We start from the raw sequence: 52,121 nt of genomic DNA, 5'->3' as shown, positions 1-52,121 counted from the left end.
GATAAAGCTACTTAACATTCCCCCCAACTTTTGAGACTGATCCTTTATTTTTTCTGTGCTGCCAGCGCATACACAAGAGGTATTTTATTGCCGAACTGTGGAATTCTCCATTTCACTTTTTCAAATTCTTCTACGTGTCTGAAACAAGGATATGGTGACCAGTCAAACTCCCGGAAAGTGTTCAGTTGTAAATCTTTTTTAATCAAATTATCAAGGACTTCTGCCAAAGAATGATTCCACATAACATATTCCTGCACGATGGATGCGGACTGATCTGCATATGTTCCTTCATAAGTTTCTACAATCGGTTTTTCATTGAAATAGCTATAAGCTACTTTTGTAAAATCATCATCAAACATCCAGACGGCAGGGTGAAATTCTGCCATAATGAATTTTCCTCCCGGATTCAGAAAATGATTGATAACATCTGCCCATTTTTCAAGATCGGGAAGCCATCCTATTGTACCATAGCTTGTATAAACGATATCAAATTTCTGATCCAGAACATTTGGCAAATTATACACATCTGAACAGATAAATTCTGTATCGGTACCGCATTTTTCTGCAAGATCTCCGGCGGTATCAATAGCTTTATCGGAAAGATCAATTCCGGTCACTTTTGCTCCCATTCTTGACAGGGAAATAGAATCCTGCCCAAAATGGCACTGCAAATGCAGAATAGTTTTTCCTTTTATATCTCCAAGAAGATCTAATTCTATTGAGTTCAGGGAGGTTCTCCCTTTTAAAAATTCATCTACAAAATAGAAATCCGATTTCAGATGAGGTTCTACTTTAGCGTTCCATGATTTTTTATTAATTTCTAAGTAATTTTCCATGGTTTAAGTTAAAAAAGTGTGAGTTTTCCTATAAAATAATTTTTATTGTCCAGCATACATTGATCATAATTTATCTATCAATTTCTTCTTTTGCTCAAGAAATTCGTCTTCACTTAGAACTCCCGTTTCTTTTAATCTTCCCAATTGTTCCAACTGATCTAAAACACTAGGTTCAGATTTGCTCTGAAAATGTGTTTCCGGATGGGACATGAATTCTCTTACTTTTTCGCAGAACAGTTCAGCATGATACTTTCCTACTCCATCAATCTCTACCATATCATCTGTAACCTGAATATCTATGGAAGCCAGTAAAAATGCTGTTTCATATTGTATGGAGCTTATCTTACTGTAAGAAAAGTCTTCCACTTTCAATCCGTACATGAATTCCTTATCCACAAAAATCAGTCTTCTGTCAGTGGCTACTAAGATGATATGATGATTGTTCAGTTTATTTCTGCCTTCTACCAGATATACAATTCTTTCCTCCGGTGAAAGGATATCCGGTAATTCATGAATTTCTTTCCGGGCAAATATGGTAGGGCTGATATCCAGCTTTTTAAGTTCTTCTCTTATCTCGTCTAGTCTTGATTTTTTACTCATAGTATTAGTTTACAGGGCTAAATTAGTTTTTTTTGTAATAAAAAATTTAATTCAATAAAAAAATCAGCCTTCTGAAGGAATCACTACAGAAGTATGCAGGCAATACAGCTTCCAGCCCAAAGTCTCATACAATAGTTTTCCTTCTTCTGTAGCCACTAAAAGATTATTTGAAAAACCTTTATACAAAGCGATCTTCTCCAATTCTTTCAATAAAAAACGAGCGAGCCCTTTCCTTTGATGGTTTGTTTCGGTAATAATCCTGTCATACACTGCAACGTCATCAATAAGAGAAACACGGCCAATAGAAGCCTGTTCACCATTTTCCGCTACAATCCTGACAACAAAGGTTGTATTATACTCAGAAAATTCTAAATGATATCCTTCTGCAAGATTCATTTCCGCAAAATTCATAGGATGAAAACAGGTCATCATATATCCCTGTGGCTGCAGTTTCCACCTTTCGGGAATTCTATGTATAAATTCATCAGGAGAAGCAGATACTTTCAGATAAATCCACGGATCATCAATTGAATGGGCATGCTGGAAAAAATCATCATTAAGCTCAGGAAACACAAAACGTTCTTTTTGCTTTTCATCTCCTACATTTACATAAAACCCGGATTTATAGGGAAGGGGAAAAGATACTTCTCTTGACAGGCACCATCCTTTAAGCCAGCTCTCTACTATTTTTGAAGATACTTTATCCTTCATAATTCGGTTTACAAATTTTATTTTAATTGCTCCAGCAGTTTCTTTTTTTGCTCTGCAAATTCCGTATCGGTTAAAATTCCGTTCTCTCTCAATTTTCCTAATTTCTCAAGCTGATTTAGAATTTCTTCTGATGAAATTCCTTTGTTTACCACATTATCAATTTGTTTTGGAGATTGTTCTTTAGGATGATTATAAATACCTTTTATCTTGTCATAGAAATTTTCTGCATCATCTTTATCCATAAAGCATTCAAACGCTACCACTCTTTCGTCAAGATGTAATTTAATAATTGGTGATCTGGGATCTGTTACAAAACTTACAGCCTTAATGGTTTCGTTTGGATAATTATTGATTTTTGCATCGCCAAACATTGCTTTTGATAATGAAATCAGCCTCAACGGTGTTGCCACCAATATTCCTGCTGCCAAAGTATTCACAAACTGAGCATCTGTAATAGCGATGATCTGCTCATATTCTGAAATCAAATACGGAAGTTCTTTGATTTCTCCTTTGGTAAAGATGGACAGATTAGCATGAAGACTTTCCAGTTCCTTCGTTATTTTCTGGTGCCTTCGTTTATAAACCTCTTTTGGGATTTGATGAGAGTCATAATCTGCCATTGCAGGAAGGTTCTGGTCTGCAGTCATTACTGCCTGAACTTCTTCAGTTTTCTCTTTACTCAGCATTTTACTGATATCATGAATGCTGAATTTATTAAGGTTATAAAGCAACTCTTCATTGATATCAGTTACTTTATTTAAACATTTATTGCATAAAACATTACCATCTGAAAGCATATTTGCTCCCAAAAGCGTATCCATGGATGTTAATTCTGTAGTACACAATGCACAATTATTAGTCATTCCTTTTTTACTCAAAAGTATTTAAATCTTAGCATCCATCAAACAAATCAACCACAAAAGTAATTTTGTGGTTGATTTGTTTTTTTATGTATCTATCCTATTATTCTCCTAAAAACTCTTCTAAGGAAACCGTTTTCTGCTCTCCTGCTTCAAGATCTTTAAAAGTAACCGTATTATTTTTAATTTCTTCTTCACCCAGGAAAACAAGATTCTTTATGCCTTTCTTTTCAGCATAGGTAAACTGTTTGTTGATCTTTGCATTTTCAGGATATAACTCTGCTGAAATTCCTTTGGCTCTTAGCTGCATGATCAGCTTCAATGCATCTGTAATTCCTTCACCTCCAAAGTTAGCAAACAGATATTCTATTTTGGCTGATGCTTCTTCAGGGAATAGATTGAGTTCTTCCATCACAAGATAAATTCTGTCTAATCCGAATGAAATTCCTATTCCAGGAATATTTTTAACGCCAAACACTTCAGTAAGGTTATCATATCTACCGCCACCTCCGATGGATCCCATGGCAACTTCATCTGCTTTCACTTCAAAGATAGCTCCTGTATAATAATCCAGTCCTCTTGCCAAAGTAATATTGAAAACTAAGTTTTGAATATCCACACCCAGGTTCAGCGATTGTGTAAGAACAAATTCCAGTTCTTCCACTCCTTTCAGACCGATTTCATTTCCTGCAAATTTCTCTTTCAGCTGAAGAAGATTTTCCAGCGCATCATCCGACTGGCTGAACAAGAAATCCAGCTTATCAATAGATTCCTGAGAAATTTCTCTTTCCAGTAATTCTTTTACAACTCCGTCTTTACCTATTTTATCCAGCTTATCTAATGCTACAGTGAAATCTATCAACTTATCTGTGATTCCTGCATATTCTGCCAATCCGGATAGAATCTTTCTGTTGTTCATATGAATGGTTACAGGAACTTTCAGATCTGCAAAAGATTTCAGATACAACTGAACCAGCTCTACTTCCTGTAGTAAACTCTCGCTTCCTACAACATCGGCATCACACTGATAAAACTCTCTGAATCTTCCTTTCTGAGGCCTGTCTGCTCTCCACACCGGCTGGATCTGAGAACGTTTGAATGGAAACGTGAGTTTACCATGATTCATCGCTACAAATCTTGCAAAGGGTACGGTAAGGTCATAACGAAGAGCTTTATCAGTAAGGCTCTCTGCACTGAATGGCTTTTCCAATGCTTTTTGAAAGTCATGAAGCATCTGAGTTTTTTTCTCTTCTTTTGCTTCATTGATACTTGAATTTAAAATTTTAAAAATTAAGCGGTCACCTTCTTCTCCGTATTTTCCTGTTAACGTAGAAAGATTTTCAAAGCTTGGGGTTTCCAATGGTTGAAAACCGAATAATTCAAAATTATTCTGTAAAATATTGATGATATATTTTCTTCTGGAAACTTCCTGTGCCGTAAAATCTCTCGTCCCTTTTGCTAAACTTGGCTTCATTTGTTGTATGTCATTTTGATAAATGCAAAAGTACGGAATTGAAAGGAATTTTACATAGTATAAAAAGCTGAAGAAAGTCTTCCCTCAGCTTTTCTTGTGATGTTATCAATTATTCCAAAAAAGTCATAAGCTTTCAAGGATTTCAAGAATTTCTTCACCATAATTTTCAATCTTATGCTTCCCGAACCCTTTGATCTCCAGTAATTCCTCTTTCTTAGCAGGTTTATACTTGGCAACAGATATCAGTTCTTTGTTACTTGCGATGAAATAAGTAGGAAGATTATGTTCCCGTGCTTTTTCTGATCTCCAGAGCTTCAATGCGTCCAGGATCTTTTCTTCATCTGTATTCAAAAGATCATTTTCTGCAGAATATTTAGCTGCCTTTGGCTCTTTCACTGTATTTTTTGCTGGTTTTAAGTTTTCAAAATACAATATTACAGACCAATATTTTTCTTCACTTACAAAAGCGGTTTCTGCTTTTATAATCTCGTTACATTCCAGGAAATCATCCAGCATTTTCTGATCTTTGTAGAGAAATTCTTCAGGCAGCCTGATTTTAAAAATTTTCACTCTCATCATAGGTGTTTTTAAAGTTATTTTCCTCCTAACAGTAGGATTTCATCTACACGAATTTCCGTGATATACCGCTTTATCCCATCTTTATCATCATATGATCTGTAGGTAAGCTTTCCTTCAATGGCAATTTCTTTACCTTTAGGAACATACTTTTCAAAGATTTCTGCTGTTTTCCCAAATGCAATCAAATTGTGCCATTGCGTTTCTTCTACTTTTTCTCCTTTAGCATTGGTGTAATGATCACTGGTAGCTAAGGATACACTTGCTTTTACGTTTCCATTGTCGAAGTTTACCATTTCAACTTCTTTACCGGTGTAACCAATTAATGTTACTTTGTTTCTTAGTGACATAACTTTTATATTTTAAAGATTAATAATTCAGATAAGAGACGTTCACTGCTTTCTCAAATCTCTGTTGCAAAGATTGCGATGCTTCCCATTCTCAGTCGGTTATAAACTATTTAAATTCGTTTGTAACCGTTTGAAAACGGATAATAAAATAAAAAGAATCTTTCTTATACAGAATTTATCAGAATTAAAAAGGCATTAATACCTGCGATTAATTAAAAATTTAATAAAATGAAAACACTTCCTAAAATATTTTTCTTTTAAAAAAAACATGGAAAAACAGATCTATGACAAGGGATTTTTTCTCTTTAATTTGATTTTTTTTTTGCAAATTTGTAAAAACGTCTGATATGCAAAAAGAAAAACTACGTACAGTAAGAAAGATGAAAGGATTTACTCAGCAGCAAATGGCTGAAGTGATCCCCACTGACGTCTCCAATTATAGCAGAAAAGAAAGCGGTGGTGTATCTATAACACAGACTGAATGGCAAAAGCTGGCTAAGTTTTTAGACGTTCCGGTAGACGAAATTTATGAAGAAGAGGAAGCTACCATTATTATTGAAAATCCTGTTTTTAGTGATAATACTGGGGTCAATGTAGGTAATAATAATGCTACAGCAAATATTAGTAATGAATTAAGCATAGAAATCATAAAAACCATGCAGGAATATATTGCTCTGCTGAAAGAAGAGATTAACCGGCTGAAAAAATAGAAAACATTTTTTCACAAAAAAGCATACTAAAGTCAGGATAGAACATTTCTATTCTGACTTACTTTTTTATGAAGTAATATGACATTTAACGGTCCTTATATCATTCAAATCCTATCCATTTACAAACGGATAATTCCGTATCTTTGACACACGGCCTGTATTGTGAACAATTATGACAGGAATTTATATTCATTCCATATTTTACAGCCGTTCGCGGAAAATCTAATTTAAATTATAAAAGATAAAGAAGAGTAAATGAAGAAGACATTCAAAAGAACATTCAGGGTTTCAAAATATGTGATTTATAAAGAGACGCTTGTTGATTATAAGGAACATTTCTGGTCATTTCTGGGAGCATTTTTCGGGATTGGGATCATTGCGTTTATCCAGTCTCATTCACTCACAGAAACTGAAAATATATTCCTGATCGGTTCTTTTGGAGCATCAAGCGTTCTTATTTATGGTGCTATCCAGAGTCCTTTGGCCCAACCCCGAAACCTTATAGGCGGGCATGTACTTTCGGCATTGGTAGGCGTTACCGTCTATCAGCTTGTTCCGGATATCATCTGGCTTTCGGCACCTTTGGCAGTAGCATTTTCCATTGTATTGATGCAGTATACGAAAACATTACACCCACCTGGGGGAGCTACAGCGCTGATTGCAGTGAGTTCTACAGGAAAAATTCCGGAACTGGGCTATTGGTATGTGCTCTCCCCTGTTCTTTCCGGATGCATTATTCTTTTGATTGTAGCCTTATTTTTTAATAATATTACTCCCAACAGAAGCTATCCTACCCACAGCATGTTCAAAAGACTGTTAAAAAAAAGACACCAACATCACTTAAAATAAAAATCATGAATTGTCTGGAATGTGGCGAGAAGATCATTGGAAGATCAGATAAAAAATTCTGCAATGATGCCTGTCGGAACGCCTATAACAATAAGCAGAATAAGGATTCTAACAATCTGATGCGGAATGTAAACAATAAACTCCGTAAGAATTACCGTATTCTGATGGAAATCAATACCGATGGTAAAACAAAAGTTCCCAGGTCCAGACTGGATGGCTTGGGTTTTGATTTCGATTATTTTACCAACCTGAAAGTTTATAAAAACGGTTCTGAATACAAATTCATCTATGATTGCGGTTATAAACTTCTGGAAGATGATTTTGTACTGATTGTAAAAAATCAGGCATAACCCACCACAAATATAAAATTATGAAAGAAGTCGTTCTGATCACAGGTGCCGGCGGCATGATTGCCAAGGAACTGGCAAAAAAAATAGATAAGGAATACGAAATCAGGTTTCTGACCCGAAAAAAAGTTCATAATTATGAATATGAATGGGACATCAAAAAAGGAACTATTGATGAGACCGCCTTTGAGAATGTGTCCCACATCATTCATCTTGCAGGTGCCAATATTTCAGAAAAGCGCTGGACTCCGGAAAGAAAAAAAGAACTGATTTCCAGCCGTGTAGATTCTGCGGAATTGCTGAGAACAACTTTAAGAAAAAACAAGATCAGGCTAAAATCTTTTATTTCAGCTTCGGGAATTAATTTTTATGGTACGGAAACTTCAGAAAAAATTTATACAGAAACAGATCCGCCAGGCAACGATTTTCTAAGTGAGGTAGTTGTTTTATGGGAAAGGGCTGCTGACGATTTTAAGGAACAGGATCTGGCAGAAAGAGTTGTCAAGATACGTACCGCTGTTGTTCTTTCTGAAAAGGACGGAGCATTAAAGAAAATGATCCCTCCTATCCAATATTATATCGGTTCTCCTCTGGGAAGCGGCAAGCAATACATGCCCTGGGTTCATATTGAAGATATTTGTTCTATTTATGAATTTGCTTTAAAAAATCCTAATATGGATGGAGCTTATAATGCAGTCTCTCCACAGCATGCCACCAATAAAGAGCTGACAAAAAAGATTGCCCAGGTACTTAAGAAACCTTTATTTATGCCTAATGTTCCCGGGTTTGTTCTGAAACTATTATTTGGCGAACTCGCTGTTGCTATATTGGAAGGGTCACGGGCATCCTCAAAGAAACTTGAGGATGCAGGATTCCATTTCAAATTTCCGGATCTTGAGAAAGCTTTAAAAGATTTATTAAAGTAAGTAGTTATTATTAACAAAAACATCTCTGTATCAGTTTATTACTATTCATTTTTTAGAATTTTACGGTCTGAAATTTTTAAAGTATTAAATCGTTAGTGCAAAATTCATATAAAATTTACAAAAACCATTGAGAAAATCTATTTAATCCTTTATATTTTCAATTTAAAGCCTTAATTTTGCATAGAAATTCAGAAAATTCGGATTCTTTCAACAGGTTATGTACATGAAAAAAATGATGATCGGGCTTGCTTTGGCCTTATCCATTACTATTTGGGGGCAAAAAACTCCTGCAAAAGCAAACAATCTTACCCCTTACAGCTATCAGACTTTTAACTGTGACAACAAAGGGTATTTTGACCCGGCTAAATATAAGAAAGAAGAAATAGATGGGATCAACAAACTTTTGTATCAGTTCAATGGGGTTGTATTTGATACCCAGCCTGTTTTTAAAATTGCCCAGCTTGAAGAAATCCGTAAAAACAGAGAAACGTATTTACAGGAACTGGAAAAGCAGTATGACGAAAAGAAAAAAGAATTGTACAGCCTCAAAGTAATTGATCTTCCCAAATGGAAAAAATTAATGGAAGAAACTATCGATTCTTTTGAAAATGAATACCAGCTTAATAAAGAAGAAATCCTTGCCTATTCTGATCCTTCCACATTGAGAAACAGTAAATATTATGATACCTGCAAAGAGCAGATTGATGCCATATCCTCGCCCGACAGAGAAAAGATGTTTGCAGCATGGCGAACATACACTGAACTTAAAAGCAAAAATAATGCTGACCCCAAGGGTGTAATGGCAAGATTTGATGCCAAAATGAATGATCCTCAAAAAGAAGATTATGCATTAATCGATATGATTGGGCTGGGTTTTCACAACTGTGCCAACAGCAGTTTCAGACAAAAGCGTGATAATGAAGAGACCTCTTACAAGGATTTTGATAAGATTTTTACTAAGCTGAAAAGAACTTGTGATGAGCCGTAGGTTTATTAAAAGATTGAAGCATTTAAATATTTAAAAATATATTAGCAGTACTCAGATTGGGTACTGTTTTTATTTATTTTCAGATTGAATAATCATTACCATCAGATCTTAATGAGCTGTGAAAGTTGACCATACACACTATAGCAGCTCTTTATCATTATAATTTAATGCTTTAAAAACACTCAAATAAATTAATAATGAATAAGTTATGGTTTATCAGATTTAAATCCGTAATTTTGCACCCCGAAAATAAGGATTAGAGATATGAAAAAAATTGGTGAGCACAGAACGCTTCTTGGAGTAGATAAAAATGTTACTCTAAAAGAATTAAAGACCATTTACAGAAATGTGATGAAAGATACGCATCCTGATAAATTTATTAATGATGAAGCCGGAAAACTGGAAGCTGAAGAAAAGAGCAAATCTGTGATTGAAGCGTATCACTTTTTGGTAAGCATTAATTCTGAAACCCAGGAAAAGTACAAGGAAGAATATACTGAAACGATTACAAAATCTAATATTCAGGATTTTTATCTTGAAAAATCAATTTTAACGGTTCAGCATTTGAACGGAAATATGTATGAGTATATGGGGGTTCCAAAAAACACGTATATCAAAATGATTAATGCTGATTCACCAAGCCGTTTTGCAAGAAGACACATCTACGGAAACTTCGTGTACAGAAAGTCCGGAGAAGCGATGGCAGATTAATTTTTTACATTACAATATATAAGAGCTTTCAGTTTTACTGGGAGCTTTTTTGTTGCCCAAACCGGATGTTATGTTTTGGCTAAAGCAATATTGGCTGTTATAAATTTAAGCGGGCTAAAGCCCGCTCCTATTGAATATTTTCTTAATGCGCAATAATCATCATCAATAGAAATGGGCTTTAGCCCATTTACAATAATAAAAACCATCCAATGGCTTTAGCCAAAACCTATATAACTCAATTTTAAATCATCAAATGTCAACAAAAAAGCGCCTCAGATTTTCTGAGGCGCTTTTGGTTAATTAAAGGTTTAATTTATTTATCTAAATGCTTCGGAGTAAATCCGTCTTCATTCAGTTCTCTGTGTACGTAATCTGCTTTCATTTCAGCTTCGTAGTCTACTTTAGTATCTTTACCCATTCTTCTTAGAACAGAGTCAAATAGAGAGTATACTACCGGTACAATGATCAATGTAAGGAATAGTGATGATGTTAAACCACCAATTACTACCCATGCAAGACCTTTGTTCATCTCAGCTCCGGCACCTGTTGCCAATGCGATCGGTAACATACCGAAGATCATCGCAATGGTGGTCATCAGGATCGGACGAAGACGGGCGTGATTGGCTTGTACCAAAGCATCGTGGGTATTGGCACCTGCAGCCTTTCTTGCATTCGTAAAGTCAACAATAAGGATCGCATTCTTCGCTACCAGACCAATCAACATGATCATCCCCAGCATGGTGAAAATATTCAGTGAGTTGGCTGTTAAGGCAAGGATTACCATTACCCCGATCATTGCTAGCGGAATTGAGAACAATACCACGAAAGGATAGACGAAACTGTCATATAGTGAAACCATTACCAGGTACACCAATACGATAGCTGCCAATAATGCAATTCCTAACGTACCGAAACCTTCCTGCTGGTTTTCCATATCTCCACTCCAGATGTAATCTACACCCACAGGTTTTTTGGTGCTGTTCATGAACTGATTCGCCCACTCATTGGCTACGTCACCAACAGGTCTACCAACAGCTTTTGCTCTTACTTTTACGGAAGGAGATTTGTCTCTACGTTCCAGCAAACTTGGCCCTGAACCCATTTCCACATTAGCAAACTGGCTCAAACGAACCTGCTGTCCCTGAGGGTTTGTAAACATAAGGTTTTTCACATCATCAATAGATTGTCTGTTTACATCTCCGAAACGGATATTGATATCATATTCATATTCCCCGGCTCTGAATTTTCCGTCTGTATTTCCGTTGAATGCTGTCTGCATCGTCTGTCCTACGCTTGAAAGGTTTAAACCTAAAGCAGACATTTTATCTCTGTCGATACTTACCTGAACTTCAGGGCTACCTGTATCAGTTGACAATTCGGCATCTACTGCTCCCGGAACTTTTTTCAATAGTTCAAGGATTCTCGTTGCTTCTTTTACTGCTGTAGCGTTATCAGGACCTGTCACCACCATTTCAATAGGAGCATTTTCAGCACCCATGATACCGATTGGAGCCGTTTTAAACTCAACTCCTGTGAATTTCTCCTCTAACAGTCTTTTTATTTTTGCAGCTTTGATGTTGGTGCTTTCTGTACGCTCAGACTTATCTGTTAAGTTCACCTGAACCTCAGACTGGTAAGTGGTTGCCTGAGCACCCCCAAAACCTGTAGACTGCTGTCCGACTGTTGTAATAAGATCTACAACATCTTTATCGTTTCTTAAGAATTTTTCAACTTCTAATGTTAATTGGTTTGTCTTTTCAACGGTTGCATCTTTTGACAATTCCATTTGTACTAAGAACTGACCACGGTCAATTGGCGGGAAGAACTCTCCTCCAATAAATCCGAATACTACCAGCAAGAATGAACTGATTAAAACAATAAATGTGATCACTACTGTTGAGATTCTTCTTAATGTAGTTTTCAGACACCATTCAAGGATTCCTGTGATCCAGTGGGTAAATTTGTCAATTAATCCTTCAAACCAAAGAATGAATTTCTCAAACCAGTTTTTACCTGTTAAATGTTCCAGTTTACCGAATCTTGATGATAACCAAGGAATGATGGTAAATGAAGCCAATAAGGATAACAAGGTGGCAATAACTACCGTGACGCAGAACTGGGCAAGGATGTTGGCTACAAGACCTGAACTCATCGCGATCGGTAAGAATACCACCACAATTACCAGGGTAATCGCCGCAACGGTAAATCCGATCTCTGAAGCTCCGTCATATGCTGCTCTGATCTTACTTTTACCCATCTCCATGTGACGGTAAATGTTTTCCAGAACTACAATTGCGTCATCCACCAGAATACCTACCACAAGGGATAGTCCCAGTAAACTCATCAGGTTCAAAGTATATCCCATCAGGTTCATTCCGATGAAGGCTGCCACCAATGAAGCCGGGATAGAAACCATTACAATAAAGGCGTTTCTGATACTGTGAAGGAATAACAACATTACAATCGCCACGAGGATAATCGCTAAGAATAAGTCGAAAATAACGTGGTTTGCAGATTCAAGGGTAAATTCTGTGGTATCGTTTACGATTTTTACTTTTACTCCCTGAACTTTGTATGCATCTTCTACAGTTTTGATGGTTTTCTGAACACTTTCAGATACTGCTACCGCATTTGCATCAGATTGTTTTTTAACCTGCATTAAAATAGTCGGGAACTGGTTGAATCTCGCTACTTTTTCAACATCTTTCTGAGAGTCAAAAACTGTTGCGATATCTGATAAACGTACCTGTGCACCGTTTTTATTGGAAACAACGAGGTTATTCATTTCCTCCGTAGATTTATACTTTCCTGAAAGTCTGATCGTAGATTTTGTAGTTCTCGTTTTCAAACTTCCTGTAGGGAAATCAAGGTTTGATGAAAGAATGGCCTGTTGTACATCTCCAATTGAAAGCCCGTACCCCTGTAATTTTTTCTCATCAAGATTTACCTGAATTTCTCTCTCCTGTCCACCTACAAGGTCAACCTGAGCCACACCGTTTACACGGGAGAAAATAGGTTCAATCTTTTTATCCAATAAGTCGTACAGGTCTTTACTGTTCAGCTTATCAGATGAAATACTCATCGTGATAATAGGTAAGTCATCTAAAGAGAATTTGTTCAGAGACGGTGCTTTTACATCTTCCGGAAGGTCTGCCAGAATAGCATTCACCTTTCTCTGTGCATCATTTAAAGCGTAATCTACATCGGCTCCGTCGTTCAGCTGAACCATGATTACGGATAAACTTTCGTATGAAGAAGATTCTACTTTTTTAACGTTTTCCAAAGAACCTACGGCATCTTCAATCTTTCGGGTTACGGATGTTTCCACCTCTGCAGGTGAAGCTCCCGGATATACCGTAGAAATGGTTACCATGTTGGTTTCAAACTTCGGAATCAATTCGTATCCCATGAGCGTATAACTCAGGATACCTCCCAGCGTCAGAATTGTAAATAATACAATTACCAGCGAGGGTCTTTTAATGGATATTTCTGCTAACTTCATCGATCTGCTACTTTATAATGTTCACTTTAGATCCGTTGTCCAGATTGATCTGTCCGCTGGTAACTACCTGCTCACCTCCATTCAATCCGCTTAAAACCTGAACTTTATCTCCGTAAACTTTTCCAATGGTTACTTTGATCAATTTAGCAACTCCATTCTGAACAACGAATAATTGTCCTGAGCTTACTCCATTTACAAACGCTTCTGCAGGAACAGTCAGCATATTCTGAGTTTCTGCGCCGTTGTTTGTACTGAATTTAGCAGTTGCATACATACCAGCCTTAAGGTTTCCTCTGTTCTGTACTTCAATTTCAACAGGGAAATTCAGAGAAGCATCACTTTTAGGAGCAATGAAAGTAATTCTACCTACGAAAGAATCTTCAGGTAAAACATTTACTTTAATAGGAACTTCCTGACCTAGCTGGATTTTTCCAATCTGGCTTTCATCTACTAAAACAGAAAGTTTCAGACTGTTGATATTAACGATTTCAAACATTGACGTTCCAGGAGAAACGACTGTTCCAGGTTCAACCATTTTCTTATTGATTGTACCGCTGATTCCTGCACGGATGCTTGTATCATTTACTTTTACTCCCTGAGCTTTTACTGCAGCCTGAGCATTTTTAAGCTGTAATCTTGAGTTATCAAGCTGCTGTTTTGTAACACCTCCTGTCTTGTATGCGTTTTCATAGCGCTGGTTATCAATAATAGCATTCTGCAGATTGTTCTGAGCCTGGGTAACATCCACCTCGATAGCATCTTTTTTGATAGTTGCCAAAACCTGCCCTGCTCCTACCCTTGAACCTTCTTTTACCAAAACGCTTACGATACGTCCAGAGATTTCAGAAGACTGGTTCATTTCCTGCTTAGGAATAAAAGTACCGTTGGCTGAGTAGTCTGTATCAATATTTTCTCTTGTAACGGTTACAATATTAACATTGATTTTATCCACCTGCTTCGCAACTTCTTTTACTTCCTGCGTCTGTTTTTCTTTGTTACCAGCAATCTTGTAAGCGGCTAACCCTACCAGTACAGCTGCTACGATGATATATATTAAAGTTTTTTTCATTTTAGTTTATTATAAGTTTTGTAGTGTGTTTAGTTCACCCTTAGCTTTTATCAGCTTGATCTCTGCCTGCTTGTAATCTAACAATGCATTAGAATAGTTCTGTTTTGCTTGTGTCAAAGCATTTTCAGAATCCAGTACCTCTGTAAGGGTTGCCAGACCATACTGGTAGTTAGACTGAGTATTTTTCTGAACTCTTTCTGCCAATCCTACATTATCTTTCATGCTTTCGATATTAATTAATGCATTTTCCATATTGGTAACTGCATTTTTATAATCTAAACTTAAGCTCAACTGAGTGTTTTCAATATCAGCATCCAGATCCTTAATATCAATTTCTGCCTGGTTGATTTTCGCTTTTGTAGCTCCTCCCGTGAAAATGGGAATATGTACATTCAAACCAATTGCTGAGTAATCACTCCAAAGAACGCCTCTGCTAAGACCATTTGTTAAAGGAAATTTTGCTCCGTTTGCCCCCCATCCGTAGTTTGCTGTAAGATTTACTGAGGGATAAAGATAAGCTTCAGTCGCTTTTTTATTAAAAACCAAAAGTTCCCTGTTTTTATTTAAAACTTTAAGTTCTGTACGGTTATTAAGATCTACATTGCTCGCAATCAGCTCAGGCTTTGGTTCGATTTGTTTTTCTTCAAGCTCGATATCTGTAGAAATCGGGATTCCCATATAAAACTTAAGGGCATTTTTTGAAAGTTCAACAGAGTTGATTAAAGCCTGCTTATTGGAACCGATATTGGTAAGCTGAACATTTGTTCTGTCTAAATCGATTGATTTGGCCAAACCGTTATCAACCAGACTTTTAATAACATTTCTTACTTTTTCAGTATTGGCATAGCTGGCTGTTACCGTTTTAAGATTTTCCTCCTGTACAAACACCTGATAATAAGCTGTTGCCACATTTTCAATAATCTGTTCATTGGTTAACTGAGCATTCAGTACATAGAATTCTCTTGTTGATTTTGCCGCTTTAAGTCCAGTAAATACTCTTTGGTCAAAAATAGCCTGCTGAAGCTGTACAGAAGCTGTTGATCCCCAGGGCTGCCCAAACTGTGCTCTGATTTTCTCACCTCCAAATTCCAGCAAAGATTCCTGAATAATCGGATTATAGGTTAAACCTGCTGTTGCACTGACCTGTGGAAGTGCACCGGCTCTGGCTTCATCAATCTTGTATTCGGCTTTTTTGACCTGTAAAGCAGCTTTTTTAGCTTCTGCCTTATTTTGAAGTGCCTGTTTTATTGCTTCCTGCAGGGAAACCTGCTGCTGGGCAGACATCAGTGTAGAGCCGAAAATCATAAATGCTGAAGCTATCCCAATTTTTAGCTTTGTAGCAGTTATACGTTTTCTATTCATAATTTTATACTTCGTTTATTTTTTATTTAATTTTCATTCATTATTTATTTCTAAATGACGAATCATTTTCAGAAATACTTTAGTTTTTTAATTTTTAAACAACATATTGATAATGATCTCTCTTCTTTCAGAAATAATCTTATCATATTCTTCATCATTAATCAATAAATTTTCCATAAATAATGGTCTTACAGCACTTGGGAATACCAGCAGCGAAACCATATTCAGAATAAACTGAACGGGTGCCATTTTCTCAATATTTCCCAATTCCATTTCCTTTTCAATATCCTTGTACATATCATTCAGGATATCCTCTTCGATTTCTCTGTGATGGCAAGTTCCTTTATTGATCTGTGATACGATATATGTTTCCAGATAAGGATACTGAAGGCTTGTAGAAAGGCTGCTTTCTATGAACTTGCTGATCTTCTCTTTAAAAGGAAGAGCTGAATTCTGAATGATCTTCGATTTTTCCTGCTCTACTCTTTGCGCTTCATCAAAGATGATCTGGATAAGCTTATCCCTTGAACGGAAATAGTAATTAATAAGGGTTCTATTCACTCCTGCTTCATCTGCAATCTCCTGCGTAGTAGCATCAAATTTTCCTTTCACAAAGAATAAATTCTTCGCTGTCTCCTTGATCAATTCCTGTGTTTGGTCTTTTTTTGCTTGATTTGACATTTTTGTTAAACAAATTTGTGCAAATTTATAGTAAAAATTATTTTTGACAAAATTGTTAAACAAAAAAATTAAACAGAATTGTTATGATATCCATCAGGTTTAGGAATGAAAGTTTGCGATTACTTATTATTTAATAAGTGTGCTATTTTTATATCTTTGCCGCAAAAATTAATAACTGATGAAGAAAATTCTTTCGTTGTTCTCATTTTTGAGCACGATACTTCTATTTTCGCAGAAAAAAATTTCTGAAAACAAATCCTATTATTTTTATGAAAATAAAGGCCAGATTGCAGATCAGGACGGGAAGATAAATAAAGATGTACAATACCTTTTCCATTCCAACGGCCTTAATGTACAGCTTAGAACCGGAGGATTTTCTTATGATATTTACGAAGTAAAGAAAAGCCGCAATCCTGATTTTTCAAAAAAGGAAAAAAATGCGCTTCCAGTACCAAATCAGTATCATGCCGGTGAATATATTTATGAAAAACTGATTCACAGGGTAGATATTGATCTCGTTAATTCCAATACCCAGTCAACAATTATTGCAGAGGGTAAATCTCCGGATTATGACAACTATTATAACCTTCCTGATCATCCAAAAGGCATTAGTAATGTTCACCGATATCAAAAGATCCGCTATAAGAATATATATCCTCATATAGATTTGGTATTCTTTAAACCTAACGACACTCTAAAACCTATCGAATATAATTTCATCATTAGTCCTGGCGGAAAGATTTCAGACATAAAAATGAAATTTAATGGTGCTCCCACTTTAATAAAAGATGGAAAGCTAACCATGAATGTGCGTTTTGGGGAAATCCATGAAAATATCCCTAACAGCTGGATTGCGGGAAATACCAAAGAAAACATTGATATTTCTTTTAAGGATCTTGGTAACCAGACTTTTGGATTTGCCTCTCCCATAAACCATTCCGACAAGACCATGGTAATAGATCCCGTACCCACAAGAATATGGGGAAGCTACGCGGGAGGATACGGAGAAGATTATGGTAGAATAAAAACAGATCTTCAGAGTACGGGCTATGTTTTCGGAACGACTACCAGTACCACCAATTTTGCTACTTCCGGTACCTATCAGCAAAATGTCGCCGGCGCTTTTGATGCATTCCTGATGAAAGTGACCAAAACCGGGCAAAGGCTTTGGGGAACTTACTATGGTTTTGGAATGAATGATGGATTTGCAGATGTAGATTTTGATGAAAGTTTTAATATTTATGCAGGCGGAACCGTTCAAAGAGCACCATATAATGAAAATATCGTTTTGGTAAAGTTTAATAATAACGGGAGTTTTGTTTTTGAAAAAGAGTTTTCTTCAAGCAGACAGGATAAACTCTATACTGTTTCCTACAATCAAAATCATGTATACATTGGTGGTGATTCTTTCAGCACTGATTTTCCAACCGTTGGTGCCATGCAGCCTACAAAATCAACACCAATAGGGTATACTGACGGCATTCTGGCATCTCTGAATTCAACAACAGGCAGTGTAGATTGGGCTACTTACTTTGGAAGAAGTGATGGTTCTACTTCCATTTTTCAAATTCTCTCCTCAAGCGATAACCTTGAAATAATTGGAGCAACACAATCTTCTACAATTCCTATGATCAATGCTTTCCAACCATTAAAAGGTGGGGAATCAGACGGACTATACCTTAAAATTTCAAAATCAGGAACTGCTATTCTGAGATCAAGCTATTATGGAAACAGCGGTTCGGAACAAGTATGGAAAGCCAGAATTGTAAATAATACTCTCATTCTTCCGGGAAGATATTCTACTGCAGCTTTTCCAACGGGACAGCCTGGAATTTGGAGGGTAAATTTAACTACGAATGCTATTAACAAAAGCTATTTTAACTTTACAGGCTCTTTCCAGCTATTGGCATATCCTGATACTAACGGAAACGTTTTCTTTACAGGACTGCATTCCAGCGGACAGCCAGACATCTCTACTCCGGGAGCCTATATGGGAATGCCCGCAATGTATATTTCTACATTTTTAATTAAATACAATCAGAATGATGTAAAAGAATGGGGAACTTATTATACAGGGAATGGTGCAACGCAACAGGGTGAAGTAACAAAAGATGATGAAGGTGCCATTTATTTGACAGGCATGTCAAGTGGAAATTCAGCGGGTATTGCAACACCAGGAACCTTTCAGCAGTCGCCCGGTGGTGGAAATGATATTTTCATTGCTAAATTTCAGGATTGTACCTCTGCAGCGGTTGTTACTTCTAATTCTCCCGTATGCCCTAATGGTACAATCCAACTCAACGCTACCGGAGGAACTGTATATAACTGGACCGGGCCAAATGGCTTCACATCCAATGAGCAAAACCCTACTATTCCGAATGCGACAGCAACTCAGGCAGGATTATATATATGCCAGGTTTCAGGATCAGGTGCTTGTGACGGGACTTTTACAGTAAACGTGATTATAGACGACAATACTGCTCCGGTTCCTGACATTACTCTGCTGGCAGACATTACAGGAGACTGCCATACTACGGTTACTACTATTCCTACCGCTACTGATAACTGCGCCGGAACAATTACTGCAACAACAACAGACCCTTTATCTTATTCAATCCCTGGAAACTATATCATCCACTGGACTTATAACGACGGAAATGGTAATACAACGACTCAAAATCAAAATGTAATTGTATTATCTCCTTCTCTCCCTACAACTGCAAATCCTCAGCAAACCTTCTGCGCTACAAATAATCCTAAGATTTCAGACCTCCAGATCACAGGACAGAACATTAAATGGTACGATGCAGCGGGAAATGTTTTATCTGCTGCTGCAGCTCTTATCAATGGACAAACCTATTATGCATCTCAAACTATTAATGGTTGTGAAAGTAGTAAAACAGCGGTTCAGGTAACAGTAAATAATACACCTAAACCGACAGGAAATATAAATCAGGATTTCTGTGCTTCTGCAAATCCTACACTAGAAAAACTTGTGGTAACAGGAACTGCTCTTAAATTTTATAATGCAGCAGGAAATGTAATCCCAATATCAACTCCTCTGGTAAGCGGACAAATCTATTATGTAACGCAAATTTTAAATAACTGTGAATCTGAAAAACTGGCAATAACAGTAACTCTGTCTACTGATAATGTTCCTGCAAAAGACGTTACACAGGTACAATGTAATACGACTACTTCCAATTCTATGGTGGTTAATCTTCACTCTTATGAAGCAACTATTATTAATAATCCGGGGAATTATATTTTCACTTATACTGATACTGCAGGAAATCCTATTTCTAATCCTTCAGCTTATGTGTTAAATGTTGGAACAATACTTATTCACGTAAGAGTTGCGACGCCTGACGGATGTTTCAAAGTGGTGAGATTAAGTCTTACTCTAAATCCAAAACCTTTAGTTCAACTTCCTGATAAACTTGATTTTTGCGAAGGAAAGTCCGTTCTAATGGATGCAGGACCAGGATTTAAATCATATGAATGGAATACCGGGGCAACTACTCAAACCATTACCGTATCGGCTCCGGGAACATATACAGTGAAAGTAACCAACATTTTTGGATGTGAAAGTACAAGTTCTACCCAGGTGAGTTATTCTGTTTTAGCGCATATTGTTTCTGTGAATATTACAAACAATACTGCGACAGTGATCCTTTCTCAGAGTGGAAATTATGAGTTTTCTTTAGATAATTTTACATGGCAGGATTCCAATATTTTCACCAATTTAAATATGGGAGAATATACGGTATATGTGAGAACAAAATCGGGATGTATTATTGGACAGAAAAACTTCTCGATATTCAATATTCCGAACGCAATCAGCCCCAACGGCGATGGCATCAATGATACATGGAGAATCGCAGGATTGGAAAATTATCCGGGAACAGAGGTAAGTTTATATGACAGAAGAGGTGCTGTAATCTACAAAGAGACTATCAAAAAGAATCCTTTCCAGTGGGACGGAAAATATGAATCGAATCCTATTTCTACAGGAAATTACTGGTATACGATCAAAGTTTCTGACGGAAGAATCTACAACGGATGGCTTCTGATTAAGAACAGGTAGTAAAACAAAAAACGAGCAGAAATTTCTGCTCGTTTTTTAGTTTATAATAATTTGATTTTATCGTCTGAGATATCGATGATCTTATCTTTATAAAGTCCTCCGATTGCTTTCTTGAAGTTTTTCTTACTCATCTGAAGTTCATCTTTAATCTCTTCAGGTGAAGACTTATCTGAGACATAGAGAAGTCCATAATTTTCTTCCAGTTTGTTCAGAATCTTTTGTTTGAACTCATCAATATTTTCAAAACCTTCAGGCTGTAAAGAAATATCTATTTTTCCGTCTTCACGAATGGTTTTGATATATCCTGTTTCCTCTGATAGCGGATATAGCTTTTTGAAAACATCGGAAGCGTAGATCAAACCAATGTATTCTTTGTTGATGATCACATTCCAGCCCAGTTCACTTTCATTCATCATAATCAGGTCTACTTTGTCACCTTTTTTGAAAGGAAGGTCATCATACTGAGGATTTCTCTTAAACTTGGTAGTTCCGGTGATCAATTCCATATCTTCGTCCACATAGATATACACCAGATATCTTTTTCCTTCGATGATTTTTGTTTTCTGCTGTTTGTAAGGGATAAATAAATCTTTAATGATTCCCCAATCCATAAAAGCTCCGCTTGGAAGACTTTGTACACAGCTCATTACCGCAAATTCACCTACTTCAGCCAATGGAATTTCGGTAGTAGCTTTCAATTTATCATCATCCTGATATACAAAAACTTCAACCTCCTCACCGATTTCTTTTTCATCCTGAATAAAGATTTTTGGCAGAAAAGCCTTTTCACCGGATTCATCCACAAGGATCCATCCTGAATTAATTTTTTCTGAAATTGTTAAAGTCTGAGTTTTTCCGAGTTGCATGATGATAAAATTAGCTGACAAAGGTACGGAAATTTGAAGATGCTAACCTAGTCAATAATGTTATAATTCTTTTACGGTCTTCATAAAACCAGTGATACAATGAAAACATTTCGTTTTTAAAAAGATATGTTTTGGCTGAAGCCAATAGATTGGATGCTAAAAAATAAACGGGCTTTAGCCTATTTTTATTAAATATTATAATTTCGAAACATATTCCATCAGTTCACGCCTGCTGCTTTCAAAATCAAAGGCATCAGTTACCACAATATAATGCTCTCTGTCTACACAGTTACGGTAGATTGATTTAGCTAACGCGAGCTTCTTATCATCAAAGCGTATTGCTTTCACCAAATCTCTTATTTGTGCAGAAGTAAACATTGAAACACGCATCTGTTGATGAATCATCGTTAGTTTACCGTCATCAAACCTTTCATTTTGCATCATCGTATCAAAAAAGTGGCGGAAAGAATTGTCATCCATTGCATTTCCATTATAATACCCTCCTCCTGGCTGATTTCCGTAAGGATTGTTCCATACATCATTCCAGTCATTAAATCCATATTGATTTTGTACAGGGTAAGAATCCAGAAGATACAACCCTTCATTGGTGAAAAAATCCAGAACCATTCTGTTATTGTTTCGAACCATCAGTGTTGTTCTGTAGATCAGAAAACCATTATCATATATGGAGATAGGTATTCTCCCTGACGACAGATCAAAGAATCTGTATTTACCGGAACCATTTGCCATCATCTGATCGCCGACTTCAACGGTAAAAAAGCCCTGTTCAGGAATTCTCAGAAAAACTTCTGCATAACCGTAGTTTCTGTTCCATTGATAATTGGGATTTTTTATTCTATTTTCATTTCCACTTCTCTGAGGAATTGGAGTATTTCCAGATCTCGGCTGGTTAAAAGTTTTATTTCTTTCATCCGGACTTTTAGAGGTTCTCATTTCTGTGGCTGAAGCTTCATTTTTTAATAATTCTCCTGCTTTTCCCGCTTCCTGTGCCCATGAACTGATTCCCGCCAAAAGCATCCCACTGATAAAAATCTTTTTCATACATGAAATTTTCAAAAACCATCTCCATTTTCATGCCAAAAGCAGTACAAAAAAGGCTGCTTCCATAAGAAACAGCCTTTAATTTTTTAATATTTAAATGATTAAATCTTTTAATCAAATATTACATATGGATAGGTCTTTTTGCTGTAGCATCCAATGCAGCTTCTTTAATAGCTTCTGCATAGGTTGGATGAGCGTGAGAACTTCTTGCAATATCTTCAGCACTTGCACGGAATTCCATAGCAATTACTCCTTCAGCAATAAGGTCAGCAGCTCTTGCTCCTACGATGTGCATTCCTAAAACCTCATCTGTTTTTTCGTCTGCAATAATCTTAACAAGACCGTCAACATCACCACTTGCACGGCTTCTTCCTAATGCTCTCATTGGGAAAGATCCTACTTTGTACGCTACACCTTCTTCTTTCAGCTGCTCTTCAGTTTTACCCACTCCTGCAACTTCCGGCCATGTATAAACAACACCAGGAATCAGGTCATAATTGATGTGAGGTTTTTGTCCAGCTAAAGTTTCAGCAACGAAAACTCCTTCTTCTTCAGCTTTGTGAGCAAGCATTGCTCCTTTGATAACGTCACCAATTGCATAGATATTAGCAACATTAGTCTGTAAGTGGTCGTTTACTTTCACTCTTCCTCTTTCGTCAAGCTCTACACCTGCTTTTTCAAGACCAAGACCGTCTGTATAAGGCTTTCTACCTACAGAAACCAAACAGTAATCTCCTTCTACTACTACTTCTTCTCCTTTTTTATCTTTAGCAGTGATCTTTACGGTATCTCCGTTTCTTTCAACCGCAGAAACTGCAGTAGAAAGCATAAACTTCATTCCTTGTTTTTTAAGAACTTTAGTTAATTCTTTGCTTAAAGCTCCATCCATTCCAGGGATGATTTTATCCATAAATTCAACAACCGTTACCTGTGCTCCTAATCTTAGGTATACAGAACCTAGCTCAAGACCGATAACTCCACCTCCGATTACTACCAGATGTTTAGGAATTTCTTTAAGGTTTAAAGCTTCCGTAGAAGTAATCACTCTTTCTTTATCTAAAGAGATGAAAGGCAGTGTAGAGGGCTTAGAACCTGTTGCAATGATGGTATATTTAGATTCGATGGTTTCAGAAGAACCGTCGTTTTTTGTCACTTTAATCTGAGTAGCAGATTCGAAGCTTCCTACTCCTTCAAAAACAGTAATCTGATTTTTGTTCATCAGATAGCTGATTCCGTCTGTATTCTGCTTAATTACTTCGTTTTTACGCTCGATCATTCTTGCGATATCCGCTTGCGGCTCATTGATGATGATTCCGTGACCTGCAAAATTGTGTTTTGCATTTTCGAAATGCTCAGAGCTGTCAAGAAGCGCTTTTGACGGAATACATCCAACGTTAAGACAAGTTCCGCCTAAAGTTGAATATTTTTCAATAATTGCTGTTTTGAAACCTAATTGTGCTGCACGGATAGCAGCAACATAACCACCGGGACCAGAACCTATTACGGTAACATCGAATTGACTCATGTTATTGTATGAATTTGTTTATTATTATCTATCTTAATTCTCACAAATTTACATATAAATTACCAAGCACCAAAGTGAGTTTTATCAATTTTATTGAATTTTAGATTTTAAAAAAACTTTTATCTATTGGCTTTTATCCAGATAATCACCGCTAAAAAAATTAAAATCATCCCCATTTTGATTCCTCCCAAAACCATCATCATTATTCCTGAAAAAATAACGATAATTCCTGCTATATATAACATGATACTGATAACAGAACGATATTTATTTTTTTTCTTTAACATCTCCTGTTTATCAGTATGAATACCTTTCATTACTTCATCTACATCCTGTTGATTGTAGCCTTCCTGAAGTATTAATCGATAAATATATTTTTCGCTATAATTTTCAGCCAGATAAGTATTGTATTTATTAAATATTTCTCTCTTCAATTCGTCCTTCATGGTTAAAATAGGATTAATGAGTAAAAGTAATTTTTTTATATATTCATTTTCCAGAAATTACAGATCTATATTCAATTTTCCCTGTCCAAATTCGCCTGTACTTTCAAAAAATGAACCTCCATACACATACCATTCAAGACTTTCAAGATAATCCGCTGCATTTTCCGGGGTTATTTGTGGACGGTCTTTTTTCGAAACGATTCCTTTGTACCATCTTCCTGATTGGGAAAAGCTTTCATATTCCACAAAATAATGAATCCATATTCTTTGGCACAACTTGCACTGCTGAATCGTTACTTCTCCATATCTTCCGTTGGTATGATCAATTCCTAATTCCGAACTTCTATACTCTGTATAGCTGGAGTTCGGTTTCTCACAGGCGCATCCTAATTTTTGGATTTTATTCATGAATGAAAATTGGTTTTCAGATAAAATTTATAGCTCCAAAAGTAAGAAATTAACACCCTATAAAGCAAATGGGGTTATGAAGGTTTGATCAAATCCAGTAAAACCTTTTCATATTTATCAAGAATAATATTCTTTGAGAACCTTGATTTAATAGAGTTTTTTATAGCATCCCGATTATAATTGCTCTGAAGTATTCTTACAATCTCCTGAGCAAATCTGTCATGATTCTCAATGTCTGCAATTTCTCCGTTTACATTATGCTGAATAATCTCATTGATTCCTCCTGGACAGTTGTTAGCTAAAGAATAAGTTCCGCAGGCACCTGCTTCCAGAAGAACATTGGGAAAACCTTCGTATCGTGAAGAAAGCACAAATAAATCCGCATATTTCAGATACTGGTACGGATTTTCCTGTCTGCCATGGAAAATAACTTTTTTTAATCCTAAGAGTTCTTTGGTCTGAAGGAGAAGGTCTTTATCTTTTCCGTCACCTAAAATATGAAGCATGATGTTTTCATTTTTAAGCCTTGAAAAAACCTTCAGCAGGTTATCAAATCCTTTTCTGGAAGATAAATTGCCAATTGCAACTACATTTTTATAATTGTATTTGTAGCATTCGGGTTTTACGGACAAAGCCATTTTATCTTCAATGAAATCAAAGTCTACAGGATTATTGATCTTGACAATTTTTTTCTTTTTAATATTAAAATTATCAACAAGATCCTTCATCATATCATCACTTTGAGCAATGATTCTCTGATAGTTATTGTAAAAATTATAGAAAAACTTAATCTCTTTGCGGGTTACATGCTGTGTAACAACATTGGTTTCCCTTGCAATGAATTTTGTTCTTGGAAACAGTTTTATAAATAAGGATAAATAAGCATTCACTTCCCCAAAACCGGAGAATACAATATCAGGTTTTCTTCTATAGATTTCTCCTAAAATAGGTTTTAATGAATGTCTGATTCTTTCGGTATTGATATCGATAATTTCAACATCTTTTTTCAGGAAATTCAAATATCCGCCTTGTTTACGTAACAGCAATATCTTAGGCTCAAACCGATCTCTGGAAAGATGATTCGCTATAGTAGTAACAATCCTTTCTGCACCCCCGGTTTCTAAATCCGGCAGAATAAATATGACAGATATTTTTTTCATCTTATCAAAGTTACTAAAAAGTTTAGTTATCTTTCAAATGTTACAAGGATGAAAATACCTGTTTTGATGGTAATTAACAGAAATTAACTAAGCTTTAAATTTAATTTGACTTATTATATTTACCATTCAGTTAAAACGCTATAAAAACAAAGTAAGTTCTTCTACTGAAAAACTTACTTATATAATGTATATTCTAAAAATATCTTGTCGTTTTAGTTGGCTACGTCACTGATAAATTTTATTCTCAGCATTCTTACTTCTTCATCAGACAATTCATCCCCGAATTCATCCAGCAATACTTTCATGCTGTCACTTTCAGATTCGTTCATGAATTCCATGAAGCCGTCTACGATGTCTTCATCAAAATTATCTTCAATATAGTAGTCGATATTCAGTTTTGTTCCCTGGTAAACGATCCTTTCCATCTCTTTCAGAAGTTCATCCATAGAAAGGTTTTTAGCTCTTGCTATATCTTCAAGATCAATTTTTTTATCGGTACTCTGGATGATAAAAACTTTATGGCTTGATTTATTGGCCACCTGTTTCAGGACCATATCCTGAGTACGTTCGATATTGTTATCTTCTACGTATGTTTTGATATAGTCTGCGAATTCTTTACCGTATTTTTTTGCCTTACCTTCCCCTACTCCGTAGATTTTGGTAATTTCATCTACCGTAATCGGATACTGAACGGTCATATCCTCCAAACTTGGATCCATAAATACGGTGTATGGCGGGATTCCGTGTTTTTTGGCTACTTTCTTTCTCAGTTCTTTCAACAGGTTAAAAAGTTTCTGATCCAGACCTCCTCCTGCCTGCTGCTGTACCTGATCGCTCTCAGCTTTTGCCTGAGTAAGATCAAATTCTCTGTCTTCAGCAATTAAAAAGATGTCTTTAGATTTACCATTCAGGACACTTCTTCCTTTCTCGGTAATTTTTAAAACTCCGTAGGTTTCAATATCTTTCTGTAAAAAATTCTGAACAGTTGCCTGTCTCAAAATGGTTTTCCAGTAGTTATCTTTTTCGTCTTTTCCAAAACCAAAATGCGAACTTTGCTCAAGTTTATAGGATTTTGTCACTGCATTTTCTTTTCCTACAATGACGGATATCAGATCTTTTGACTTGAATTTTTCCCCTGTATCATTAATCAGTTCCAATGACTTTTTTAAATCAGCCGTTGCATCCTTCAATTTTGGCGGATTGGATGAGTTGTCACACATCTTCGCTCCGTTTCCGTTCACAGGATCGAAACTTTCTCCAAAATAGTATAGAATGTATTGTCTTCTGCTCATTGAAGTTTCAGCATATCCTACCACTTCATTCAAAAGCTGTAATCCGATTTCTCTTTCTGAAACAGGTTTTTGAGCCAGGAATTTCTCCAGTTTTTCAATATCTTTCGGATCATAGAATGCAAGACAGTGACCTTCGCCTCCGTCTCTTCCTGCTCTTCCTGTTTCCTGATAGTAGCTTTCCAGTGATTTCGGGAAGTCATAATGAATGACAAAACGTACATCCGGTTTATCAATTCCCATCCCAAAGGCAATAGTTGCCACAATTACATCTACTTCTTCCATCAGGAATTTATCCTGATTTGCGACTCTCACTTTTTGGTCAAGACCGGCATGATAAGGAAGGGCGTTGATCCCGTTTACCTGCAGAAGCTGGGCAAATTCTTCAACTTTTCTACGGCTCAGGCAGTAAACAATTCCTGATTTTCCTTTATGCTGATTAATGAATTTAACAATTTCCTTATCTACATTAATTTTAGGGCATACTTCATAATAGAGATTAGGACGGTTGAAGCTTTCTTTAAACACCAATGCATTGGTCATTCCTAAAGTTTTCTGGATATCATCCTGAACCTTAGGAGTTGCAGTAGCCGTTAAAGCAATCACCGGTACATTGGCGATTTTGTCTATAATCTGTTTCAGATTCCTGTATTCCGGTCTGAAATCATGTCCCCACTCTGAAATACAGTGGGCCTCGTCGATAGCAAAGAAAGAAATTTTCACTTCTTTCAAAAAATCCAGGTAATCATCTTTAATTAATGATTCAGGAGCTACATACAGAAGTTTGGTTTTGCCGCTTTTTATGTCGTCAAAAACCTGTTTGGTCTGCGTTTTGTTTAATGATGAATTCAGTACATGTGCTACCCCATCATCGGATGAAAGGCCGTTTACAGCATCTACCTGATTTTTCATCAACGCTATCAGGGGCGAAACTACTATTGCCGTACCTTCCGAAATAAGAGCCGGAAGCTGGTAACATAATGATTTTCCGCCACCTGTGGGCATTAAAACAAATATATCCTTCCCATTCAATAGGTTATCTATAATTTGTTCCTGCTGGCCCTTAAATGTAGAAAACCCAAAATACTTTTTCAATTCGCCTGATAAATTGGCTTTTTTTGCGCTCATCTAATTTTCTATTGCTAAATTTGCATGTCACCCAAAGTTATAAAAATTCTGCTTAAAATAAAAGCGAACGAATTTATAAAAAATAAAATTTATATTAAATATTCTTTTTAAAATATAACGTTTTTTAGGAACTTTTTTGTATACCTTATCATCGTAAAATGGATAGAACCAATATTATATCAATTGCAAAAAGCACTTTAGAAATAGAAATTTCTGAACTAGAAAAATTAAAAAACAGAATTGATGGCCAGTTTGCCCATGCTGTAGAGATCATTCACTCAGCAAAAGGGAAGCTCATTGTAGTAGGAATTGGAAAATCTGCCCATGTGGGTAACAAAATCGTAGCTACCTTAAATTCTACGGGTACGCCTTCTCAGTTTTTACATGCTTCGGAAGCTATTCATGGTGATCTTGGAGTGATTCAGAAGCAGGATGTGGTTCTGTGCATCTCGAATTCCGGAAATTCTCCTGAAATTGCGAATCTGGTTCCTTATTTAAAGGATTATTCTTCTGCCTTAATTGGAATGACCGGAAATAAAACCAGTAAACTGGCTGAGTTTTCAGAAGTAATTCTTGATACCCATGTAGACATCGAAGCCTGCCCGAATAAACTGGCCCCCACAAGTTCTACAACGATACAAATGGCGTTGGGAGATGCTTTGGCTGTTGCTTTAATGGAGCTGAATGATTTCAAAGCTAATGATTTTGCCAAATTCCATCCCGGAGGAAGCTTAGGAAAAAACCTGACTTCCAGAGTGGGACAGTTTTTATCTTCCCAAAAACCTCAGGTTACGGAAGATTCTTCAATAAGAGATGTCATTATTTCCATCAGTGCCTCAAGTCATGGAATTACAGTGGTAACCAATGGAGACGAGATTATTGGCGTTATTACAGATGGAGATTTAAGAAGGATGCTGATGAAAGGAGAAGATATCAGTACGGTATCTGCTAAAGATATTATGTCTGCCCGTCCGAGAACAATTGAAAAAGAAGCTCTTGCTAAAGAAGCCATGAAAATTCTGAAGGAAAATAATATCGGCCAGCTTGTTGTAACGGAAAACGGAAAGTATTTCGGAATTATCGATCTGCATAAACTGCTAGACGAAGGGATTAACTAGCGTTCAAATAATACATTTCAGACATTATACCTTCAGATCAGCATTTTAATTAAATATTTTTAAGGTATTATGATGATTATTCTTTATTTACTGATTCTATTTCCTATATTTTTAAAAAAATATCTTGACTATCAGGATTCACAAAGGAATAGAGTGTATCATACGCCGTCGGAATCTGATCATACTCCTGAATATTCTACTCATGATAGAAATCTGTACTATGATCAAAAAAGCCAGGATTATTTTAACCGTTTCATACGATGTCTGATCTTCTGTACTTATGATGATAAAAAATTCAATTCTGTTGCAGACTGTCTGTCTCTGACAGATATCGGAGATGATTTACGTATGTTTTCAGACAGGGAAGAAATAGAATCATTATTCAGAAATAATTTCATCAGCGAACCGCTGAGACCGAAAATAGCAGATTTTAAAAAGATTACTGATGAAGTGGATGAAGAAGAATGGTATTTCGAATCAATAGATCTTAGTAATGATGAAAGGTGGAAAAAAATCAACGCAGCAGCAGAAGACGTTTTAACAGAAATGAATATTAAAGAAAGGGATTTTGATTTTGCTTTATATGTCCCCCGATAATTTTAGAATCCAACAACGGTCATTTAACTAAATATTTCATAAGTTTGCACTTTAAAAATTTTTATTCTGTGAGTGATGGTAAAGACATGTCCTTTCTTGGACATATAGGAGAATTAAGAGGGCATCTGATCCGTTCGATTATTGCTATCATAATTGCGGCATTTGTGGTTGGTTTTAATATCAACTGGATTATGGACCATATCTTTTTTGGGCCTACCAGAAATGATTTCCCGACTTTCAGAGTTGTTAATCATTTTTCAAGAATGATTTTAGGAGAAGACAGTATTCATCTTCCCAAGGACTTCCCTGTTCGTGTACAAAGGTTATATCAGCAGTTTAATGTAATGATGGCTGTTTCAATTTTTGGAGGAATGGTGGCTGCATTTCCATATATTGTTTGGGAACTGTGGCGTTTTATTGGCCCGGCTTTACATCCGAGAGAGAGAAAAAATTCGATTTATATTATTAATGCGGTATGGATTCTTTTCATGACCGGAGTATTATGCGGTTATTTCCTAATCCTTCCGTTTGCTGTTAATTTCGGAGTTATTTTTAAGATCTCAGATATTATCGTTCCGCTTTATGATTTAAGTGATTATACCACTTTATTTTTACAGGTGGTTTTGGGTATGGGTGTTATTTTCCTTTTCCCGATTCTGATCTACTTCCTTACCAGCATCGGAATTCTTACCCCTATGTTTATGAAAACTTACCGCCGTCATGCTATTGTTTTGATTATGGTAGTGGCTGCAATTATTACTCCGGCAGACGTTTTAAGTATGCTGATGGCTGCATTACCGCTGCTTATCTTATATGAGTTCAGTATTATGATGTGTACATTCACTTATAAAAAAGTACAGAAGGGCAACGGAAATCTTCCTGCAGTACAGAAATAAACACTATTTTTACTTATAAAAGCTTAAGCGCTATCATTCTGTTGAATAGTAGCGTTTTTTGTTTAAAAAATTAACAATAATCATATTTACCATTAATATAATTTAAAAAACGATAAAATTCAACTAAAATTATAAAGTTCAGAACAATTAACACTCTCTTATTAATAAAATTTACAAAAAAACATACTATATTTAAAAACTTCAACAACAATCAATAAAAATATGAAAAAGAAAATTATTTTTGTCTGTGCATTAGCTTTAAGTCTTAGCGGTTTACAGGCACAGCGCTGGGAACCAGTCTCGGAAAAAGTTACGCAGGTAAGAAAAGAAGTAAAAGTAGAATATGCCTACAAATTTGATCTTTCTGCACTAAGAAATCAATTAAAAAACGCTCCTGAAGCAGGAAAAGGAGGCAATGCTGTCATCGTTTCTATCCCTACAGCAGACGGAAGAATTGAAAGATTTTCAGTGTATAGTTCGCCAGTAGTAGAAAAATCTATGGCAGACAGATATGAATTGGGAGCATACGCCGGTATCGGGCTGGATAATCCACATAAGCAAATCCGCTTCAGTACAGCACCTAATGATTTCCAATCTATGACATTCGATACTGATTCAGGAAAATATGAATTCATAGAACCCATCAATAAAGAAAAGGATGTATATGGAGTCTTTTTTAAATCCAATAAATCTCATGAAGACCCTTTCGAATGCAGAACTGCTGAACCTGAGAAGGTAAAGAAAGAAATGAATAAGCTTCTCAAAACAAAAAATGTTTTGAAGGGGCTAGGTAACGTTAATAAAAGTAATGAACAAAAATACAGAACCTACAGAATTGCCATCTCGGTCAATGGTGAATATACACAGCTTGCCGGAAGTGTTCCTCTGGCAGCTGCCCGTATTAATGCTACAATGAACCGTGTAAACGGTGTTTTCGAAAAAGATTTCGGAATCCACATGATTGTACAGGATCTTCCGCAACTTATATTTACAGATCCAGCAACAGACCCTTATTCAAATGTAATTGCCAATGCAAATGGTACCTACAGTGCTCCAGGAGCATGGAATCTGCAGCTTCAGCAAACTCTTACCAATACTGCAGGTGTAGGTAACGCGGCATATGATATAGGACATTTCTTTGGCCACAGAGGGGGTGGCGGAAGTGCCGGAGATGTAGGAAATGTCTGCAGAAACCCGGCAAGCAACAATGATGCAACTTCCAAGGGAGCGGGAATCACTTCGCCTTCTACTCCGGATCAGCCTTTCGGAGATAATTATGACATTGATTTTGTAGCTCACGAAATTGGCCACCAGTTTGGTGCAGCACACACTATGTCTATCCTTTTACATGGTGCTCACATGGAGCCGGGATCAGGATCTTCAATTATGGGATATGCCGGTATTACCAACTATAATGTTCAGATGCATTCTGATGCATATTTTCATACCAAAAATATTGAAGAAGTAGGCGCATATGTTAATGCTCAGGACTGTGGAACTATTACCGCAGTAGCGAATACTCCTCCTTCGATACAGCCAATGGTCAATAAAATGATCCCTAAAGGAACAGCTTTCGTATTAACAGCTTCTGCAACCGATGCACAAAATGATCCGATGACTTATACCTGGGAACAATATGATCTGGCAACTTCTGCCTTTGGGCCAGTAAGTGCAACCAGAAATAATGGCGCGAATTTCAGATCTCTGATGCCTACAAACTCGCCTACCCGTTACTTCCCTAAATTCACAAATGTTCTTAATGGTACTCTTACGAGTGCTGCAGATTGGGAAACAGTATCCAATATCCCTAGGACAATGAATTTCAAGGTAACGGTGAGAGATAATAACCCGGATGCTGCGCAACAACAGACACAGAGCAGCCTGATGAAAGTGGATATAGGAAATGAAGGACCTTTCAAAGTGACATCAACTACTGTTTACAATAATACAGCGGGAGCTGTTACGTGGGATGTGGTAAACACCAATAATGCTCCATATAATGTTCAGAACGTTAAAATTGATTATACTACAGACAACGGAACTACATGGACGGTTATTACTCCATCTACAGCGAATGACGGATCTGAGCCGTTTTCTTTCTCTTCTTTGGCAACAGGTGCCAGTGTAAAAATAAGAGTAAGTGCCATTGATAATGTCTTCTATGCTGTTGGGAATGCTACCGTATCTGCATCTGCAAGTGCTTGCACAACATCTGCTCCGACAGGTATTACAGTAACTGGTATTACAAGAACTTCGGCATCTGTAAACTGGAACGCATTAGTAGGAGCAACGTATTCTGTAATGTATAGAAAAGTAGGAACAGCAACATGGACTACAGTACCTGTTTCAACAAATGCTTATAACATTTCAGGGCTTACTGAAGCCACTCAATATGAAGTACAGGTAGCCAATGTTTGCAGTGCATCGGTTGGTTCTTATTCAGCATCAACAAATTTCACAACCTCTTCATTTGCTAAGTGTTCAATAACCGGAACAAATGCCGCTGATGAGTATATTTCCAATGTTACAGTAACTGGTGCCGGAATGAACCCTGTTTCAAACAGCAGCAGTAATACTCCTTACACAGACTATACTACAGATCCTTCGAAACTGATTACCCTTATGTCCGGATCTACAGGGAATAATGTAAGTATAACCAAAGGATGGACAGGTGCTCAGTATAATGACGGAGTAACAGCATGGATAGATTTTAACAAAGACGGAGTATTCTCTTCTTCTGAAGTCATCTACACCAGCGCAGCTAATACCATATCACCTGTTTCCGGAACATTCTCCGTACCGGCAGATGCTTATACCGGAGGAAACGTCATTATGAGAGTTGTATTGGGATATGAAAGCCAGCCAAGCAGCGGATGCAGTAACCAGCAATATGGTGAGGTTGAGGATTATCCGGTGCTGATCCAGCAGCAGCTTTCTACCAGTGAAACAGTGAAAGATAAGAACTCAATCCAGATCTACCCTAACCCGGCAAGCGATGTATTGAATGTCACTGAAATTTCATCTAAAGCTCAGTTTATCATTACGAATATGGCAGGTCAGAAAGTAATGAACGGACAGATTAATGATAATAAGATCTCTGTTTCAAAATTAACGACAGGAACTTATATTATTTCCATTGAAGATAAAGGAACGACTTCAAATCTGAAATTCATCAAAAAATAAAACCTAACTTTTTTACAGCCCGGCAATGACCGGGCTTTTTTTATGTCTTTTTTAAAATCTGTATTTAATTTTATTTCCGGCATGTGGCTATTAATTTAATTTTATACTTTTGAAAAGATTTAATAAAAGTTCAAATGAAAAAATTGTCATATACACTCTTATTTGCATCAGGGCTGGTTTTCGGACAGTTCTTTGAGAAGGGTAAGGTTTTCACCAAACAGGATACTTTAAAGGGCTCCAATACTGAATTCAGAAATTTCTGGGATGTCAAGAAATATGACCTTTCCGTAGAACCGGATTTTGAACAGAAAAGTATCAAAGGAAATAATAAAATCAGCTTTGAGATTATTAAAGAGGTTACCAATCCTGTTTTCCAGATTGATCTTCAGCAGCCCATGAAAGCTGATAAAGTAGAAGCAAGTTTTCCCATTTCCAATTATAAGCAGGATGGAGACTTTATTTTCATTACTACGAGTAAAAAATTCAAAAAAGGAGAAAAATATACGATTAACGTCATTTATTCCGGAAAGCCTACCATTGCTAAAAAAGCTCCCTGGGATGGCGGATGGGTTTTCACTAAAGATGAAAAAGGAAATCCCTGGATGACTGCTGCTGACGAAGGAATAGGAGCTTCCATATGGCTTCCTACGAAAGATATCTGGAGTGATGAACCTGATAACGGAATCATTATGAAAATTATAACTCCTAATGATCTGGTAGGTGTGGGTAATGGCAGACTCACTGACAAAAAAACGACTGGCAGTAAAACGACCTATACATGGGAGGTTAAAAATCCTATCAACGCTTACTCCATTATCCCGAGTATAGGAAAATATGTAAATTTCAAAGATACATTTGACGGTGAAAAAGGAAAACTGGACCTGGATTACTGGGTAATTGACTATAATCTGGACAAGGCAAAAAAACAGTTTCAACAGGTAAAACCTATGCTCTCAGCATTTGAATACTGGTTTGGTCCGTACCCATTTTATGAAGATTCATACAAACTGGTAGAGTCTCCTCACCTTGGTATGGAACATCAGAGTAATATAGCCTATGGAAACAAATATCAGAACGGCTATTTGGGCAGAGATCTTTCAGGTACAGGAGTGGGATTAAACTGGGATTTCATTATTATTCATGAAAGCGGCCACGAATGGTTCGCCAATAATATTACCGCAAAAGACCAGGCTGATATGTGGATCCATGAAAGTTTCACCAACTATTCCGAGACTCTTTTCACGGAAAAATATATGGACAAAAAATCTGCGGACATCTATGTTCAGGGGATCAGGCAAGGGATAGAAAATGATGTTCCTATTATTGGCAATTACGGCGTAAGAAATGAAGGCAGCGGAGACATGTATCCAAAAGGTGCCAACATGATTCATACCATAAGACAGATCATCCATAATGATGAAAAATTCAGACAGATTTTAAGAGGTTTGAATAAAGATTTTTATCATCAGACGGTTACCACACAACAGGTAGAAAATTATATCTCCTCAAAAGCAGGAATCGATTTTTCAACGGTCTTTGATCAGTACCTGAGAACAATAAAAATTCCAACTCTTGAGTATGCTCAGGATGGCAACACTTTAAAGTTCCGGTATACCGATGTGGTAAAAAAACTGAAACTACCTATCATCATCAATGGTGATCAAACCATAAATCCAACGGAAGAATGGCAGACTGTAAAGCTTAAAAAGAGCACTCCGGTTGAGCTTGATCCCAACTATTATATTAATTATAAAAATATTAAATAAAGAGAAGGCAGATTTGCATACCAGCAGATTTGCCTTTCTCTTTTTTACCTTTAAAATTTTAAGAAAAGTTTAATACTTTCTTCGTAACAAATTCAGAAAAAAAGCAACTATTTAACTATTAATTTACACCTAATGAGAAAAACAGTACTTAGCCTTGGTATTTTTGCTGCTTTTTTAGCAAATGCTCAGTCTATAAAAACCACTATTGACCTTGTCAATGTAAAAGATGATAAAGTAGCCGTTACCATGGAATTTCCGAAAATGAAATCCGGAGATATTAAATTCCATTTTCCAAAAACAGTTCCGGGTACGTATTCTGTAGACGACTATGGAAGATTCATAGAAGGAATCAAATTTTACGATAATAAAGGAAAAGAACTTACTTATACTAAAGTAAATGATAACACCTATTCATTGAAAAATGCCCAGTCACTTTCTAAAATCTCCTATCTTGTGAACGACAGTTTCGATGATGAATTGGATACATCAAAGCATAAAGCCGTATTTTCTCCTTCAGGAACTGATATTGAAGAAGGAAAGGTATATATGATCAATACCCACGGATTTATCGGATATATTGAGAACATGCAGGATGTTCCTTATCAGCTTGTCGTTCAGAAACCAACTGATTTCTACGGAACTACAGCACTGGTAGATCAGGATAAATCCGAATCTACAGATACCTATACTCTTGCCAACTATGCGAAGGTAACAGATTCTCCGTTAATGTATACAAAGCCGGATTATATTACCTTCAACGCAGGAGGAATGGATCTTGTACTGGGTGTATATTCTCCGACAGGAAAATATAAAGCAGCAGATTTTAAAGACAATCTTGAAAAAATGGTGGTTGCCCAAAAGAAATTTCTTGGGGATATGAACACCAATAAGAAGTACGCCATCATGCTTTATCTTTCCGGTGGTGACGGGCCTAAAGTAAAAGGTTTCGGAGCACTGGAACACCACGAATCTACAAGTGTGGTGCTGCCTGAAGCAATGCCGAAAGATGCTATTGACAATACGATTACAGATGTGGTTTCCCACGAATTTTTCCATACAGTAAACCCTCTGAAGACCCACTCAGAAGAAATTCACTATTTCGATTATGCAGATCCGAAAATGTCTCAGCACTTATGGATGTACGAAGGGGGAACAGAATATTTTGCCAACTTATTCCAGATTCAGGAAGGTTTGATCAATAAAGATCAGTTCCTTGAAAGAATGGGTGAGAAGATCGCCAACTCCAAGAGCTATGATGATACGATGCCATTTACGGTAATGAGTAAAAATGTATTGGTAGAGCCTTATAAAGACCAGTACAGAAATGTATATGAGAAAGGAGCTCTTCTTGCGATGTGTCTTGATATTGAGCTCAGAAAATTGTCTAACGGAGAAATGGGATATCGTGATATGATCAGAAAGCTGTCTCAGAGATTTGGTGAAAACAAACCTTTCAAAGATGATAAACTGATTGACGAACTGGTAACGGTAACCGGATATCCTCAGGTAAAAGAATTCTACAACAAATATATTGCAGGAAACCAGCCTACACCTTATGCACAATACCTGAACATGGTAGGTGTGGATATTAAAAAGCAGGAAAGCCAGCCTCTGTTCTGGTTTATCAAAGATCCGAACCAGACAGGTTTTGATGAAAAGACCAATGCCTTTGCTTTTGATGAACATTCTGCATTGTCTCCATTTGCAAAAAGTATCGGATTTAAAATCACAGATCAGGTACTTGCTTTAGATGGAAGAACAGTAGATATCAAAAAGGTACAGGATTTTATCGGATATACCAGAACAATCAAGGACGGACAGGAAGTTACGGTAACCATTCTAAGAGACAACGCCGGTAAAAAAGAGAAAATGACATTGAAAGGAAAAGCAATTCTGGATAAAATGACTATGGAAATACCTTCATACAAGACAAATCCAACTCCGGAAGAACTGAAACTACAGACACAGTGGCTTACTGGTAAAAAATAAAGAGAAAAGCGGGGAAATTTTTCCCCGCTTTTATTTTCTCAAGTGATCTTTATATTCTAATATTCAAATCTTGCCTTAACATTCAAACCTAACAGGTTTTAAAAACCTGTTAGGTTTCTTATTTATAAAAAATTAATTGATTGTTAAAGAATTTCCTCTTTTCTGATCGTTATCCTAAAGGTACTTCCCTTTCCTACTTCAGTCTGAGAAATCTTGATATCTCCATTATGGTATTCATGAATAACTCTTCTTGCCAGTGACAGACCTAATCCCCAGCCCCTTTTTTTGGTAGAATACCCTGGATTAAAAGCATTTCTTGCCTGCTGTTTGGTCATTCCGCTTCCGTTGTCCCTTACTTCGATGAGAATATTTTTATTCCTTTCAAAGACAGACATGGTGATAGCTCCTTCTCCTTTCATGGCATCCACAGCATTTTTCACCAGATTTTCGATCACCCAGCTCATCAGGATTTTATTGTGGGGAACCAGAACGGTATATGTAGGTAGATTGAGGGTAAAATTGATTTTTCTGGAGATTCTTGTTTTTAAATAATCATAATTCTCCTGTATGGTTTCATTGAAATTTCTATCGTTCAGCTCTGGAACAGAACCTATTTTTGAAAATCTTTCAGAAATAGTTCTAAGCCTTTCAATATCTTTTTCTATCTCATGTACTCCTTCTGATTCAGGATTATCAAGCTTCATAATTTCCATCCATCCAATCATAGAAGATAAAGGAGTTCCGATCTGATGGGCTGTTTCTTTAGCCAATCCAGCCCAAAGATAGCCTTCATCCGTCTTTTTAATGGTTCTGAAAAACCAGAAAGAAAAACCGAAATACAATAGAATAAACAAACCTAAAATATAGGGAGAATACCGAAGATTATTAAGCAGACGGGAGTTATCGTAATACACAAACTGATTATTTCCATCCGGCACTTTGATCTCAATAGGATCATAATTTTTCTCCATATTCCGGATCAGACTCTGCAGTTTTTCAGGATTCTTAATTGTGCTTTCAGGAATATTTCTGTAGTATCCGAGGTCAAGAATCGGGTTTTTATATTTATCCGTTACAATGAAGGGAATGGTATTGTTGATATTCAGAATATCCGGCAGCAAATCCAGAACATCTGTATCCGGAGTTTTCACTTCCTGCTGTATCCTTATAGCTTTGGAAAGAAGACTGATCCTTTTAATCTCCTCTTTTCTGAGAAAATTAATAAGCGATGTTGAAGCTACTACAATGGCAATAACCAAAGTAGTCATGACAACAAAAATGATCCAGTTATTCAGTCTGGTGAGTATGGATTTTCTCAAAGGTTTTTTATTTTAAAACATTCAGGATTTTCTGCAGCTCAGTATTTCCACTTCCCTGATAGTTGTTGATGATAATTGAAAATACATATTTTTTTCCATCTTTCGCGGTGTGATATCCTGCAAAAGATTTGGTATCTCTCATCGTTCCGCTTTTCATCTTCATCCCATTATCCTGAACCGGAAATCCGTCATAATACGCTTCAAACCAGGATTGTTTTTTTGCATATAAAAGCGCCTGTACTTCTGCTTTTGCAGCCACATAATTTTGTGGAGAAAGTCCGCTTCCATCTGCAAAATTGATCATATTGGGATTGATTCCTTTTGATTTCCAGAATTCTTTCAGATAAGCAACCCCGTTTTTAAAGCTTGAATTTCCTTTCTTTTCCTTTCCTAAAGTTTTAATCAATGTTTCTCCATACAGATTGATACTTTTTCTTAGAAACCAGAAAACAATTTTATCCAGCGTCGGAGATTGGTAAGTAAGAAGAATATTTTTTTTCGGAGCTGCTAAAGCCTGTTTTCCTTCTATTTCAAGTTGAGAATTCGTTACTGCTTTTCCTGAAAGTTCAATCCCTGATTCTTTCAGCCATTGCTTTACTTCTGCTGCCAGCTGTAGTGGCGGATTGGGCGTAGAACCGGAAACCGTCACTGTCTTTCCTGAAGGAAGCATACCGTTAATCAGGGCTACATCAGAATGAGGAGCTGTAAAAATCAGGCTTTGATCTGAGCTTCCTCCTGTTTTCAGGTCATTGAGCCACTTCACACCTTCCAGCGGATAAGAAAAGCTTTTAAAATCTGTTCCGTTTATATTGATATCAAACTGGTTTTCTTTCCAGTTGATTCCCCATACACCTGCACCATAATAATTTCCAAGATCATCCCACGGCCAGCCTCCCGGAATGGTCTGGTGATCAAAATATGAATCATCAATAACAAGATCTCCTGATATTTTCTTTATCCCTGAGTTTTTAATTGCCTCAATCAGCTTCTTTTTAAAATTTTCAGGTTTGTAGGCATCATATCTCCAGCTTCCTAATGTAGGATCGCCGTTGGAGCTGATGAAAAGATTTCCGTTCAGCGTTCCTCCGGAGATATTTCCGGAATAGCTTGAAGTGGTTGTAAAAGTATAGTTTTTTCCTAATGTTTCCAATGCTGCGCCTGCCGTGAAAATCTTCTGTGTAGAAGCAGTGGAAAGCCCTTTATTTCCTTGATATTCATATACAAAATTGCCATTTTCATCGGAAACATAAAAAGATAAACTGGAAGATGCTGCTCCCGAAGAATCCATCAGATCCTTTGTTACTTTATCTAATTTTTGGGCCATATTCTGCGCAGCTACCATCTGTACAGAAAGCATGAGAACAGCAAGTGTCTTTTTCATTGCATTGTTGTTTGAGTCAAAATGATGAAGTTTCAAATACACATTCCTGGTAGTATCTGATCCTCTTTTCATTGATTTAAATTCTAAATCAAATATAGTTAAAATAAAAGCTTTTCATACTCCCTGAGATCATCGGAATTGAAAAGAACCTGATGGTGAGGAGATTTTTCAAATGAGCGGTCATGTTTAAAATATTTCTCATAATCATCTTCATCTATAAAAATATCCATCTGACATTCTTTTATATAGTTTGATTTTTCTCCGTAATCTTCAATAAAATACCCGGAATCATTCCAGGGTTCATGATGACAGCGCAGACAGCTTCTTTGATATACAGCTTTATGACCACATATTTCACAATCCTGTACGTTTTGAAACAATGCTAATATCTCATGCTGATTTTCTTTCGGAAAAAGTGAAATAGGAATTGTTTTTAAAAGCAGATAATAATTGGGGTCCTGCCAAGAAAAATAAAATACTTCTTCCTGCCTGTTATACAGCTCTAATCTCTGAAGGTCATATTCAACCTCAGCGCTGGTAATATTTTTAATATTCAGAACGGTCTTATTGTTTCTCGTGATATTCTGTTTGTTATCAATTTCAATAACGGGCTGCTGTTCCAGGAAATGATTAAGGCATAATGTGGTCTGCCATGAGCCGATTGTTCTCATTTTACCTTCTTCTCCACAAATCTCACAGGTCTTGACAGAAAGCTCTGAATATTTATCTTTGATTTTTTTAAGTTTGGCATTGAGAGTTTCATCTTCGGAATAGGTGTAGCATCTCAATTCCCCCAACTTTTCTTTTCCAAAGACACGATGATTCATATTCCATCCTGCAACGGCAAATTCAAACAGTAATTTCCGAATCAGATCATTCCATCCGGTGCTGTTCACTGAAAAATTAGTGAGATTACGTTCTATGAAAAAATTGATTTCTTCTTTGTTCATTAAAGCGTGCTTCCTGCTTCTATTTCATAAGGCTCTTTCCCTTTTTCAAAAATCCTGGTCAGTTCACTTCCTTCAACTGTTATTGAATCTCCGGTTCTTCTGATCCAGTTTCCTTCTCTAAGGCCAACTACTTTGATATCATTCTGGGTAAGGAATTCCTGGATACGGGTTTCTCTGGTTTCCCCGTTATGCTTCAAATCCGGATTAGGGTCAAGATAGTGCGGGTTGATATTGAAAGGAACTAATCCCATACAGTCGAAACTTGGCGGATATACAATGGGCATATCGTTCGTTGTCTTCATATTCTGGCCTCCGATATTGCTTCCTGCGCTGCATCCGAGATAAGCTTTTCCTCCAGATACATTTTCTTTCAGGACAGACATCAGCCCTTCTTCGTGTAATGTTTTAACCAATAAAAAAGTGTTTCCGCCTCCGGTAAAGAAACCTTTTGCCTGATGAATGGCTTCCTTTTTATCTTCAAATTCATGAAGTCCTTTCACTTTTATATGAATGGTTTCAAAGAAAGAACGTGCTTTTGCCGTATAATCATCATGAGAAATTCCACCTGGTCTAGCGAAAGGGATAAACACAATTTCGTCGATTCCTTTATAGAGTTGGATTAATTCTTCTCTTAAATATTCCAGATATTCTCCGCCAAAAAGTGTGGAGGTTGAAGCTAATATAATGTTCATATGATGAAATTATCGGTATTAATAATAAAAATAAATCACAAAGATAGTTTCAAAGATGAACGAATCAAAAATTAAACTAAAAAAATCCTGTTTCCCGTTAATATTTTCTAAAAAAACTTAAAGCCTCTAAATTTTACGGTTTTATGGAATTATTATTGAATTTTAGATTATGAATTTAAAATATAAGATTATGAAAATGAGTAAAATTAATAGTAGAAGTCTATTTTTAGGTTTAATACTAGCAGGAAGTGTAAGTTTTGTAAATGCACAAACAACTCAGCCTGAAACATCGGCGACAACGAGTCAAACCACCAATCCAACTATCGAAGATCTTAAAAAACAGATCGCAGCCAATCCAAAGGATGCAGAATCATTAGCAAAACTGGCTAATGCTTATCAGGAGGCTTCAGACTGGCCAAACGCTATTGATACCTGGAAAAAAATATCAGTTTTATTACCGGACTGGGCTCCGGCTTATTACAGCCAGGCTTATTCCTATCAGTCTGCAAAAGATGATGCCAATGCAAAAATTGCTTATGAAAAGTATATTGCAGCAGTAAAGCCTGAAGAAGTAGAGCAAAATAAGAAGAATCTGGCATACGCTTATTTCTATCTTGCCTTTACAGAGCAGCAAACTGATCCTAATAAAGCAAAAGAACATATTGCAAAATCCATACAGTATGATCCTACGAACCAGGATGCTTTAAAGCTTAGCAAAGCATTAAATTCTTAGTAAAAATGAAATGCCGGAAAGTTTTTTCCGGCATTTTTTATTATGTCTAACTTAAATTTAACGCAGAGATCCAGAACATACTCCAATCTTTATTGCTTTCTTCTCTTGCTTAATAATTATCAATATTCAATTTAATCTTTTCGTTTTTAAAACTCTGACCTTTAATTTTTGGCTATCCTATTCAATCTTTTTTCCGAAAAAATCTGTTTCACCATGCAGATGTCTGATGATTTTCTCGATATTTCTCTGAATACTGGCTTCGGTTTTTAAATTATTGATATACCGGATCAGCTCATTTCTTCTTGATGGAATCAGATTTTCGAAATTTTCTGTTGCCAGAGCACTTTCTTTGATTGCCTTTTCTAATTGAGGATGAATGGGAATACTTCGATCAGAATCGTCGTATTCCAACACAATTTCGATGATTTCTCCGATTCTTTTTGGAGAATTTTTCAGCATGGTCAGATTCACATACAGCCTCCACTCCCCCAAATATTTCATAAGGTTTTGCTTAAATTCTTTTCCATTCACCATTCCTTTTACAGCAATGGGACTTTTATTTCTCCCTGATTTTTCAAAAATCGTGTCCAGTATTTCTTCCGGAACAAATACAAAAGGATTAATTCCGATGATTTCCAATATGGCGGTGAAACGGTTATTTTTCATGGGTAGTAATTTAAATTGGTCTGGCTGGAAGCTAGAAGCTAGAAGCTAGAAGCTAGAAGCTAGAAGCTAGAAGCAAAAATAACTCTTTGATTTAAGATCAGCACAAAATTATTTTTTATCATCTATAACCATCCTGATCTCTCACTCTCCCACTCTCAAACTCTCCTGCATCCAAACCCATTTACCCTAAAACTCCGAATTCCGTAACTCAAAATTCATACCTCAGAACTCAATTAATTCCCTATCTTTGTATCAATAAATCTATTTATCAAAATGAAATTTTTTATTGACACAGCTAATTTAGAGCAAATCAAGGAAGCCAGAGATCTTGGGATTTTAGACGGGGTAACTACCAATCCTTCATTAATGGCTAAAGAAGGTATTCAGGGAGCTGAAGCAATCAGAAACCATTATAAAACGATCTGCGAACTTGTAGATGGGGATATTTCTGCGGAAGTTCTTTCTACAACGTATGAGGAAATGATTAAGGAAGGAGACGAATTGGCTGCTATTCACCCGAATATTGTTGTAAAAATTCCGATGATCAAAGACGGAATCAAAGCTTTAAAATATTTTTCTGATAAAGGAATCAGAACAAACTGTACTTTGATCTTTTCTCCGGGACAGGCTCTGCTGGCAGCAAAAGCAGGAGCAACTTACGTTTCTCCGTTCTTAGGAAGATTAGATGATATTTCTACAGACGGTCTGAACCTTATCCAGGAAATCAGACTAATTTTCGATAACTACATGTTCGAAACTGAAATCTTAGCGGCTTCTATCCGTCACTCAATGCACATTATCGACTGTGCTAAAATTGGAGCAGATGTTATCACTTCACCACTTCCTCCGATCTTGAGCTTATTGAAGCACCCGTTAACAGACAGCGGATTGGCTCAGTTTATTGCAGATTCTCAAAAATTAGCATAATCACTGGCTCTTATTCAGATATAAAAATCCCGGAACTTTTCGTTCCGGGATTTTTCGTACTGTATTATTTTTTCCAGATTTAACTAATGTATAGTATCTGAATCATATGGGAACTGTATATTTTATCGATATAGTTCCGGTTCTATTTTATTGTTATTCTTTAGTTGGTCTTCTTTTGCTCTTTTTTCAATATTTCTATACATTTCATTTACATCAATATTTTTTCCATCCTGATTTCTCATTTGTACAACAGCTCCGGCAGGAAGGGTACTCATGGTTTGTTTCATGTCTTTTGTAGGGTCAGCAAGATAATCTTTCCAGGCTTTTTTGAACTGCTTTTTATTGATTTCTATCTCTTTACCTCCAAAGCCAATTGTAGTGAGACCAGGTATCTGGAGAGCTTCTTCTGATGTGGCTTCGGTTTTTTTGTTACCAATTAAAGTCATAATATGAGAACCTGTTTTATCCTCAATTTTAACAATAAGTCCTGGCAATCCGTAGAATTTATAAGGTCCGTCCTGAAATGGGATGTCTGTAGAAAACCAGGCGATCCAGCTTCTGCCTCCATAATTTGTGGTTGCTTTCTGAGTATTATACTCTCCAATTTTCTGTTTATCAGGTAAAATATTCCATTCAGGCTTTTGATCTTCCGGCATCTTATAAGTAGTATTCCCTATATTTTCAGAGAATGAAACACTATAATCCGGATATTTTTTTGTGACCGTGCTATTAATGGTTCCCTGTTTTATATTTCTTTTAATATTAATACTGCCTCCGAATCCTCCTTTCATCTGTCTGGCAATATCTGCTTTGGTTGTGGAGTCTGCAACAAATTTCTCACGGCTGTAATATTTAGATCCATTTTTATCAATATCCAAAAGCATTACATCGCTTTTCACTTCTGCTCTATTGGTAGAATCTGAAATATATTTATAGTCATAGAAAAATCTGTTTACCTGTGCATTCACAAAAACACTTAAAAAAGCTAATAAAAGCAAATAATTTTTTTTCATATTCTATGTATTTATCTATTCATAAAAAAAGCTTTGCCATTTTTAAAACTGACAAAGCTTTGCAGAAATTTACTTCTTTGTCTCAATTCTTACTTCCCCCTGCTTTACTTCTCCATTCTTCTGAGTGTTGACGTTAACTCTCGATATATTATTGGTATCTAATGAGTTCATATCATCCTGTGAAACTTCTCTCCCGTCAATGTAATACTTATATTTTACATCATCAGTACCGCTTATTTTAAATTTTTTCACCCCATTCATTGCGATGTTTCCGTTGCTGTCTTTTTTAATAAAGTCAGCATTCATTACAATAACACCGGGTGAACCGCTGATCACTTTAATAAAAGTACCGTCTCTGAAGCTTGCTGATCTTTTTTCGGCTTCCGTGCGGGCCTTTTCAACGTCTCTTCGGATTTTGTCTCCATCAATCCGGATTCTCTCTCCTTCTAATCTTATTCTATTTCCCTCCAGTTGGGCTTTTGCACCTTCTATTCTTGCTTTTTCACCCTCAATTCTGGCTTTTCCCGCTTCTTTCAGTGCTTTTTTAGCTTCCGCCATTGCTTTACGTACTTCTTCTTTTTCCTGAGCGCTCAGATCTTTATAATTAACAATTTTGTTTGTTTTAAAATAGGTTATTTTCGGCTCTCTTGGTGCTTTAGGTGGTACCGGAGGAATGGGCAGTTCGCCTATTTTGGCAGCTTCTCTTTCCGCTTTTTTGGCAGCTCTTTCAATCTTTCGAAGCTCCTTTTTACTAAGAGGTTCCATATTCTCAAGCTCCTTCATCTGATTCTTCCATTCCGCAGAATTGAAATACTGATCAACTTCAACCTTTGAGGCAATCTCTCCTATCTCTGATGCCAGATTGCTTATTTCTTCTATTTTATCACTGAAGAGATCACTTTCGGGATCCAAACCTTCCAGCTCTTTCTCTTTTTCTTTTATCTTCTTTTCAAGATTGGTTATTTTTTTCTGATCATCCGGTGACACGGCTTTCAATTCTGCCATTTTTTCCTGACCCGATCCTTCAGGTCTTACTGGTCTTATCGTATCTTTCTTGATTTCTGAAACTACTTTTTTGATGGAAAGATTGGTTTCTTCAATTTCTCTGTTTTTAGCATTTACCAGATAAGCAAAGGCCAGTGAGAAAACAACCGGCAAGGCAAAAATTCTTCGCGCATATCCGAATTTGGTTTTTGGTTTTTGTAACATCTTAAGTCTTTTTTTAAGGTTTGAACTTAGAAACGGACTGGTAACAGGCAACTGTGTTCCGGAAAAGTGGCTTGCTAAAAGCATCTGCGCAAATGCTTTGGTGTCCAATTGTTTTACGGCTTTTTTATCAGCCAGATATTCGTGGATTAAATTAATTTCTTTTTTGATGACATGAAAAAACGGATTGAACCAGAAAACTGAGGTAATAATCTCAATAAAGATCTTATCAAAGGAATGTTTCTGCTCAATATGTACCATTTCATGCTTTAAAATCTGTTTTCCAATATCAGAATGCAAAGTAATGGCGTTCTTCCAGAAAAGATTTTTAAAGTAGGAAAAAGGAGCTTCATTAAGGTCTGTACGGTAAAAGTTGATCCCGTCAAAACTTTCTTTATTAAACTGTTTCTTAAACTGCTGGATTTTAAAAATCCCATACATAAGTTTCCCTAGAAAATAGAAAGAAACCAGTCCCAGAGCTGAAAAAGTAATGTTAAAATAAAGGTTACCATTGTTTATATTTTTTTCTGTATTAAAATTCTGAATCTTATCAAGAAGCATATATACATCATTATTTACCTCTATCGTAAAATCATCTACTTTAATGAGCGGCAACAAAAGTGATATCACAATCGCTCCCAGCAGATAAAATCTGTTATAATGATGGAATGTCTTGTCTTTTAATGACAACTGATAGTACAAAAACGTTACACCCGAACATAAAATAGTTTTCCCAAAGTATAAAAGTATTGCTTCCATAAGTACTAATCTTTGTTTTTGAGTTCATCTAATAACATCTCAAGATCTTCTACTGTCATTTCATTTTTTTCTACCAAAAATGAAACGGCACTCTTGTAAGAGCCTTTGAAATAGTTTTTCACAAGACTTTTCATGGTCTTTCCGGAATATTGTTCTTTTGAAACAAGCGGAAAATACTCATGCTGTCTTCCATGTACACGATAGTCTACAAATTCTTTGTCTTTCAATACTTTTAAAATAGTAGAGACTGTATTGGTGTGTGGTTTTGGTTCCGGAAAAAGATCCAGAACATCCTTAAGAAATCCTTTTTCTATTTTCCATACATACTGCATTACCTGTTCTTCTGCTTTTGTTAAAGTCTGAATTTTCATATCCTGTTCATTTATCAGTTATATTGATATAAAACTTTTCAATTCTATATCACTAAGAAATTAGTTATACAAATGTAGAAATAAATTTGAATCTAACAACTATTTTTTTAGTGATAAAAGATTTTAAAATGTAAAATATTAATAATCAATAAAATAAAGTTGATTAAATTTTAATTAAATGAATTTTCAATTCTAATTTCACGAAAAACTCTTCAACAAAACTGATCTTTTATACCAAAACCTCTACATTAAATCCGGGATTTCAACTAACCTTGAAGAAATGTTTCATTTGGTTTGTCGGGATAATCTCTGCCAGGGTTTTATATCTTGATAAGAATTGATAAATCAGGTAAAAAATTCAAAACAATAAAAAATACTATTGCATAAGGATTTAATAACCCTAAATTTGATATTTCTGGAAGAATGGATTTTAACTAGAAATAAAACCGGAAAAAACAAAAGTGCAGCAAAAATGATCAATAATCTAATACATAAAACAATAGTAAAATCTTTTTAAATGAAAAAAATACTTTTTATCGGAATGGTGCTTATAGGAATCATAGGCCTTTCATCATTTATTAAATCGGATGATTCCAACGGTCCAAAACCTGCAAAATCAATTTATGATTTTAAGATTGAATCCATAGACGGCGGAAAAATTGATTTTTCTGAATACAAAGGGAAATATATTCTTATTGTAAACACGGCATCCAAGTGCGGATACACTCCTCAATACAAAGGATTGGAGCAGCTTTACAAAGATTATGGTGATAAACTGGTTGTGGTAGGCTTTCCTTCTGATAATTTTGCAGATCAGGAGTTTCATGATAATGTGGAAATCAAGTCTTTCTGTGAAAAGAATTATGGGGTAACCTTTCCGCTTACCACCTCAGTGGATGTAAAAGGTTCAAAAATCACTCCTGTATTCGATTATCTTACCCACAAATCTCAAAATGGAGTAATGGATGCCACCATAAGCTGGAATTTCAATAAGTTTCTGATCAGCCCGGAAGGAAAATTACTGGAACATTTTGACTCTAAAGTTGTCCCTGAAAGTAAAAAAATCACCCATTATTTCAAATAAATGATTTTTACAAAACACTACCATCATTATGAGTAGTGTTTTTTTATCCTTGCGTAAAACATTTTACATTGATTAGGACTCAAATACACACATTGAGCTGTATTAACAATTTAGATTACAAAAATCACTTCAATAAAGACCTTAAACGCATCATTTTTACAATAATGAATAATATACATTATAGAATTGTTAAATTTTATTAAATAAATATTAAAATGTATTTGTTTTAACCGGGAAATTATATTTATTTTAGTGCTTTAAAAATTTCTCATGAAAAGATATAATTTACTGATTGTACTATTACTGCTTATTTTTAATGTTACTACAGCACAAAAGAAAGGTTCTCCTGCTGCCGATCTTAGCATACTGAAAGATACAAAATCAAAAATTGAAGCCACCGTTCCATTGGTGATTCAGCATCTTCAGACGATCGCTACAAAAGAAGGTGATAATAATATTGTGAATAACGGAAAAATTGCTTTAGGCAGAGAATATGGTATTGTAGAGTCTGAATGGTTTTTATACAGAAACAACATGAAAAACTGTATCCTGAACAACTCATCCAAAAAAGCCAAGAAATGTATGGAATATCATAACAATATGATGAGAGGGACAATGATCAATTACAACAATTATATTACCAACCTTACAAGAAAGAACGGTTATTTAGGAGTTGAAGGAGATACAAAATTCGAATTCAAACCTTCTGATATCGCTACAAAACTAAGTGAAGCTTATTTCAATGCAAGTGCTGCTGCCGGCAGAATGAAAGCTGATCAGAAAAGAGATTTTTTAGGACAGACAATGTCTGATGACAACAAACTTACTCCTTACGCTCAACTGGCACAATAATATTTAAATCATATTAAAAAAAATAAAAAAGAGAATGGCAGTGCCATTCTCTTTTTTGTTCAAAAGCAAAAAATCTCCGCCGGAAAAAGCAGTTTTGTGGTACTAATCATAAAACCTTGGGGAAAAAGTAGAAAATTAGGCAGAGATTTTTTTGCATACGCTCTACAGATCAACTGTCCTACCCATGATCTGTAAGAGCTTTACAAAAATAGGACTATACCCTTCTGCTGGCTGAAAATACCTGTAGAATTAAATGTTCAAAACTGTAGAACTAATACTACTTATCATTATAGAAGTAAACCAGCTCAAAAAAAGGTGGTTATGATTAGGGTTAAACAGCTTTATTTTATTTCCACCAGTGGTAATAATTATGCAATCCGTCATATTCAAACCCGCAGCGTGGATATAATGTGTTTCCTATGTCATTTGTTTTTTCGGTTTCAAGCATCAGCCCGCACGCTCCTGTCTCTTCACACCATTCTTTGCTACGGTCAATTAATGCTACGGAAAGACCTTTTCCTCTATAATCCGGATGCACAAACAAATCACTTAGCAGCCATTGCCTTTGTAATTTGGTATAATGAAATAATTTGTAAAGCTGTACAAAACCTACTGCTTTCTCATTTACCATCACAAGAAAAATATCGGACTCACGGTTTATAAAACGTTCTTTGAGAAAAGCCTTCCCTTTTTCAACATCTGATTCCTGTCTGTAAAAAACACGATAAAGATTGAACAATTCAGCTGTTTCATCAACATCCTCAAGACTTGCCTTTTTAATAATGTAATTCATCGTTATATCTATTTTTATTAACAGGGCAAAGGTAGCCTTAAACAGGACCAGTGGTATCATCCAGAAATACATTAAATCAGTAGGCCAGATACTTTATAACTCTTTATTCATATATAAAATACCGCATGTTTTGGATTGTATTGTTCTGAAGAACTATAGACTTTTGCAGCATAAATTCAAAAGCAATGAAAAATATTATTCATACAATCAAGAATACAGACTGGCAGAGTATTACGGAAACAATGCATCAAAACGGATATGCTATCATTCCTGATCTGTTGTCTGAGGAAGAATGTGAACTATTGAAATCAAATTATCATCATTCTTCTCTCTATCGTAAAACAGTCATCATGGCCAGACATCGTTTCGGACTGGGTGAATATAAATATTTTACCTATCCATTACCTGAAATCATTCAAACCATACGAACAAATATTTACCCTTATCTGGCTCCTGTTGCTAATGCATGGTGTAAAGCTTTACATATAGACAATCAATTTCCTTCAGATCATCAGGAATTCTTAGACCAATGCCACCTTAACGGTCAGCAAAAAGCGACGGTTTTAATTTTGAAATATGGAAAAGGCGGATTCAATACGCTGCACCAGGATCTATATGGAGACCTATACTTTCCTATCCAAATTGTATTAATGCTCAGCGAACCAGAAAAGGATTTTACGGGCGGTGAATTTGTGCTTACCCAGCAGATTCCGAGAGCACAGTCAAAAGCCATTGTTCTACAACCTAAAAAAGGGGACGTTCTAATTTTTACCACTCAGTTCAAACCGGAAAAAGGAAACAAGGGCTATTACAGAGTCCATATGAAACATGGTGTAAGTGAAGTTAAAGAAGGAAACCGCTATGCTTTGGGCATTATTTTTCATGATGCAGCCAGTTAATGATTAAACGCTATAAATAGATGAACCATGATTCAACATTCACAACTATCATCTGAAAATCTGAGAAGTAAAATCCACAGCAGAGAAGTTCGATTTGGAGGAAATAAAAAATTAAAAATCTATGGATTACTCAGCTGCCGGTCAGGAAAAAGAATGAAGATGGAAAACAGAGTTTTCTTTGCAGATGAAAAAGAAGCATTACAAAATAATTACCGTCCATGCGGGCATTGTATGAAAGAAGCTTATAAAAAATGGAAGGAAATTGAATAGGTTTTGATTCAAATTTACTATCAACATCGTTTTGTCTGCAATGACCAGAAAATAAAAAAGAGAAGCAATCATATTGCTTCTCTTTCGTTTAGTAGCGGGAACCGGACTCGAACCGATGACCTTCGGGTTATGAG

The 52,121-nt window shown here is 36.1% G+C and carries 46 protein-coding genes; 19 read left to right on the top strand and 27 right to left on the bottom strand.

Annotated features, from left to right (window positions below; all coding sequences use genetic code 11):
• Positions 1-44: 44 nt before the first annotated feature.
• From EK417_RS00230 to EK417_RS00200, 7 genes are all read right to left on the bottom strand, one after another.
• The gene (locus EK417_RS00230) at positions 45-836 is read right to left on the bottom strand and encodes a class I SAM-dependent methyltransferase (RefSeq protein WP_136521032.1); all 792 of its coding nucleotides are present in this window, start codon (positions 834-836) and stop codon (positions 45-47) included.
• Between the two features lie 63 nt (positions 837-899).
• Positions 900-1,436 (bottom strand): PH domain-containing protein, encoded by a 537-nt coding sequence (locus EK417_RS00225; RefSeq protein ID WP_076597766.1) that lies wholly within the window; start codon positions 1,434-1,436, stop codon positions 900-902.
• Between the two features lie 63 nt (positions 1,437-1,499).
• Positions 1,500-2,147, bottom strand: a complete 648-nt coding sequence (locus EK417_RS00220; protein ID WP_076597767.1) for a GNAT family N-acetyltransferase — start codon at positions 2,145-2,147, stop codon at positions 1,500-1,502.
• Positions 2,148-2,164: 17 nt separating this feature from the next.
• A complete protein-coding gene (locus EK417_RS21330; protein WP_228457860.1) occupies positions 2,165-3,010 on the bottom strand; it encodes a PH domain-containing protein in 846 nt (281 codons plus the stop codon).
• Positions 3,011-3,110: 100 nt separating this feature from the next.
• Positions 3,111-4,481 carry a histidine--tRNA ligase gene (gene hisS, locus EK417_RS00210; protein WP_136521031.1) on the bottom strand — a complete coding sequence of 457 codons (1,371 nt, stop codon included), beginning with the start codon at positions 4,479-4,481 and terminating at the stop codon, positions 3,111-3,113.
• Between the two features lie 123 nt (positions 4,482-4,604).
• A complete protein-coding gene (locus tag EK417_RS00205) occupies positions 4,605-5,060 on the bottom strand; it encodes an HRDC domain-containing protein (protein WP_228457859.1) in 456 nt (151 codons plus the stop codon).
• A 14-nt stretch (positions 5,061-5,074) separates the two neighbouring features.
• Positions 5,075-5,407, bottom strand: a complete 333-nt coding sequence (locus tag EK417_RS00200) for a single-stranded DNA-binding protein (protein ID WP_076597771.1) — start codon at positions 5,405-5,407, stop codon at positions 5,075-5,077.
• A gap of 347 nt (positions 5,408-5,754) precedes the next feature.
• Between EK417_RS00200 and EK417_RS00195 the strand changes: the two genes are divergently transcribed.
• From EK417_RS00195 to EK417_RS00170, 6 genes are all read left to right on the top strand, one after another.
• Complete coding sequence (locus EK417_RS00195) at positions 5,755-6,117, top strand: helix-turn-helix domain-containing protein (RefSeq protein ID WP_136521030.1); 363 nt, start codon at positions 5,755-5,757, stop codon at positions 6,115-6,117.
• 255 nt (positions 6,118-6,372) lie between these two features.
• Positions 6,373-6,966: an HPP family protein gene (locus EK417_RS00190; protein ID WP_110366293.1), complete on the top strand. Its 594-nt coding sequence runs from the start codon at positions 6,373-6,375 to the stop codon at positions 6,964-6,966.
• Between the two features lie 5 nt (positions 6,967-6,971).
• Complete coding sequence (locus tag EK417_RS00185; RefSeq protein WP_076597773.1) at positions 6,972-7,316, top strand: hypothetical protein; 345 nt, start codon at positions 6,972-6,974, stop codon at positions 7,314-7,316.
• A gap of 20 nt (positions 7,317-7,336) precedes the next feature.
• Positions 7,337-8,239 carry a TIGR01777 family oxidoreductase gene (locus tag EK417_RS00180; RefSeq protein ID WP_136521029.1) on the top strand — a complete coding sequence of 301 codons (903 nt, stop codon included), beginning with the start codon at positions 7,337-7,339 and terminating at the stop codon, positions 8,237-8,239.
• Between the two features lie 223 nt (positions 8,240-8,462).
• A complete protein-coding gene (locus tag EK417_RS00175) occupies positions 8,463-9,227 on the top strand; it encodes a hypothetical protein (protein WP_076597775.1) in 765 nt (254 codons plus the stop codon).
• A gap of 264 nt (positions 9,228-9,491) precedes the next feature.
• Positions 9,492-9,938, top strand: coding sequence for a KTSC domain-containing protein (locus EK417_RS00170; RefSeq protein ID WP_076597776.1), 447 nt, complete (start codon positions 9,492-9,494; stop codon positions 9,936-9,938).
• Between the two features lie 313 nt (positions 9,939-10,251).
• Here the strand turns inward: EK417_RS00170 and EK417_RS00165 are convergent, their stop codons facing one another.
• The 4 genes from EK417_RS00165 to EK417_RS00150 form a co-directional block, all read right to left on the bottom strand.
• A complete protein-coding gene (locus tag EK417_RS00165) occupies positions 10,252-13,440 on the bottom strand; it encodes an efflux RND transporter permease subunit (RefSeq protein ID WP_136521028.1) in 3,189 nt (1,062 codons plus the stop codon).
• Positions 13,441-13,447: 7 nt separating this feature from the next.
• A complete protein-coding gene (locus EK417_RS00160; RefSeq protein ID WP_076597779.1) occupies positions 13,448-14,509 on the bottom strand; it encodes an efflux RND transporter periplasmic adaptor subunit in 1,062 nt (353 codons plus the stop codon).
• A gap of 9 nt (positions 14,510-14,518) precedes the next feature.
• A complete protein-coding gene (locus EK417_RS00155; protein WP_136521027.1) occupies positions 14,519-15,871 on the bottom strand; it encodes a TolC family protein in 1,353 nt (450 codons plus the stop codon).
• Between the two features lie 87 nt (positions 15,872-15,958).
• Entirely contained in the window at positions 15,959-16,552 is a 594-nt protein-coding gene (locus tag EK417_RS00150; protein ID WP_076597781.1) for a TetR/AcrR family transcriptional regulator, read from the bottom strand.
• A 178-nt stretch (positions 16,553-16,730) separates the two neighbouring features.
• Here EK417_RS00150 and EK417_RS00145 point away from each other — a divergent pair, with 178 nt between their 5' ends.
• The gene (locus EK417_RS00145; RefSeq protein ID WP_136521026.1) at positions 16,731-20,639 is read left to right on the top strand and encodes a DUF7948 domain-containing protein; all 3,909 of its coding nucleotides are present in this window, start codon (positions 16,731-16,733) and stop codon (positions 20,637-20,639) included.
• A 41-nt stretch (positions 20,640-20,680) separates the two neighbouring features.
• On the opposite strand, the gene EK417_RS00140 is transcribed toward EK417_RS00145, so the two are convergent.
• From EK417_RS00140 to recQ, 7 genes are all read right to left on the bottom strand, one after another.
• Complete coding sequence (locus EK417_RS00140) at positions 20,681-21,505, bottom strand: CvfB family protein (protein ID WP_076597783.1); 825 nt, start codon at positions 21,503-21,505, stop codon at positions 20,681-20,683.
• Between the two features lie 195 nt (positions 21,506-21,700).
• Complete coding sequence (locus tag EK417_RS00135; protein ID WP_110366300.1) at positions 21,701-22,567, bottom strand: proline and serine-rich protein 1 family protein; 867 nt, start codon at positions 22,565-22,567, stop codon at positions 21,701-21,703.
• 121 nt (positions 22,568-22,688) lie between these two features.
• Positions 22,689-24,092: a dihydrolipoyl dehydrogenase gene (gene lpdA / locus EK417_RS00130; RefSeq protein WP_136521025.1), complete on the bottom strand. Its 1,404-nt coding sequence runs from the start codon at positions 24,090-24,092 to the stop codon at positions 22,689-22,691.
• Positions 24,093-24,211: 119 nt separating this feature from the next.
• Entirely contained in the window at positions 24,212-24,538 is a 327-nt protein-coding gene (locus EK417_RS00125; RefSeq protein ID WP_076597786.1) for a hypothetical protein, read from the bottom strand.
• A gap of 57 nt (positions 24,539-24,595) precedes the next feature.
• Positions 24,596-24,946, bottom strand: a complete 351-nt coding sequence (locus EK417_RS00120) for a hypothetical protein (protein WP_076597787.1) — start codon at positions 24,944-24,946, stop codon at positions 24,596-24,598.
• Between the two features lie 74 nt (positions 24,947-25,020).
• Complete coding sequence (locus EK417_RS00115; protein WP_076597788.1) at positions 25,021-26,106, bottom strand: glycosyltransferase; 1,086 nt, start codon at positions 26,104-26,106, stop codon at positions 25,021-25,023.
• A gap of 212 nt (positions 26,107-26,318) precedes the next feature.
• Positions 26,319-28,523, bottom strand: a complete 2,205-nt coding sequence (gene recQ / locus EK417_RS00110; RefSeq protein ID WP_076597789.1) for a DNA helicase RecQ — start codon at positions 28,521-28,523, stop codon at positions 26,319-26,321.
• 158 nt (positions 28,524-28,681) lie between these two features.
• On the opposite strand from recQ, the gene EK417_RS00105 reads away from it, so the two are divergent.
• The 6 genes from EK417_RS00105 (at position 28,682) to EK417_RS00080 (ending at position 38,072) form a co-directional block, all read left to right on the top strand.
• On the top strand, positions 28,682-29,641 hold the full coding sequence (locus EK417_RS00105) for a KpsF/GutQ family sugar-phosphate isomerase (RefSeq protein ID WP_136521024.1): 960 nt from the start codon (positions 28,682-28,684) through the stop codon (positions 29,639-29,641).
• Positions 29,642-29,710: 69 nt separating this feature from the next.
• Positions 29,711-30,238, top strand: coding sequence for a hypothetical protein (locus EK417_RS00100; RefSeq protein ID WP_136521023.1), 528 nt, complete (start codon positions 29,711-29,713; stop codon positions 30,236-30,238).
• 68 nt (positions 30,239-30,306) lie between these two features.
• Positions 30,307-31,134: a twin-arginine translocase subunit TatC gene (gene tatC / locus EK417_RS00095; protein WP_170872110.1), complete on the top strand. Its 828-nt coding sequence runs from the start codon at positions 30,307-30,309 to the stop codon at positions 31,132-31,134.
• A gap of 222 nt (positions 31,135-31,356) precedes the next feature.
• The gene (locus EK417_RS00090; protein ID WP_136521022.1) at positions 31,357-34,317 is read left to right on the top strand and encodes a reprolysin-like metallopeptidase; all 2,961 of its coding nucleotides are present in this window, start codon (positions 31,357-31,359) and stop codon (positions 34,315-34,317) included.
• Positions 34,318-34,451: 134 nt separating this feature from the next.
• Complete coding sequence (locus EK417_RS00085) at positions 34,452-36,083, top strand: M1 family metallopeptidase (RefSeq protein WP_136521021.1); 1,632 nt, start codon at positions 34,452-34,454, stop codon at positions 36,081-36,083.
• Between the two features lie 132 nt (positions 36,084-36,215).
• Positions 36,216-38,072, top strand: a complete 1,857-nt coding sequence (locus tag EK417_RS00080; RefSeq protein ID WP_136521020.1) for a M61 family metallopeptidase — start codon at positions 36,216-36,218, stop codon at positions 38,070-38,072.
• A gap of 143 nt (positions 38,073-38,215) precedes the next feature.
• Here EK417_RS00080 and EK417_RS00075 read toward each other — a convergent pair whose 3' ends face one another.
• From EK417_RS00075 to pepE, 4 genes are all read right to left on the bottom strand, one after another.
• Entirely contained in the window at positions 38,216-39,391 is a 1,176-nt protein-coding gene (locus EK417_RS00075) for a sensor histidine kinase (RefSeq protein WP_076597552.1), read from the bottom strand.
• 7 nt (positions 39,392-39,398) lie between these two features.
• Entirely contained in the window at positions 39,399-40,772 is a 1,374-nt protein-coding gene (dacB, locus tag EK417_RS00070; RefSeq protein WP_136521019.1) for a D-alanyl-D-alanine carboxypeptidase/D-alanyl-D-alanine endopeptidase, read from the bottom strand.
• 98 nt (positions 40,773-40,870) lie between these two features.
• Positions 40,871-41,722 (bottom strand): hypothetical protein, encoded by an 852-nt coding sequence (locus EK417_RS00065; RefSeq protein WP_136521018.1) that lies wholly within the window; start codon positions 41,720-41,722, stop codon positions 40,871-40,873.
• Complete coding sequence (gene pepE, locus EK417_RS00060) at positions 41,722-42,414, bottom strand: dipeptidase PepE (RefSeq protein WP_076597550.1); 693 nt, start codon at positions 42,412-42,414, stop codon at positions 41,722-41,724. Before pepE ends, EK417_RS00065 begins: the two co-directional genes overlap by 1 nt.
• 190 nt (positions 42,415-42,604) lie before the next feature.
• Between pepE and EK417_RS00055 the strand changes: the two genes are divergently transcribed.
• Positions 42,605-43,147 (top strand): tetratricopeptide repeat protein, encoded by a 543-nt coding sequence (locus tag EK417_RS00055; protein WP_110366385.1) that lies wholly within the window; start codon positions 42,605-42,607, stop codon positions 43,145-43,147.
• Positions 43,148-43,324: 177 nt separating this feature from the next.
• Here EK417_RS00055 and EK417_RS00050 read toward each other — a convergent pair whose 3' ends face one another.
• Entirely contained in the window at positions 43,325-43,813 is a 489-nt protein-coding gene (locus tag EK417_RS00050; RefSeq protein WP_076597549.1) for a YdeI/OmpD-associated family protein, read from the bottom strand.
• A 273-nt stretch (positions 43,814-44,086) separates the two neighbouring features.
• On the opposite strand from EK417_RS00050, the gene fsa reads away from it, so the two are divergent.
• Entirely contained in the window at positions 44,087-44,740 is a 654-nt protein-coding gene (gene fsa / locus EK417_RS00045) for a fructose-6-phosphate aldolase (protein WP_076597548.1), read from the top strand.
• A 122-nt stretch (positions 44,741-44,862) separates the two neighbouring features.
• Here fsa and EK417_RS00040 read toward each other — a convergent pair whose 3' ends face one another.
• The 3 genes from EK417_RS00040 to EK417_RS00030 form a co-directional block, all read right to left on the bottom strand.
• Entirely contained in the window at positions 44,863-45,753 is an 891-nt protein-coding gene (locus tag EK417_RS00040; RefSeq protein WP_136521017.1) for a GLPGLI family protein, read from the bottom strand.
• Between the two features lie 69 nt (positions 45,754-45,822).
• Positions 45,823-47,718 (bottom strand): M56 family metallopeptidase, encoded by a 1,896-nt coding sequence (locus tag EK417_RS00035; RefSeq protein ID WP_136521016.1) that lies wholly within the window; start codon positions 47,716-47,718, stop codon positions 45,823-45,825.
• A gap of 5 nt (positions 47,719-47,723) precedes the next feature.
• Positions 47,724-48,089: a BlaI/MecI/CopY family transcriptional regulator gene (locus EK417_RS00030; RefSeq protein ID WP_065398165.1), complete on the bottom strand. Its 366-nt coding sequence runs from the start codon at positions 48,087-48,089 to the stop codon at positions 47,724-47,726.
• Positions 48,090-48,606: 517 nt separating this feature from the next.
• Here EK417_RS00030 and EK417_RS00025 point away from each other — a divergent pair.
• Both EK417_RS00025 and EK417_RS00020 read left to right on the top strand, forming a co-directional pair.
• A complete protein-coding gene (locus EK417_RS00025; protein WP_136521015.1) occupies positions 48,607-49,173 on the top strand; it encodes a glutathione peroxidase in 567 nt (188 codons plus the stop codon).
• A gap of 270 nt (positions 49,174-49,443) precedes the next feature.
• Positions 49,444-50,025: a hypothetical protein gene (locus EK417_RS00020; RefSeq protein ID WP_076597544.1), complete on the top strand. Its 582-nt coding sequence runs from the start codon at positions 49,444-49,446 to the stop codon at positions 50,023-50,025.
• Positions 50,026-50,371: 346 nt separating this feature from the next.
• On the opposite strand, the gene EK417_RS00015 is transcribed toward EK417_RS00020, so the two are convergent.
• Positions 50,372-50,818: a GNAT family N-acetyltransferase gene (locus tag EK417_RS00015; RefSeq protein WP_136521014.1), complete on the bottom strand. Its 447-nt coding sequence runs from the start codon at positions 50,816-50,818 to the stop codon at positions 50,372-50,374.
• Between the two features lie 185 nt (positions 50,819-51,003).
• On the opposite strand from EK417_RS00015, the gene EK417_RS00010 reads away from it, so the two are divergent.
• Positions 51,004-51,717: a 2OG-Fe(II) oxygenase gene (locus EK417_RS00010; RefSeq protein ID WP_136521013.1), complete on the top strand. Its 714-nt coding sequence runs from the start codon at positions 51,004-51,006 to the stop codon at positions 51,715-51,717.
• A gap of 27 nt (positions 51,718-51,744) precedes the next feature.
• Positions 51,745-51,987 carry an Ada metal-binding domain-containing protein gene (locus EK417_RS00005; protein ID WP_076597541.1) on the top strand — a complete coding sequence of 81 codons (243 nt, stop codon included), beginning with the start codon at positions 51,745-51,747 and terminating at the stop codon, positions 51,985-51,987.
• Positions 51,988-52,121 lie beyond the last annotated feature (134 nt).

The organism is Chryseobacterium candidae, assembly GCF_004916905.1.
In the GTDB taxonomy this organism is placed as follows: domain Bacteria; phylum Bacteroidota; class Bacteroidia; order Flavobacteriales; family Weeksellaceae; genus Chryseobacterium; species Chryseobacterium candidae.
This window is presented reverse-complemented; position numbering and strand designations above follow the sequence as displayed.

Excerpts from the sequence above, each read along its gene's own strand:
- EK417_RS00230 (WP_136521032.1), bottom strand. The coding sequence starts at position 836 with ATGGAAAATTACTTAGAAATTAATAAAAAATCATGGAACGCTAAAGTA.
- EK417_RS00225 (WP_076597766.1), bottom strand. The coding sequence starts at position 1,436 with ATGAGTAAAAAATCAAGACTAGACGAGATAAGAGAAGAACTTAAAAAG.
- EK417_RS00220 (WP_076597767.1), bottom strand. The coding sequence starts at position 2,147 with ATGAAGGATAAAGTATCTTCAAAAATAGTAGAGAGCTGGCTTAAAGGA.
- EK417_RS21330 (WP_228457860.1), bottom strand. The coding sequence starts at position 3,010 with ATGACTAATAATTGTGCATTGTGTACTACAGAATTAACATCCATGGAT.
- hisS (WP_136521031.1), bottom strand. The coding sequence starts at position 4,481 with ATGAAGCCAAGTTTAGCAAAAGGGACGAGAGATTTTACGGCACAGGAA.
- EK417_RS00205 (WP_228457859.1), bottom strand. The coding sequence starts at position 5,060 with ATGATGAGAGTGAAAATTTTTAAAATCAGGCTGCCTGAAGAATTTCTC.
- EK417_RS00200 (WP_076597771.1), bottom strand. The coding sequence starts at position 5,407 with ATGTCACTAAGAAACAAAGTAACATTAATTGGTTACACCGGTAAAGAA.
- EK417_RS00195 (WP_136521030.1), top strand. The coding sequence starts at position 5,755 with ATGCAAAAAGAAAAACTACGTACAGTAAGAAAGATGAAAGGATTTACT.
- EK417_RS00190 (WP_110366293.1), top strand. The coding sequence starts at position 6,373 with ATGAAGAAGACATTCAAAAGAACATTCAGGGTTTCAAAATATGTGATT.
- EK417_RS00185 (WP_076597773.1), top strand. The coding sequence starts at position 6,972 with ATGAATTGTCTGGAATGTGGCGAGAAGATCATTGGAAGATCAGATAAA.
- EK417_RS00180 (WP_136521029.1), top strand. The coding sequence starts at position 7,337 with ATGAAAGAAGTCGTTCTGATCACAGGTGCCGGCGGCATGATTGCCAAG.
- EK417_RS00175 (WP_076597775.1), top strand. The coding sequence starts at position 8,463 with ATGAAAAAAATGATGATCGGGCTTGCTTTGGCCTTATCCATTACTATT.
- EK417_RS00170 (WP_076597776.1), top strand. The coding sequence starts at position 9,492 with ATGAAAAAAATTGGTGAGCACAGAACGCTTCTTGGAGTAGATAAAAAT.
- EK417_RS00165 (WP_136521028.1), bottom strand. The coding sequence starts at position 13,440 with ATGAAGTTAGCAGAAATATCCATTAAAAGACCCTCGCTGGTAATTGTA.
- EK417_RS00160 (WP_076597779.1), bottom strand. The coding sequence starts at position 14,509 with ATGAAAAAAACTTTAATATATATCATCGTAGCAGCTGTACTGGTAGGG.
- EK417_RS00155 (WP_136521027.1), bottom strand. The coding sequence starts at position 15,871 with ATGAATAGAAAACGTATAACTGCTACAAAGCTAAAAATTGGGATAGCT.
- EK417_RS00150 (WP_076597781.1), bottom strand. The coding sequence starts at position 16,552 with ATGTCAAATCAAGCAAAAAAAGACCAAACACAGGAATTGATCAAGGAG.
- EK417_RS00145 (WP_136521026.1), top strand. The coding sequence starts at position 16,731 with ATGAAGAAAATTCTTTCGTTGTTCTCATTTTTGAGCACGATACTTCTA.
- EK417_RS00140 (WP_076597783.1), bottom strand. The coding sequence starts at position 21,505 with ATGCAACTCGGAAAAACTCAGACTTTAACAATTTCAGAAAAAATTAAT.
- EK417_RS00135 (WP_110366300.1), bottom strand. The coding sequence starts at position 22,567 with ATGAAAAAGATTTTTATCAGTGGGATGCTTTTGGCGGGAATCAGTTCA.
- lpdA (WP_136521025.1), bottom strand. The coding sequence starts at position 24,092 with ATGAGTCAATTCGATGTTACCGTAATAGGTTCTGGTCCCGGTGGTTAT.
- EK417_RS00125 (WP_076597786.1), bottom strand. The coding sequence starts at position 24,538 with ATGAAGGACGAATTGAAGAGAGAAATATTTAATAAATACAATACTTAT.
- EK417_RS00120 (WP_076597787.1), bottom strand. The coding sequence starts at position 24,946 with ATGAATAAAATCCAAAAATTAGGATGCGCCTGTGAGAAACCGAACTCC.
- EK417_RS00115 (WP_076597788.1), bottom strand. The coding sequence starts at position 26,106 with ATGAAAAAAATATCTGTCATATTTATTCTGCCGGATTTAGAAACCGGG.
- recQ (WP_076597789.1), bottom strand. The coding sequence starts at position 28,523 with ATGAGCGCAAAAAAAGCCAATTTATCAGGCGAATTGAAAAAGTATTTT.
- EK417_RS00105 (WP_136521024.1), top strand. The coding sequence starts at position 28,682 with ATGGATAGAACCAATATTATATCAATTGCAAAAAGCACTTTAGAAATA.
- EK417_RS00100 (WP_136521023.1), top strand. The coding sequence starts at position 29,711 with ATGATGATTATTCTTTATTTACTGATTCTATTTCCTATATTTTTAAAA.
- EK417_RS00090 (WP_136521022.1), top strand. The coding sequence starts at position 31,357 with ATGAAAAAGAAAATTATTTTTGTCTGTGCATTAGCTTTAAGTCTTAGC.
- EK417_RS00085 (WP_136521021.1), top strand. The coding sequence starts at position 34,452 with ATGAAAAAATTGTCATATACACTCTTATTTGCATCAGGGCTGGTTTTC.
- EK417_RS00080 (WP_136521020.1), top strand. The coding sequence starts at position 36,216 with ATGAGAAAAACAGTACTTAGCCTTGGTATTTTTGCTGCTTTTTTAGCA.
- dacB (WP_136521019.1), bottom strand. The coding sequence starts at position 40,772 with ATGAAAAAGACACTTGCTGTTCTCATGCTTTCTGTACAGATGGTAGCT.
- EK417_RS00065 (WP_136521018.1), bottom strand. The coding sequence starts at position 41,722 with ATGAACAAAGAAGAAATCAATTTTTTCATAGAACGTAATCTCACTAAT.
- pepE (WP_076597550.1), bottom strand. The coding sequence starts at position 42,414 with ATGAACATTATATTAGCTTCAACCTCCACACTTTTTGGCGGAGAATAT.
- EK417_RS00055 (WP_110366385.1), top strand. The coding sequence starts at position 42,605 with ATGAAAATGAGTAAAATTAATAGTAGAAGTCTATTTTTAGGTTTAATA.
- EK417_RS00050 (WP_076597549.1), bottom strand. The coding sequence starts at position 43,813 with ATGAAAAATAACCGTTTCACCGCCATATTGGAAATCATCGGAATTAAT.
- fsa (WP_076597548.1), top strand. The coding sequence starts at position 44,087 with ATGAAATTTTTTATTGACACAGCTAATTTAGAGCAAATCAAGGAAGCC.
- EK417_RS00040 (WP_136521017.1), bottom strand. The coding sequence starts at position 45,753 with ATGAAAAAAAATTATTTGCTTTTATTAGCTTTTTTAAGTGTTTTTGTG.
- EK417_RS00035 (WP_136521016.1), bottom strand. The coding sequence starts at position 47,718 with ATGGAAGCAATACTTTTATACTTTGGGAAAACTATTTTATGTTCGGGT.
- EK417_RS00030 (WP_065398165.1), bottom strand. The coding sequence starts at position 48,089 with ATGAAAATTCAGACTTTAACAAAAGCAGAAGAACAGGTAATGCAGTAT.
- EK417_RS00025 (WP_136521015.1), top strand. The coding sequence starts at position 48,607 with ATGAAAAAAATACTTTTTATCGGAATGGTGCTTATAGGAATCATAGGC.
- EK417_RS00020 (WP_076597544.1), top strand. The coding sequence starts at position 49,444 with ATGAAAAGATATAATTTACTGATTGTACTATTACTGCTTATTTTTAAT.
- EK417_RS00015 (WP_136521014.1), bottom strand. The coding sequence starts at position 50,818 with ATGAATTACATTATTAAAAAGGCAAGTCTTGAGGATGTTGATGAAACA.
- EK417_RS00010 (WP_136521013.1), top strand. The coding sequence starts at position 51,004 with ATGAAAAATATTATTCATACAATCAAGAATACAGACTGGCAGAGTATT.
- EK417_RS00005 (WP_076597541.1), top strand. The coding sequence starts at position 51,745 with ATGATTCAACATTCACAACTATCATCTGAAAATCTGAGAAGTAAAATC.